General features: G+C 70.0%; 35 protein-coding genes and 1 other RNA gene. 13 read left to right on the top strand and 23 right to left on the bottom strand.

The window, feature by feature from the left end; all coding sequences use genetic code 11:
- The 12 genes from ACIRDX_RS07405 to radC form a co-directional block, all read right to left on the bottom strand.
- Positions 1 to 276, bottom strand: a 276-nt coding sequence (locus tag ACIRDX_RS07405; RefSeq protein WP_396624768.1) for an ethanolamine ammonia-lyase light chain EutC, incomplete at its 3' end; no start/stop codon positions are given.
- Entirely contained in the window at positions 273 to 1,688 is a 1,416-nt protein-coding gene (locus tag ACIRDX_RS07400) for an ethanolamine ammonia-lyase subunit EutB (protein WP_396624767.1), read from the bottom strand. The genes ACIRDX_RS07405 and ACIRDX_RS07400, both read right to left, overlap by 4 nt.
- Positions 1,689 to 1,691: 3 nt before the next feature.
- Positions 1,692 to 3,050, bottom strand: a complete 1,359-nt coding sequence (eat, locus tag ACIRDX_RS07395) for an ethanolamine permease (protein WP_396624766.1) — start codon at positions 3,048 to 3,050, stop codon at positions 1,692 to 1,694.
- A gap of 13 nt (positions 3,051 to 3,063) precedes the next feature.
- On the bottom strand, positions 3,064 to 4,008 hold the full coding sequence (locus ACIRDX_RS07390; RefSeq protein ID WP_396624765.1) for an SDR family oxidoreductase: 945 nt from the start codon (positions 4,006 to 4,008) through the stop codon (positions 3,064 to 3,066).
- 54 nt (positions 4,009 to 4,062) lie between these two features.
- An RNA gene (gene rnpB, locus ACIRDX_RS07385) (RNase P RNA component class A) lies at positions 4,063 to 4,455 on the bottom strand.
- Between the two features lie 10 nt (positions 4,456 to 4,465).
- Positions 4,466 to 5,065, bottom strand: coding sequence for a DnaJ domain-containing protein (locus ACIRDX_RS07380; protein WP_396624764.1), 600 nt, complete (start codon positions 5,063 to 5,065; stop codon positions 4,466 to 4,468).
- A 73-nt stretch (positions 5,066 to 5,138) separates the two neighbouring features.
- The gene (locus tag ACIRDX_RS07375) at positions 5,139 to 6,623 is read right to left on the bottom strand and encodes a sigma-54-dependent transcriptional regulator (RefSeq protein ID WP_396624763.1); all 1,485 of its coding nucleotides are present in this window, start codon (positions 6,621 to 6,623) and stop codon (positions 5,139 to 5,141) included.
- Between the two features lie 25 nt (positions 6,624 to 6,648).
- A complete protein-coding gene (ligA, locus tag ACIRDX_RS07370) occupies positions 6,649 to 8,805 on the bottom strand; it encodes an NAD-dependent DNA ligase LigA (protein ID WP_396624762.1) in 2,157 nt (718 codons plus the stop codon).
- Positions 8,806 to 8,815: 10 nt separating this feature from the next.
- The gene (locus tag ACIRDX_RS07365) at positions 8,816 to 9,817 is read right to left on the bottom strand and encodes a polyprenyl synthetase family protein (protein ID WP_396624761.1); all 1,002 of its coding nucleotides are present in this window, start codon (positions 9,815 to 9,817) and stop codon (positions 8,816 to 8,818) included.
- 51 nt (positions 9,818 to 9,868) lie between these two features.
- On the bottom strand, positions 9,869 to 10,654 hold the full coding sequence (locus ACIRDX_RS07360; RefSeq protein WP_396624760.1) for a TatD family hydrolase: 786 nt from the start codon (positions 10,652 to 10,654) through the stop codon (positions 9,869 to 9,871).
- Between the two features lie 138 nt (positions 10,655 to 10,792).
- Positions 10,793 to 12,814, bottom strand: coding sequence for a methionine--tRNA ligase (gene metG, locus ACIRDX_RS07355; protein ID WP_396624759.1), 2,022 nt, complete (start codon positions 12,812 to 12,814; stop codon positions 10,793 to 10,795).
- Between the two features lie 9 nt (positions 12,815 to 12,823).
- Positions 12,824 to 13,495 carry a DNA repair protein RadC gene (gene radC / locus ACIRDX_RS07350; RefSeq protein ID WP_396624758.1) on the bottom strand — a complete coding sequence of 224 codons (672 nt, stop codon included), beginning with the start codon at positions 13,493 to 13,495 and terminating at the stop codon, positions 12,824 to 12,826.
- A 75-nt stretch (positions 13,496 to 13,570) separates the two neighbouring features.
- Here radC and ACIRDX_RS07345 point away from each other — a divergent pair, with 75 nt between their 5' ends.
- The gene (locus ACIRDX_RS07345) at positions 13,571 to 14,206 is read left to right on the top strand and encodes a hypothetical protein (RefSeq protein ID WP_396624757.1); all 636 of its coding nucleotides are present in this window, start codon (positions 13,571 to 13,573) and stop codon (positions 14,204 to 14,206) included.
- Between the two features lie 63 nt (positions 14,207 to 14,269).
- Here ACIRDX_RS07345 and ACIRDX_RS07340 read toward each other — a convergent pair whose 3' ends face one another.
- The 8 genes from ACIRDX_RS07340 to ACIRDX_RS07305 form a co-directional block, all read right to left on the bottom strand.
- A complete protein-coding gene (locus ACIRDX_RS07340; RefSeq protein WP_396624756.1) occupies positions 14,270 to 15,796 on the bottom strand; it encodes an SLC13 family permease in 1,527 nt (508 codons plus the stop codon).
- A complete protein-coding gene (gene dapF, locus ACIRDX_RS07335) occupies positions 15,793 to 16,584 on the bottom strand; it encodes a diaminopimelate epimerase (protein ID WP_396624755.1) in 792 nt (263 codons plus the stop codon). The genes ACIRDX_RS07340 and dapF overlap by 4 nt, the downstream gene beginning before the upstream one ends.
- A 70-nt stretch (positions 16,585 to 16,654) precedes the next feature.
- A complete protein-coding gene (dtd, locus tag ACIRDX_RS07330; RefSeq protein WP_396624754.1) occupies positions 16,655 to 17,104 on the bottom strand; it encodes a D-aminoacyl-tRNA deacylase in 450 nt (149 codons plus the stop codon).
- Positions 17,101 to 17,976 carry a tRNA 2-thiocytidine(32) synthetase TtcA gene (gene ttcA, locus ACIRDX_RS07325; RefSeq protein ID WP_396624753.1) on the bottom strand — a complete coding sequence of 292 codons (876 nt, stop codon included), beginning with the start codon at positions 17,974 to 17,976 and terminating at the stop codon, positions 17,101 to 17,103. Before ttcA ends, dtd begins: the two co-directional genes overlap by 4 nt.
- Positions 17,977 to 18,151: 175 nt before the next feature.
- Positions 18,152 to 20,134, bottom strand: a complete 1,983-nt coding sequence (locus tag ACIRDX_RS07320; RefSeq protein ID WP_396624752.1) for a hypothetical protein — start codon at positions 20,132 to 20,134, stop codon at positions 18,152 to 18,154.
- Positions 20,131 to 21,366: a glycosyltransferase family 4 protein gene (locus tag ACIRDX_RS07315; RefSeq protein WP_396624751.1), complete on the bottom strand. Its 1,236-nt coding sequence runs from the start codon at positions 21,364 to 21,366 to the stop codon at positions 20,131 to 20,133. The genes ACIRDX_RS07320 and ACIRDX_RS07315 overlap by 4 nt, the downstream gene beginning before the upstream one ends.
- Complete coding sequence (locus tag ACIRDX_RS07310) at positions 21,363 to 22,355, bottom strand: NAD-dependent epimerase/dehydratase family protein (protein WP_396624750.1); 993 nt, start codon at positions 22,353 to 22,355, stop codon at positions 21,363 to 21,365. The genes ACIRDX_RS07315 and ACIRDX_RS07310 overlap by 4 nt, the downstream gene beginning before the upstream one ends.
- Positions 22,352 to 23,608, bottom strand: coding sequence for a glycosyltransferase (locus tag ACIRDX_RS07305; RefSeq protein WP_396624749.1), 1,257 nt, complete (start codon positions 23,606 to 23,608; stop codon positions 22,352 to 22,354). Before ACIRDX_RS07305 ends, ACIRDX_RS07310 begins: the two co-directional genes overlap by 4 nt.
- Positions 23,609 to 23,833: 225 nt before the next feature.
- Between ACIRDX_RS07305 and ACIRDX_RS07300 the strand changes: the two genes are divergently transcribed.
- The 11 genes from ACIRDX_RS07300 (at position 23,834) to ACIRDX_RS07250 (ending at position 37,244) form a co-directional block, all read left to right on the top strand.
- Complete coding sequence (locus ACIRDX_RS07300) at positions 23,834 to 24,832, top strand: lysylphosphatidylglycerol synthase transmembrane domain-containing protein (protein WP_396624748.1); 999 nt, start codon at positions 23,834 to 23,836, stop codon at positions 24,830 to 24,832.
- Positions 24,833 to 24,883: 51 nt separating this feature from the next.
- Positions 24,884 to 26,143 (top strand): hypothetical protein, encoded by a 1,260-nt coding sequence (locus tag ACIRDX_RS07295; RefSeq protein WP_396624747.1) that lies wholly within the window; start codon positions 24,884 to 24,886, stop codon positions 26,141 to 26,143.
- A gap of 227 nt (positions 26,144 to 26,370) precedes the next feature.
- Positions 26,371 to 27,126, top strand: coding sequence for a hypothetical protein (locus ACIRDX_RS07290; protein ID WP_396624746.1), 756 nt, complete (start codon positions 26,371 to 26,373; stop codon positions 27,124 to 27,126).
- Positions 27,127 to 27,157: 31 nt separating this feature from the next.
- Positions 27,158 to 28,072 carry a hypothetical protein gene (locus ACIRDX_RS07285; RefSeq protein WP_396624745.1) on the top strand — a complete coding sequence of 305 codons (915 nt, stop codon included), beginning with the start codon at positions 27,158 to 27,160 and terminating at the stop codon, positions 28,070 to 28,072.
- A 92-nt stretch (positions 28,073 to 28,164) separates the two neighbouring features.
- Positions 28,165 to 29,049, top strand: coding sequence for a hypothetical protein (locus tag ACIRDX_RS07280; RefSeq protein ID WP_396624744.1), 885 nt, complete (start codon positions 28,165 to 28,167; stop codon positions 29,047 to 29,049).
- A 114-nt stretch (positions 29,050 to 29,163) separates the two neighbouring features.
- On the top strand, positions 29,164 to 29,883 hold the full coding sequence (locus tag ACIRDX_RS07275; RefSeq protein ID WP_396624743.1) for a methyltransferase domain-containing protein: 720 nt from the start codon (positions 29,164 to 29,166) through the stop codon (positions 29,881 to 29,883).
- Complete coding sequence (locus ACIRDX_RS07270) at positions 29,880 to 30,815, top strand: lysylphosphatidylglycerol synthase transmembrane domain-containing protein (protein ID WP_396624742.1); 936 nt, start codon at positions 29,880 to 29,882, stop codon at positions 30,813 to 30,815. Before ACIRDX_RS07275 ends, ACIRDX_RS07270 begins: the two co-directional genes overlap by 4 nt.
- An 83-nt stretch (positions 30,816 to 30,898) precedes the next feature.
- Positions 30,899 to 33,307: a hypothetical protein gene (locus ACIRDX_RS07265; RefSeq protein ID WP_396624741.1), complete on the top strand. Its 2,409-nt coding sequence runs from the start codon at positions 30,899 to 30,901 to the stop codon at positions 33,305 to 33,307.
- 87 nt (positions 33,308 to 33,394) lie between these two features.
- Positions 33,395 to 34,546, top strand: coding sequence for a radical SAM protein (locus ACIRDX_RS07260; protein ID WP_396624740.1), 1,152 nt, complete (start codon positions 33,395 to 33,397; stop codon positions 34,544 to 34,546).
- 97 nt (positions 34,547 to 34,643) lie between these two features.
- Positions 34,644 to 35,273, top strand: coding sequence for a hypothetical protein (locus ACIRDX_RS07255; RefSeq protein WP_396624739.1), 630 nt, complete (start codon positions 34,644 to 34,646; stop codon positions 35,271 to 35,273).
- Positions 35,274 to 35,315: 42 nt separating this feature from the next.
- Positions 35,316 to 37,244: an alpha/beta hydrolase family protein gene (locus ACIRDX_RS07250; protein ID WP_396624738.1), complete on the top strand. Its 1,929-nt coding sequence runs from the start codon at positions 35,316 to 35,318 to the stop codon at positions 37,242 to 37,244.
- A 150-nt stretch (positions 37,245 to 37,394) separates the two neighbouring features.
- On the opposite strand, the gene ACIRDX_RS07245 is transcribed toward ACIRDX_RS07250, so the two are convergent.
- Positions 37,395 to 38,438, bottom strand: coding sequence for a hypothetical protein (locus tag ACIRDX_RS07245; protein ID WP_396624737.1), 1,044 nt, complete (start codon positions 38,436 to 38,438; stop codon positions 37,395 to 37,397).
- Positions 38,435 to 39,226, bottom strand: coding sequence for a class I SAM-dependent methyltransferase (locus ACIRDX_RS07240; RefSeq protein ID WP_396624736.1), 792 nt, complete (start codon positions 39,224 to 39,226; stop codon positions 38,435 to 38,437). Before ACIRDX_RS07240 ends, ACIRDX_RS07245 begins: the two co-directional genes overlap by 4 nt.
- A 25-nt stretch (positions 39,227 to 39,251) precedes the next feature.
- Here ACIRDX_RS07240 and ACIRDX_RS07235 point away from each other — a divergent pair, with 25 nt between their 5' ends.
- Positions 39,252 to 40,946, top strand: a complete 1,695-nt coding sequence (locus ACIRDX_RS07235; protein WP_396624735.1) for a glycerol-3-phosphate dehydrogenase/oxidase — start codon at positions 39,252 to 39,254, stop codon at positions 40,944 to 40,946.
- On the opposite strand, the gene asnB is transcribed toward ACIRDX_RS07235, so the two are convergent.
- On the bottom strand, positions 40,916 to 42,844 hold the full coding sequence (gene asnB, locus ACIRDX_RS07230; RefSeq protein ID WP_396624734.1) for an asparagine synthase (glutamine-hydrolyzing): 1,929 nt from the start codon (positions 42,842 to 42,844) through the stop codon (positions 40,916 to 40,918). The genes ACIRDX_RS07235 and asnB overlap by 31 nt on opposite strands.
- Positions 42,845 to 42,981: the final 137 nt, after the last annotated feature.

Below are 42,981 nucleotides of genomic sequence, written 5' to 3'. Positions count from 1 at the left end.
GAGGCGACGGCCCGCGTCCGGGCGCTGCAGGTACGCCGCCCGGTCGGGTGCGGCGCTGTGCAGGCCCAGGGTCTCGAGGCCGAGCGTGCCCAGGGCGGCGCGCAGGGTGGGCACGTCGAGCCGGTCGTGGACCGCGTCGCGCGCCCGCGCATGAGCGAGCGTGAACGCCAGGTGGGTTGCCGTGGGCAGGCTCACGCCGGCCCGGCCCAGCCCGACGTGCGCCGGCGTGTGCCTCCGGAGAGCGCTCCAGGGGTTGGTGACGACCGCGTCGCTCATGTCGATGGCCCCAGGACCCGCGCGAAGGCCGGAGGGACCCCAGTGGGATGCTCGATCAACCGTGCCCCTCCATCGGGGGCAAGGATGGCCATGCGCTCGAGCCAGGCCTCGAACTCCGGTGCGGGGCGCAGGCCGAGCACGCGGCGCACATAGAGCGCGTCATGGAACGACGTGCTCTGGTAGTTGAGCATCACGTCGTCTGCCCCCGGGACCCCCATCACGAAGGTGCAGCCGGCCGCGCCGAGCAGGGTCAGCAGGACGTCCATGTCGTCGGCATCGGCCTCGGCGTGGTTGGTGTAGCACACGTCGACGCCCATCGGCAGGCCGAGCAACTTGCCGCAGAAGTGATCCTCGAGGCCCGCACGCGTGATCTGCTTGCCGTCGTAGAGGTACTCGGGGCCGATGAACCCGACCACCGAGTTCACGAGCAGTGGCGCGAAGTGACGCGCCACGCCGTACGCCCTGGCCTCGAGGGTCTGCTGGTCGCAGCCGCGATGCGCGCCGGCCGACAGCGCACTGCCCTGCCCTGTTTCGAAGTACATCACGTGCGCCCCGCGTTCCTCGCCGAACGTCGCCCCGCGACCGAGGCCGAGCGCTGCCTCGCGAGCCTCGGCCAGCAGCGCCAGTGACACGCCGAAGCTCTCGTTCGTGCCCTGTGTGCCGCCGATGGACTGGAAGACCAGGTCGACGGGCGCGCCACGCTCGATCGCGGCCAGCGTGCTCGTGACGTGGGTGAGCACGCACGACTGCGTGGGGATGTCGTATCGGCGGATGACCGCGTCGAGCATCTCGAGCAGGCGCACCACCTGGGTGACGTTGTCGAGTGCGGGATTGATGCCGATCACGGCATCGCCGGCGCCATAGAGCAGCCCGTCGAGGACGCTGGCGGCGATGCCCGCCAGGTCGTCGGTGGGATGGTTCGGCTGGATGCGGGTGGCCATGCGCCCGGGAAGGCCGATCGTGTTGCGAAAGCGCGTGGTGACGCGTACCTTGCGCGCGACCAGCACCAGGTCCTGGACACGCATGATCTTGGAGACGGCGGCGGCCATCTCCGGTGTCACTCCGCGGTGGACCGACGCCAGCGCGTCGGCATCGGTGGCGTCCGACAGGAGCCATTCGCGGAAGCTGCCGACGGTGTGATGGGCGACCGGCGCGAAGGCGGCGTGGTCATGCGTATCGACGATCAGCCGCGTGACGTCGTCGTCCTCGTACGGCACGACGGCCTCGTCGAGAAAACGGCGCAGCGGCACCTCGGCCAGCGCCAACTGTGCCGCCGCGCGCTCCTCGGCCGTGCGGGCAGCCACGCCGGCCAGTTCGTCCCCGGAGCGTCTCGGCGTCGCCCGCGCGAGCAGCGTGCGGAGGTCGGGGAAGACGTGGCGCGTGCCGTCGACGACGTGGGCGTAGGAAGCCATGTGTCAGTGGCTGTGCGGTTCCCGTCCACGCCGGACGATGAGGAACGACAGCAGTCCCAGTCCCATCATGCCCGTGAACCATGCCGCGATCACGGGATTGAACCACACCATCGTGACCAGGCAGAGGCTGGCCGCGACGAGGGCAAAGCCTGGCACCCACGGGTAGCCGGGGGCGACGAAGGACCGCACGAGCTCGGGCTGCGTCCGCCGCAACCGGAACAAGGCCGCCATGCTGACGATGTACATGACGATGGCCCCGAAGACCGACATCGTGACGATCGAGGCCGTGAGCGTCTGGCCGGCGATGGAGACGACACCATCACTGAAGATGGCGCCGATGCCCACGACGCCCCCGGCGAGGATGGCGACCCATGGCGTGTGCGTGCGTGGATGGACACGCGCCAGCACCGACGGCAGGTAGCCCGCCCGGGCCAGCGCGAACATCTGCCGCGAGTACCCGATGATGATCCCGTGGAAGGAGGCGACCAGGCCGAAGAGGCCGAGCCACAGCAGCATGTGCAACCAGCCGCTGCGCGGGCCGACGACGCGCGCCATCGCCTGTGGCAGCGGGTCGTTGATGTCGGCCAGGGCTCGCCAGTCGCCCACCCCGCCGGCCGCCAGCATCACGCCCGCCGCGAGCGCGAGGAGCGTGAGGATGCCCCCGATGTAGGCGCGCGGGATCGACCGTCGCGGATCACGCACTTCCTCGGCGGCCATGGCCACACCCTCGATGGCGAGGAAGAACCAGATGGCGAACGGCAGCGACGCCACGATGCCCGGCACGCTGGCCATCGTGAAGGTCGAGGCCCCCGCCCAGCCGCCGTTGGCGAAGTGCTCCCAGCGGAAACCGGGCGCGACCACGGCCATGAACACGAGCAGTTCGCCGATCGCCACGAGCGTGACGACCAGCTCGATGCTGGCGGCGATGGCCATGCCCGCGATGTTCAGCGCCATGAACACCATGTAGGCGCCCACGGCCACCCAGCGGGGCTCCAGCCAGTCGTACTGGACGTGCATGTAGGCGCCAATCGCCAGCGCGATGGCGGGCGGCGCGAAGAGGAACTCGACGAGCGTGGCCATGCCCGCGAGCACGGCGCCCGTCGGCCCGAAGGCGCGGCGCGCGTACTCGAACGGTCCCCCGGCATGGGGGATGGCGGTGGTGAGCTCGGTGAAGCTGAAGATGAACGTGGCGTACATCACCGCCACGAACGCCGAGGCCACCAGGAAGCCGAGCGTGCCGGCCGAGGCCCAGCCATAACTCCAGCCGAAGTACTCGCCGGAGATGACCAGGCCGACGGCGATACCCCAGAGCTGGAAGGTGCCGAGCGTCCGTTCGAGGGTGGGCGTCGCCGCCGTGCTCACGCGACGTCGCCGGTCAGGCGCGCACCTGGGTGGAGGCGTACCACTCGAAGGTCCGGCGCAGCCCTTCCTCGAGATGCACCACCGGGGTGTAGCCGAGGAGGCGCTCGGCCTTGCTGATGTCGGCGAGCGAGTCCCGCACATCGCCGACCCGCGGCGGGCCGTACACCGGGTCGACCGTGGCGCCCGTGATGTCCTTCAGCGTGCGATAGACATCGTTGAGCGAGATCCGGCGGCTCGTGGCGACGTTGATCACCTGGCCGCTCGCCTCGTCGGACGCCAGGCAGGCGCGGAGCGCGCCGTCGACGACGTTGGCGACGTAGGTGAAGTCGCGGGTCTGCTCGCCATCGCCGTGGATCGTCGGACTGCGGCCTTCGACGAGGTACCGGATGAAGAGCGACAGCACACCGGAGTACGCCGACGAGGGATCCTGGCGCGGGCCGAACACGTTGAAGTAGCGGATGGTCACGGTCGAGAGGCCATACAGGGCCGTGAACAGTTGCATGTACTGCTCGCCCACCAGCTTCTGGAGTGCATAGGGCGACAGCGGCGCGGTCGGCATCTGCTCGTGCTTGGGCAGCGTCGCCGAGTTGCCGTAGGCCGAGGAACTGCCGGCGTAGACGACGCGGCGCACGCCAGCGTCGCGCGCGGCGACGAGCAGGCTGAGTGTCGCGTCGATGTTGGCGCGGTTGGAGGTGACGGGATCCTCGACCGATCGGGGAACCGAGGGGATGGCGGCCTGGTGCAGCACGTACTCGACGCCCTCGACGGCCCGGCGGGCAAACGCCTCGTCGGCGAGATCGCCCTCGAGGAACTCCACGTCGTCGATGTGCGCGAGGTTGGCTCGCTTGCCGGTGATCAGGCTGTCGGCCACCCGCACCCGCTCGCCACGTGCCCGGAGCGCCTCCACCATGTGCGACCCGATGAAGCCTGCCCCGCCCGTCACCAGATAGAACGCCATCTCGTCCGCGTCTCCTGCGCGTGTCGCGCCAATCCTGCCTGTCCTCATGAACAGTGCAGCAGTCGTCCGGTAAGCCGAATTCTGTCAGCCCACGTGCCCTTGCGGGCCCGCGAGCGGGCGATCATTCCTCTGGGACCGGCATTGCTGACGGCCTCGAGCAACCTACCCGGAGGCTTCGGACGGGCCGTCCTCGAGCGCCTCCCTATTTGGTCTTGCTCCGTGCGGGGTTTTGCCTGCCACGTCCGTTGCCGGCCGCGCGGTGCGCTCTTACCGCACCTTTTCACCATTGCTTGCTGACCTTGCGGCCAACGTCAGCTGTGTGTTTTCTGTGCCACTTTCCGTCGGGTTGCCCCGCCCGGGCGTTACCCGGCGCACTGCCCTGCGGAGTTCGGACTTTCCTCCAGCAGCGAACTTGCGTCCCCTGCCAGCGATCGCCTGGACGACTGCCGCGTCGCGATCATACACGCGGGGTATGGCGTCGTTCCTGTCCCGTGCGGCGTTCGCTGCCTTCGGACAACTGCCGCATCGGGTTGCGGACCTGGAAGAGGCGCTGCTCCTCGAGCACGTCGACGCCGCCCGCCGTGATCGAGAACATGGCCTGGTCCGACTTGGCAGCGAGCCCCTTCTGCACGAGGTACCAGACCGTGAACTCGAGGTGTTCGACCGGGCAGCCGAGCAGGTCGGCGATGTCGGGCAGGAGCAGGCCGGGGCGATGCGGTTCGAGCCGTCGGCGCGAGTAGAGAATCTCGAGCGTGAAGAAGCGGATCTGCCGCTCGGCCGCGAAATCACCGGCGACCTGCGCGCCCTCGGCCACCAGTCGCCAGCGGTCGCGCCGCTGGAGTCCGTAGAGCACGTCGTACTGGGCGCGCTGGACGGGGTCGTTGAGCACCCCGTAGGCCTCGAGAATCTCGCGGAATCGCCCCTCGTTGCCCGTCTCCGGGTGGTCCGGGTGATACCGCTGCGCCAGGAGCCGGAACACGCGCGTGACGGTGTCCGGATCAGCATTGGGGCTGATCTGCAGCAGTTCGTAGTAGTCCTTGACGTCCTGGTCGGTCACCTACGTTCCCCCGGCCGTGGCCCTGCCGGGCTCCTTCCGAGGGAATCGGCACTGGCCGCCACCTGCTGCAGCGCTAGCCGTCGCGCTCCTGGCTGATCTCGTACTGTTCGAGTTTCTTGTAGAGGTTCGAGCGCGGCGTGTCGATGACCTCCGCCGTCTTGGAGATGTTCCAGCCATGTTCCCGGAGCTTCTCGACCAGGAACTCGCGCTCCACCTGCTCCTTGAACTCGCGCAGGGTCGTCGGCTTGGGCGGCGCCGCCCGCGGCGCATCGGCCGGAGGGGGCGCGAGTGGCACCGACGCCTCGGCGAGCGGCGTCTCGGCGCCGAACGCCGGGGCGGCAACCGGCGGCGCTGGCACCGGCGGAGCCTGCACGACTGGGGCAGGCGGAACCGTGCCGTCCACCCGCAGGAACTGCCGGACGTCGGCCACGTCCACGGCGTCGCCGCGGGCCATGATGAGGATGCGCTCGACGGTGTTCTTCAACTCGCGCACGTTGCCCCGCCAGCGGTGCTGCTGCAGGACGGCGAGCGCCTCTGGCGTGAAGCGTCGCGTCCGTCCGCCTTCGGCCGCGAACAACTCGGCGAAGTGCTTCACGAGCAGCGGGATGTCGTCGGGGCGTGCCCGCAGGGGCGGGACGTGCACCGGAATGACGCTGAGCCGGAAGTAGAGATCCTCGCGGAAGGTGCCGTCGGCGATGGCCGCCTCGAGGTCCTTGTTGGTCGCCGCGATGACGCGCACGTCGACCTTGAGCGTTCGCTGCGAGCCGAGTCGCTCGACCTCGCCCTCCTGCAGCACGCGCAGGACCTTGGCCTGCGTCTTCTGGCTCATGTCGCCGACTTCGTCGAGGAAGATCGTGCCGCGGTCGGCCAGTTCGAACTTGCCGATCTGCTTGTCGGTCGCGCCGGTGAAGCTGCCCTTCTCGTGCCCGAAGAGCTCGCTCTCGATGAGTTCCTCGGGGATGGCCGCGCAGTTGACCTGCACGAATCGTTCACGCGCGCGCAGGCTGTTGCGGTGGATGGCGCGAGCAACCAACTCCTTGCCCACACCGCTCTCACCGAGCACCAGCACGGTGGCGTTGGTCGGCGCGGCACGCCCCACGGCGTCGAGCACCTGCATCAACGCCGGGCTCTGGCCAATCAGGTTGTAGCGCGCATCCTCGGCCCCGCGGAGGCGCCGGTTCTCCTGCTCGAGACGGCTGGCCTTGAGGCCATTGCGCACGGTGAGCAGCACCCGCTCGGACGACAGCGGCTTCTCGATGAAGTCCATCGCGCCGAGACGCGTGGCTTCGACGGCGGTCGCCACCGTGCCGTGTCCCGAGATCATGACCACCGGGAGCGACTCGTCGGTCGCCTTCAGCCGGGCCAGGACCTCGAGGCCGTCGAGGCCCGGCATCTTGATGTCGGAGAAGACCAGGTCCGGAGCCTCCGTGCGCGCCATCGCGATGCCTTCCTCGCCGGTAGCGGCAAGCAGGCACTTGTACCCCTCGTACTCGAGGATCATCCGCAGGCTCTCGCGGATCCCCGCTTCGTCGTCGATGACCAGGATGCGTCCGCTCATAGGTGTACAGGCTACAGGCTCCGGGCTACAGGCTGCCGGAGGGCCAGTCGGTGGGAGTGGCCAGGAGGCGCAGGAGAGTGGCTTCGTCGCCGATCGGCACGCCGAGGTCGCGGGCCTTGGCGAGCTTGCTGCCGGCGTCGTCGCCGGCGATGACCAGCGACGTCTTCTTGCTGACCGACCCGGCGACCTTCGCGCCGAGGGCGATCAGGCGCTCGGTGGCGTCGTCTCGGGTCAGGCTGTCGAGCGCGCCGGTGAGCACGACGGTGCGCCCCTCGAGCGGTTTCGGACCCTGCCCTTCGGGCACCGGCGTGCCCATGTTGAGGCCGGCCGCCGCGAGCCGGTCCATCAGGCGTCGGGACTCGGACGCGTCGAAGAATCGGCGCACGGAGGCTGCCACCACGGGGCCGATGTCGGGCACGGCCTGCAACTGCTCGACGGTGGCGCCCGCGAGCACGTCCATGGTGCCGAATGCGGTGGCCAGCGCCTGCGCGCCGCGCTCGCCGACATGGCGGATGCCGAGGCCGAACACCAGTCGCCACAGGTCGTTGCGCCGGCTGTTGTCGATCTGCGTGACGAGCGCGGTTGCCGACTTCTCGCCGAACCGACGCGGCGTGAGTGTCCGCACCAGCGCGTCGTCGTCGCCGGCCTTCTTGCGGGGCTGCGCCTCGAACCTGAGGTCCGCGAGTCCCTCGATGGTGAGGTGGTAGAGGTCGGCGAAGTCGCGCACGAGTTCCAGCGACACGAGCTTGTCGACGAGCGCCTCGCCGAGCCCGTCGATGTTCATGGCGCGCCGCCCGGCGAAGTGCTCGAGGCTCCGGCGCAGCCGCGCCGGGCAGCTCGGGTTCGGGCACCGCCACACGACCTCGTCCTCGGGCCGTTCGAGCGCACTGTCGCAGACCGGGCACTGCGTCGGCATCTCGAACGCGGCCAGCCCCCCGGGCCGTCGCGACAGGATCGGCTTGACGATCTTCGGGATGACGTCGCCGCCCTTCTCCAGCAGGACATCGTCGCCCGGGCGGATGTCCTTGCGACGAATCTCCTCCTCGTTGTGGAGGGTCGCGTACTGGATGGTCGAGCCGGCGAGGAACACGGGCTCGAGCACGGCGAGCGGCGTCACCGCCCCCGTGCGGCCCACCTGGACGTCGATGCGGATCAACCGCGTGGTGGCCTGCTGCGCGGGGAACTTGTACGCGGTGGCCCAGCGGGGGAACTTCGAGGTGAAGCCAAGGCGTTCGCGCTCGTCGCGCCGGTCCACCTTGATGACGATGCCGTCGGTGTCGAACGGCAGTTGCTGCCGCGTGTCGGCCCAGGAGGCGCAGAAGGCCTTCACGGCCTCGATGCCCTCGCACCGCGCCCAGTGCTTCTCCACCGGCAAGCCCCAGGCGCCGAGCGCGCGCATCAGGTCGGCGTGCGTGGCCGGGAGTCCGTCTCCGGTCGCTGGATCTGGTGCGGCGCCGTCATTGCCCACTTCCGACTGCCGACTGCCGAGGTCTTCGTCCCTCACCGCGTGGTAGAAGAACGCGCGCAGCCCGCGCCTCGAGACCAGCGCGGGGTCCAGGTTGCGCAGGGTGCCGGCGGCGGCGTTGCGGGGATTGGCAAACAGGGGCTCGGCCTCGGCCTCGCGCTCCTCGTTGAGTCGCTCGAAGGCCTGTCGCGGCAGGTAGATCTCGCCGCGCACCTCGAGCCGTCCGGCGGGCGCCTGCTTGAGCCGCAGCGGAATCGCCTGGATGGTGCGGACGTTGCTCGACACGTCCTCGCCCACCACGCCGTCGCCTCGGGTCACGCCACGCTGGAACACGCCGTCCTCGTAGGTCACGGCGATGCTGAGGCCGTCGATCTTCAGCTCGGCCACATAGGCGATCGGCCCCTCGCTGCCGAGCCCCTTGCGGACACGCTCGTCGAAGGCGTCGAGGTCCTCGTCCGTGTAGGCGTTGTCGAGGCTGAGCATCGGCCGCAGGTGCTGGGCCGTGTCGAACCCGTCGGCAGGGCGTCCGCTCACCCGCTGGGTCGGCGAGTCTTGCGTGATCAGGTCAGGATGCGCGGTTTCGAGGTCGCGCAACTCGCGCACGAGGGCGTCGTACTCGGCGTCCGAGATCTCCGGATCGTCGAGGACGTAGTACCGCTCCTCGTGGTGTCTGATGCGCGCGCGGAGCGCGTCGATGCGGTCAGCGGGCGCGGGCATGCGCCTGGGCCTAGCGATCGCGGGCGAGCACGTAATCGGCGAGTCCGGTGAGCGCGTCGCGCTCCCGACTTTCCGGGAACGAGGCGAGCTGCTTGCGGGCCTGCTCGACGTACTCCCCGGCGCGGCGGGTGACCTGCGGGATGATGTCGTACTCGCGCAGGAGGCCGAGCAACTGCCGCCAGGCCTCCTCGCTGATGTCGGCGTCGCGCACGACCTGCTCGATGATCGGTCGGGCCTGCTCCGGCGCGCGGTCGCGCAGGAGGATGATCGGCAACGTGAGCTTGCCCTCACGGAGGTCGCTGCCGATGGGCTTGCCGAGCGCGGCCTGGTCGGCCGTGTAGTCCAGCAGGTCATCCACCAACTGGAAGGCGATGCCGAGGTTGAACCCGTAATCCCACAGGGCCTGTTCCTGGGCAGGCGTGATGGTGCCGACCATCCCGCCGATCTTCGACGAGCCGGCGAACAGGTAGGCCGTCTTGCGCCGGATGATGTCGAAGTGCTCGTCCTCGGTGATCTCGGTGTCGCCGTTCTTGGTGAGCTGGTAGAGCTCGCCCTCGATCATCTTGAGCGTGATGTCGCACAGCACGCGGAGGACGTCGATGCGGTCGTACTGCAGCGCCATGCCGAGCGACTTGATGTAGAGGTAGTCGCCGAGCAGGACGGTGACGTCGTTGCCCCAGCGGGCGTGGACGGCCAGGCGGCCGCGACGCAGTTCCGAGTCGTCGATGATGTCGTCGTGGACGAGGGTCGCCGTGTGGATGAACTCGATGACCGAGGCGTACAGCACGGCCATGTCGCTCTTGTCGTGGCCGCCGGCCAGCCGGCTCGCCATCAGCATCACGGCCGGGCGCACGCGCTTGCCGCCGGTGTTCTGCAGGTACTTCCCGATCTCGGGGATCAGTTCGACGCGCGAGTCGATGTGCCGGAGGAAGGCCTGGTTGACGCGTTCCAGGTCGTCCCTGACGGGCTCGAACAGCTGCGCTAGATCAGAGGGAGACGAGGAAGGCTGCACGTGCGAAACCTCAGGAATCTCAACACATTAGGGTAGCGCTGTCAACGAGCGCTACCTGTGGGGGGCAAGGCCGAACATCGCCTCGGCATTGGCCATCGCCTGCGCCGCAGCGTCCTCGACCGACAGGCCCCGGACGCGTGCCACCGTCTGCAGCACCCGGACCACCCGGGCCGGCTCGTTGCGCCCGCCGCGTTGCGGCGCGGGCGACAGGTACGGGCTGTCGGTCTCGACCAGCCAGCGGTCGGCCGGCACCCAGGCCGCCACCTCGCGAATCGACTCGGCCCGCGGGAATGTGGCGATCCCCGAGAACGACAGGTGGAAGCCTCGCGCCACCGCGGCCTCGGCCAGGGCCATGTCTCCCGTGAAGCAATGGAACACGCCCCGGGACCGCCCGCCGCCCGCCGCGTCGAGCACCGCCAGCGTGTCGGCGTCGGCCTCGCGCGTGTGGATGACGATGGGCAGGTCGCGAGCCACCGCCAGGGCGACCTGGGCGGCGAACACGGCCTGTTGCCGCTCCCGCGGCGCGAAGTCGTAGTGGTAGTCGAGACCGATCTCCCCGACCGCCACGGCCGCTACCTCGTCGAGCGCGCCGGACACGAGCGCCGCCACATCTGCCGGCTCCACCTTCGCGGCGTGGTGCGGATGCACGCCCGCCGTGAACTGCACCGGCGGCCACGCCGCCCGCACACTCGCCACCCTGTCGAATTCGACGCGGGTGGTCGCGTCGAGGATGCAGATGGCGCCCACGAGGCCAGCCGCCCGCGCCCGGTCGGCGACGGCCGCGAGGTCCTCGACGAACTCGTCGCCGGCGATGTGGCAGTGGGTGTCGATCAGCATCTGGATCCGGCAGTCGGGAGTCGGCGGTCGGCAGTGGACAAAGTCAGGAGTTCAGAAATGCAGAACTTCATCGCCGCCATCGCGCGTTCGACGCCTGGCGCTGACGGTGAAATTCTGAAATTCGCAATTCTGAAATTCTCAACGGATACGCGTGCCGGGCGCGGGCGGGGTCTCGAAGGACACCAACTGCGCCTTGCCGTCGGTGTCGGCGGCCAGGACCATCCCGTGCGACACCAGCCCCATCATCGGGCGCGGCGCGAGGTTGGCGACGAAGGCGATGGTCCGGCCGACGATGGCGTCGGGCGCGTACGACTCCGCGATGCCCGCCAGGATCGTGCGCTCCGACGCCGGCCCGTCCTGCACCGTGAGCTTGAGCAGCTTCTTGGACTTCGGCACGGCCTCGGCGGCAAGCACCTTGCCGACCTTCAGTTCGACCTTCATGAAGTCGTCGATGGTGATGACGGCCGGTTCCTCGCTTGTTGCAGGCGGCGCGGCAGGCGTCGGTGCGGCGACGGCAGCCACCGGCGCGGTGTCGGCCGGTGCGACGGGGGTGCTGGGAGGAACGGGCGGCGTTGCGTCGGACACGGAAGAGGCTCCAGGCTTGGCTGTGGCGGCGGACGGCACCGACGCCGGGGGAATCACGGATGAGGACTCGGCGCGCGGCCACAGGGCCTCCCCTGCCGACACGCTGCGCACGCCCTCGGCCCGCCACGTGCCATCCGTGTCGAGTCGGCGTGAGGCCACGGGCGCGGAGTCGCCGAGCCTGGCGAGGATGGCCTGCGACGAGGCGGGCATCACCGGACCGAGCAGCACGGCCGCCAGCCGGACGCTCTCCGCGGCGGTGAACAGCACCTCGTCAAGCGCGGCCGCGTTGGCGGGATCCTTGGCCAGCGTCCACGGCGCGCGCTCGGCCAGGTACTCATTGGTGGCGTCGAGCAGGCGGAAGACCGACGCGACGCCCTGATGCAACGCGTAGCCCTCCATGGCCGTCCGGTACTCGGTCACGGTCGTGGCGGCCAGGTCGCGCAGGCGCGAGGGGGAGCCGGTCGGCGCCAACTGCCCCTGACGGTACCGCGCGCCCATCGCGGTGACGCGGCTCACCAGGTTGCCGAGGTTGTTGGCCAGGTCGGCGTTGTAGCGCTCCTCGAAGCGCTCGAACGTGAAGTCGCCGTCGGCGCCGTACGGAATCTCCTTGGTGAGGAAGAGGCGCAAGGCGTCGGCCCCGAAGCGCTGGGCGGCCTCGAGCGGATCGACCGCCGTCCCGAGCGACTTGCTCATCTTCTCGCCGCGCAGATGCACCCACCCGTGCCCGAACACCTGGCGTGGCACCGGCAGCTTCGCGCTCATCAGCATCGCCGGCCAGATGACGCAGTGGAAGCGCGTGATGTCCTTGCCGATGACGTGCAGGTCGGCCGGCCACCACGTGTCGAAGAGCGCGGGATCGGTCCCGAGGCCCACCGCCGACGCGTAGTTGATCAGCGCGTCGAACCACACGTAGACCACGCTCGACGGATCGGTCGGCAGCGGGATGCCCCACGACTGGCCGGCGCGGCTGATCGAGATGTCCTCGAGGCCAGCCTCGAGCAGGCTCAGGATCTCGTTGCGCCGGCTCTCCGGCTGCAGGAAGTCCGGGTGCTCGGCAAAGTGCGCGCGCAGACGGTCCCGATAGGCCGACAGCCGGAAGAAGTGGTTGCGCTCCTTGATCCAGTCCGGCTTGGTCCGGTGGATCGGGCACAGCCCCTCGACGAGGTCCTTCTCCTGCTTGAAGGCCTCGCAGCCGACGCAGTACCACCCTTCGTAGTCGGACTGGTACAGGTCGCCGGCATCGGCGATGCGCCGCACGATCGTCTCGACCGCCGCCCGATGGCGCGGCTGCGTCGTCCGGATGAAGTCGTCGAAGGAGAGGTCGAGTGCACCCCAGACTTCGCGGAACTGCTGCTCCATGTCGTCGCAGTAGGCCAGCGGGTCCTTGCCGAGGTCGCGCGCCCGCCGGAACACGTTCTGCGAGTGCTCGTCGTTGCCCATCACGAAGTGGGTGTCCACTCCGCTCAGGCGCTTGTAGCGAGCGATGACGTCGGCCGTGATCTTCTCGTAGGCGGTCCCCAGGTGCGGACGGCTGTTGACGTAGTCGATGGCGGTCGTGAGGTAGAAGCGAGGCATGGTCAGTCGTCAGCGCGTCAGCTTGCCGAGGTCGCGAAGGCTGCAGTAGGTCGAGTCGCCCAGGATCACGTGGTCGACCACTGCAATGCCCATCACCTCGCCGGCCGCGACCATCCGTTGCGTGAGCGCCAGGTCTTCCGGGCTCGGCAACGGGTCACCGGACGGGTGATTGTGGAACAGCACCAGTGCGGCCGCCCCCGCCAGCGCGGCCTCGCGGAACACGTCCCGCGGGTGCATCGTGGCGGCGTCGGCCGTGCCGCGCGTGAGCACGCGTGCGTGCAGCACGCGGTGGCGGGCGTCCAGCAGGAGCACGCCGCACTGCTCGACGTCGGCGCTGGCGAACCGCGGCAACAGATAGCGAGCCGCGTCCACCGGCGCTGCCACCTGCAGCCGCGCGGGCGCGGCCCGCACGACGCTCCGGCGCCCCAGTTCCACCGCCGCCACGATCCGGCCGGCGGTGACCGGCCCTACGCCCCGCCGTCGCAACGCCGCCGGCGGTACTCTGGACAGGCCTCGCAGCCCACCCAACTCGGCCATGAGGCGATTCGCCACATCCAGAGCCGTCGCGCCGCCGTGGCCGTGCCCGACCACCAACGCCAGCAACTCGTTGTCGCCCAGCGCCCCCGGCCCGTGAGCGGCCAGCTTCTCCCGCGGCCGATCCTCCGGCGTCAGCGTCCGCACGCCCGGCTCCGTCCGGCACCCGGCACACAGGCCGAGCCCCACATGCTACTACGCCCTCTCGGTATACTCCTGCGCATGTTCGATCGTCCTCGCACGGGCCGTCCCGTGCTGCGCGCCCTCGTTCCGGCGCTGGTACTCGCCGCTGCGGCTTGCGCGTCGCCGCCGCAGAAGGAAATGGATCAGGCCGAGGGCGCCATCGCCACGGCCCGCGCCACGGGCGCGCCCCAGTACGCCGCCGCGGAGTTCACGGCCGCCGAGGATGCGCTCCGCCGCTCCCACGAGGCCGTCGCCCAGCGCGACTATCGCCAGGCCCTCAACCAGGCGCTCGACGCGCGCGAGCGCGCGCAGAACGCCGCGCGTGAGGCCGCCGACAAGAAGGCGGTCGCGCGCGGCCAGGCCGAGCGCGCCATCACCGAGGCCGAACTGGCCCTCGCCACGGCGCAGCAGCGCCTCGGCGCGGCCGTGGCCGCCGGCCCGGCGACCGGACGACGGGCGGCCTCCGCCCTCGCCGGGTTCAAGGCCCTCCAGGACGTCATCACCGCTGGGGAAACGGGCTTGCAAGAAGCGCGCTCGCAACTGCAGGCGCAGCGCTTCGCCGACGCGCTCGCCACGGCGACGCCGCTGACGTCGCAGATTCGCGCCGCGACCGTGGCATTCGACCAGGAACGGACGGCTGCGCCCCCTGCGCGGCCGGGTCGGCGCAGCCGGTAACCGGCACGTCGGCGTGCAGGAACTGCCACAGTCGCGTCCCGGGAAGGACGCAGGTTCCGCGCCTCAGAACAGGAGCGGACCGATCAGGCCGAGCACGCTGACGATGGCGACGAAGCCCGCCACGTCGAGCCAGAAGCCGTAGCGCATCATGGCGCCGATCGGCACGTGGCCGCTGCTGTAGACGATGGCGTTGGGGGCGGTGGAGATGGGCATCATGAAGCCCATCGAGGCGCCGAGGGTGGCGCCGAGTGCCGGCAGCATCGGGTCGACCTTCGACGCCGTCGCCACCGCGATCGCGACCGGGACGACCATGTTGGCCGACGCCGTGTTCGACGTGGTCTCCGAGAGCAGGATCGCGACGCCGGTGAAGACGGCGGTCAGCAGCATCGGCCCGGCCCCCGGGAGCCACGCGGTCATGCCCTCCCCGAGCGACCGCGCCAGGCCCGTCGAGAACGCCAGGTCGCCCATCGCCAGTCCCCCGCCGTACAGCAGCACGATGCCCCAGTCGATTCGGGCGGCCTCCTCCCAGGTGAGGGTGAAGCGGCGGGCATTCCAGTGCACGGGCAGCACGAACAGCAGGATGGCCCCGAGCATCGCCGCCACGCCCTCCGGCACGGACGTCATGTAGGCCCTGGCCAGCGCCGAGTCCGCGGCGCCCATCAGGGCGAGGACGCCAGGGAACGTCCAGAGTCCGACCGTGATGGCGAACGCCAGCATCACGTTGCGTTGCGCGCGGGTGATCGGCCCGAGGCGCTCGAGTTCTTCACGGACGATGCGGGCACTGACCTCCCCCACCTGCACGCCGCGCGTGCTCGTCCGGGTGAAGTACACGGCCAGGAACGCGAAGAGGATCAGCACGAGCGGGACACCGATCGCCATCCAGCGGAAGAAGCCGATGTGCGTCCCGGTGATGCGCTCGATGAGGCCGATGCCGATCAGGTTGGGCGGCGTGCCCACGGGCGTCGCCATGCCGCCGATGGAGGCCCCGAACGACGTGATGAGCATCATCGCCGTCGCAAAGCGTCGCAGTGCCTCGTCCTGCCCCGACACGCCGCGGCGCAACTGCGCGACGATCGAGACGCCGATCGGGAACATCATCGCCGTCGTGGCGGTGTTGCTCATCCACATCGAGATGCTCGTGCCGACCAGGCCGTACATGACGAGGATGCGCGCGCCACTCGTCCCCACCCACGGCGAGGCCAGCGCGGTGAACGCGATGCGCCGATCGAGGCCGTGCACGAACATCGCCTCGGCGAGGATGAAGCTGCCGATGAACAGGAAGATGATGGGGTCGGCGAAGGGCGCCAGGGCCGACCGCGCGGGCGCGATCTGGCAGACGATGGCCAGGACCGGCCCGAGAACCGCAGTGACGGCCATCGGCAGGGCTTCGGTGATCCAGAGCACGACCACCATCGAGAGGATGGCGGCGAGCCGGTGCGGGGCGGTCTCGAGCGGGAGGGGGCTGACCCACACGAGCGCGAACACCAGAGGCCCCAGGAAGAGTCCCCAGGTGCGTCGGCGCCGGTTGAACGCTTCCTCGGCCGGCGAGTAGGTCTCGACGGCGCCGATGGCCTCGTGCAGCGTCCTCACGCCAGCCAGGTGCCTTCGCAGATGACGTCTGCCCAGCCGGTCAGGTAGACGCCGTCCTCGCGCCAGTCCACCCGTTGCCGCCCTCCCGGCGCCACCACGTCCAGACGCCGTTCGGCGCCTCCGTAGGCCGCTGCGGCCACGGCCGCGGCACAGGAACCTGTGCCCGACGAGTGCGTGGGCCCGACGCCACGCTCGTAGATCAGGATCTCGACCTCCGTCGGGCTCACCACATGCGCCAACTCGACGTTCACCGCGTCCGGAAAGGCCGGGTGTCTCTGCAACGCCGCGCCGACCCGCAGCATCTCGCGCGTGTCGAGCGCCTCCACCAGCCACACGGCCTGGGGATTGCCCATCCACAGCGTCACGAGCGACAGCGAGTCACCGTCGACCTCGACGTCCTGCCGCGTCAGGCGCTCGGGTTGCCCCATGGCGGCGCGGAACACCGGCCGGTGCTGTTCGTCGCGCGACAGCAACTCGAGCGTCTTCGTTCCGGCGTCGGTGTCGATGACCAGGATGGCGCCCGGTGTCGCACCCTGCTGCCGCGCCAGCAGCGCGGCGAGCCCGCGGACCCCGTTGCCCGATACCTCCGCGATGGAGCCATCGGCGTTGAAGAGCCGCATCCGCGCCCCGCCCCGCCGCTCCTCGAACAGGATCAGGCCGTCGGCGCCGACGCCGGTCGTCCGCGCACACATGTCCCGGGCGAGATCGGGCAGGTCGTCGCTGACGACGTCGGCGAACGCGGCGTACAGGAAGTCGTTGCCGTAGGCGTGGGCTTTCCAGAAGTGCATTGCGAGTCGTCCGGGTACCGGGTGCCGGGCTCCGGGTACGGAGGCCCAGGCGCGCGGTCGGCACAGCGTGTCAGAACTGCTTGCGGCTGTCGAGGAGCAGCGTGACGGGACCGTCGTTGACGAGGGCGACCTGCATGTCGGCCTGGAAGATGCCGGCCTCGACGGGCAGGCCGAGGGCCCGCCATGCCGACAGGGCGCGCTCGTACCAGGCGCGTGCCTCGTCCGGGCGTGCGGCGCCGTCCCACGACGGGCGGCGCCCCTTGCGGCAGTCGCCGGCGAGCGTGAACTGTGACACCACGAGCAGGCCTCCGCCGACCTGCGTGATGTCGACGTTCATCCGGCCCTCGCCATCCGCGAAGACGCGCACGGCCGCGGTCTTGTCGACGATGTAGGCCAGGTCGGCGTCGCTGTCGCCCACCTCGATGCCGAGCAGCACGAGGAACCCGACGCCGATCTCGCCGACCACCTCGCCGTCGACCGTCACCGAGGCCGACCGCACGCGCTGCAGGACGGCCCTCACGACAGGCGCGACGTCGTCGAGGCGCCGGTGCGGCGCAGCACGGGCAGGGGTTGCGTGGCCCCCCTCGCCCCACCGTCCTCGTCGGCATCGACGGCCCCGCCGCGGGCGATGGCGTCGAGTGGGTTGAGGCGGCGATCGAGCAGGTGCCGCGGGTGCACGTTCTGGATGGCCTTGAGCATCGACGCCTTGATGCCGGGATGCTCGCGTTCGAGATCGCCGATGAGGCGCTTGAGCCGCTGGCGCTGCAGGCCGAGGTCTCCGCAGGCCGGGCAGCAGCACCCGACGATCGGCAGCTCGGATGCGAGCGCGAAATCGAGGGCTTCCTGCTCCGACACGTACACCAGGGGGCGAATCACGACGTGCCGCTCGTTGTCGGAGACCAGACGGGCGGGCATCGCCTTGAGCGCGCCGCCGAAGAACAGGTTCAGGAGCAGCGTCTCGATGAAGTCGTCGGCGTGGTGGCCGAGGGCGATCTTGGTGGCGCCCACCTCGTCGGCGATCCGGTACAGCACACCTCGGCGGAGACGCGCACAGAGGGAGCACGGCGTCGCGTTGGCCTCGAGCAGGTCGTCCATGACCTCACCAATCTCGGTGTGCTCGATGCGGATCTCCCAGCCGCGCTCCTCGCAGGTCTTCCTGATGACGTCGTGCTTGAAGTCCTTGTAGCCCGAGTCGACGTTCACGGCGATCACCGAGAACGGGAACGGCGCACGGCGACGAATCACGTCGAGGATCTGGAGCAGTGCCCAACTGTCCTTGCCCCCCGACAGCCCGACCATCACCCGGTCGTTGGGCTCGATCAGCCGGTGCTCGATCGAGGCGCGCGCGACGGCCTTGGCGATGCGGGATTCGAGGGAGGAGGCGTAGGACATTGGCGGCTCACTGGCGATGGTAATGCTGCGATGCTGCGATGCCGAAATTCCGCAAGGTCGAAGGCCGAAGGCGGAAGGCCGAAGATTGAAGGCGCAAGTGGCAAAGGGCGCCGATTGGCTCGAGGCCTGCGACATTCCGGCATCGCAGCATCGCAGCATTCCAGGCACCGGCCGCTCAACGAGCGGCCGGTGCCTGGTACCTGTCGTCGCGGTACAGGGGCCGGATGCGGATCCGGGCGCCCAGGAACCGGCGATCGTTCACGCCCTCGTCGAACAGCGGGATGAAGCCCTCGCTGGCCGAGATGGACACGGCGTACACCCGGTTGAGTGGCTGCCCGGGGATGGCCTTGTACGGAAAGCCTTCGGGCATCTTCACCCGCACGACCTGCCCGCTCTTCGCGCCCGGCGCCACCTGGATGCGCTCGGCGCCCGAGTCGATGCGCACCACGGGCGCCGCGGCGCCCGTCGCCACCTCGACCTCGAGGGCGTCGATGGCCAGCGAGGTGAAGGCGCCGTCGGGATGCGGCCGGGCCGGCGCGCGCAGGATGATGTCGGCCCGCGACTCGCCGCGCACCCAGAACCACTCCCCCTCGCGTCCGTACGCGTTGTCGTCGAGGAAGTACGCCTGCACGGGCGGATCACCGGCCAGCGGCTGCTTGGCGCGCGAGGGCGTGACGTTCACCGGGATGTCGTTGACCAGCGACAGCTCGATCGGCAACCAGCGGAACGCACCGTACTTGGGGTGCGTGGCGGGGTTGAACGACGTGTAGAACGGGTTGGCGATCAGCTGGGCGGTGAACAGGCCCCCCACCAGCGCAGCCACGACGGCCGAGCGCACGGTGACGGCCGCAGGCACCAGGAAGAGGAACAGCGCGTAGTACCCGAGGAAATAGCGATTGCCGACCGGCCCACCGCCGCCCGAGTACGTGAACGGCATGTAGATGAGGATCGACACCGACGCCAGGACGAGGGCCAGCACGACCAGCCACTGGAACGGCTCGCGGCGCTGCCGTCCGGCCAGCAGGAAGAGCGCCAGCGTGAGCATGCCCGGGAAAAAGTACGGCACGAGCCCGGTGTGGCGGCCCACCAGGAAGTACACGACGTTGTGTCGGAGCACGGTGGTCAACGCGTCGCGGTTGAAGATCACGTCGGTGAGCAGCCCGTCGGTCGCGCGCACGATACCCGTGCTGTCGAACGTGGCGTCGGGCGTCATGAACGGGAACCGTCCGTAGAAGGTCGAGCGGTCTGCCCCACCGCCCTGGTAGTTCATGTCGCCGCTGCTGATCCCGTTGATCAGGAAGAGGCCCCCCGTCGCTGCCACGAAGGCGAGGCTCACGAGCGCCACCCGGCCCCACTGCCGTCGCAACAGGGCGAGCCAGAGGACGGGCGCGGCAGCCAGCACGTTGAGCGGCTTGGAGAAGGTCGCGATGCCGAGCAGCGCGCACGCGATGACGTCGGACCAGGGCGAGCGCAGCAGCCGTCCCCAGCGATCGAGCCAGGTCCCCGTCGGCACCGCAGCCGGCGCCACTTCCTTGTAGGCCCAGAAGAAGAGCCCCAGCAGCACGAGGGCGAGGTTGAAGAGCTCCGGCGTGAGCCACACGAAGTACACGGGTGCCGCCGACGCGAACAGGAACACGACCGCATACGCGAGCGCGGCGGCCGAGGACGACCTGGCGCGCACGAAGGCGTAGGTGGCGCCGAAGCACGCGGTGAGCAGCAGCGCATGCAGCACGAGGAAGCCGTTGGTGCCCGCGAGCGCGATGAACGGCGCCGCAAACAGCGGGTACACGAACGACTTGCCGTAGTACAGGCGATCGGCGCGTGGGTCAGGCCCCTTCACCCAGCGCACGAACGGCGGGCGGCCCTGCCAATCGAGGCGCACACTGCGCCCGCGCTTGAGAAAGATGCCCTCGGGGCCGCTCGGGAACTCGCGATACACGCGCACCAGGTCGCGCCGCTGGAACTGCAGGTCCCAGTCGCTGGCCAGGCTGTGGCCGATGCTGTAGTAGGTCGCCTCGTCGCTCTGGAAGCCGAAGGCGACGACAGGAAACTTCACCGACAGGGCGAACCCCAGGAGCAGGACGCCGAGGATCAGCGTCGCGACCGCGCCGGGGTCGCTCCACAGGCGCCCGAGCCGGGCCGCCCGCGGCACGTTCACGGCTGCGCTCCCGGGGCACTCGCGCGGTGCGGCGGCGACGGCGGACCGCTGTCGAGGAACGACAGGTCCTCGCGCAGCAGGCCCTGACGCTTCGTCGGCTTCGACACGCGCGCCATCAGCTCGTACAGGCGCTCCATCTTCCGCACGTACGCGGCGATGTCGTACCGGCGGCTCGTGCGCTGCGCCTCGGCGCCCAGCGCCGCGCGCCGCGCCGGGTCGCGCTCGAGGGCGACCACGGCATCGGCAATCGCGCGTCCGTTCTCCTTCGGCACGATGATCGCGTCGACCTGGTCGCAGAGGATGTCGCGCAGGCCGTCGGCGTCTGTGGAGACGATCGGCTTGCCCATGGCCAACGCCTCGAACGACGTGAGCGGCGTGCCTTCCCACAGCGACGGGAACACGACCAGGTCGTAGGCCGACAGCACGGCCGCGACGTCGCGCTGGAAGCCGAGGAAGTGCAGGCGATCGGTGATGCCGAGTTCCCGGGCCTGCGCCTCGAGTTCCTCGCGCAACTCGCCCTCGCCCGCGATGTACACGTGCGCGTCGGGAATCTGCTCGACGATGGGCTTGACCGCCTCGACGAGGAAACGGTTGCCCTTGGCCGGCATGAGGCGCGTGACGGTGCCCACGGCGAAGGTACCCGGCGCGATGCCGAGCGCCGCACGCGCCGCCGCAATCTCCTGCGCGCTCCTCGTGCGACCGAACTCGTCGAGCGGTGCGCCGAGGTACACCACCTTCATCTTGTCAGCCGGGATCTTGCGGGCCCGCACGGTGAACTCCGCCGTCGACGCCGACACGGCGATCGCCAGGTCCGTGTAGGGGGCGAGGAGCGAGTCGGCGACCTGCTGGAACCACGGCGTGGTCGTGTGGTTCGCATGCTCGTGCAGCAGGACGGCGGTGCCGCGCATCGCCGCCGCGATGCGCCCGAAGGTCGTGGCCCCGTACCCGTGCAGGTGGAGCACCTGCGTGCCCTTGCGGTCCATCACCTTCAGGAGCGCCGTGAGCGTCGCGGGATCGAACTTGCCCTTGTGGAGATACGTGACGTCGATGCCGAACTGCTCGAGCGTGTCTTCCGACGTGTCCTTCTTCCGAAGGCTCACGAGCGACACGTCGAACCGCGTCGCGTCGAAGCGCGGCAGCGTCCAGGCAAAGAGCCGCTTCACGCCATGCATGCGCGATCCCTCCCAGCCGAGGTGGTCGCACACGTGCAGTACCGACAGCTTCTCGCTCACAACAGTCCCTGGGCGCGGTACCACGCGATGGTCCGGCGGATGCCCTCCGGAAGGTCGACGACCGGCGCAAAGCCGATCTCGGTGCGGGCGCGCGTCGTGTCGAAGGCGCGGCTCTTGGTGTAGAAGTCCACGCGCCGTCGATACAGCGGGGGCTGCACGCGGAACGGGACGCACACGGCTTCACAGGCCGCGCCAGCCAGCCAGAACGGCCACACCGGGAAGTGCACCGGGAGGGGCGCGACCTTGAGCTCGGCCGCGATCATGGCCACCAACTCGTTCAGCGTGGTGTACCGGGGACCGCCGAGGATGTAGGTGCGCCCGGCCGCCGCCGGCACCTCGCCGCACAACCGGAAGCCCTCGCAGAGGTCGTCGATGTACGTGAGGTGGTAGAAGACTTCACCCGAGCCCAGCACGGGGAACCGGCGACGCGAGATGCCGCGAAACATCTTGAGGAAGCGCATGTCGCCCGGCCCGTAGATGCCGATGGGACGGGCGACGACGACCTCGATGCCCCCCTTGCGTCCCTCGCCGGTCGCGAGGCGCTCGCCTTCCAGCTTGGTCAACTGGTACACGTCGCCCGGGTTGAAGGGCGCGTCTTCGTTGGCCGGCGGCCTGGCCACGTGTCCGTGGACTCCGCCCGTGCTGCAGTGCACCACGCGGCGTGCGCCAGCCTGGCGCGCGCCGTCGATTACGTGCTGCACGCCCTGCACGTTGATCGCGCGGTACGCACTGTCGGGTTGTCCCGCCTCCCGATACGTGGCAGCGATGTGGTAGACCACTTCCACGTCGCGGCAGGCAGCCGTCACGGCCGCGGCCTCGGTCAGGTCACCTTCGACGATCTCGACGCCCGCCTCGCGCAGGGCCGTCACCTCGGGCCGCTGCAGGCTCTTGGTCCGCACCAACCCCCGCACGGCCACGCCGCGATGACGGAGGTGGCGCGCCAGGTGCCCCCCGGTGAAGCCGGTGACGCCCGTGACAAGCGCGGTCACCGCGGCTCCTGTCCCGCCGAGGGCGCCGCGCCCGTCACCGGCACCGCGCCGGCCCCGCGCATCGACGCCAGCAGCATCGCGTAGGCCCGGCGCGTCCGCGTGAGGTACGACTCCCGGCTGTAGCGTTCGTCGGCCAGGCGCTGCGCGCCCGCCGCGACCCGCGCCGCCTCCTGCCGATCGCCGAGCACGCGAGCGAGTCCGTCGGCCAGCGCCGCCGCCGTCGGGTCGACGAGCACGGCCGACTCGGGCGTGAGGACCTGCGTGTGGGTACGGAGGTTGGTCGCGACGATGGGCCGGCCCGACCGGAGGTACGAATAGATCTTGAGGGGCGTGTTGGTGCCCGAGATGCGAGGCGACACGAGCACGTCGGCGGCGTCGACGAAGTGCGGAATCTCGGCCGGTGGCCGCTGGCCGGTCAGGACCAGCGGAGCCCCGGCGGCGGTCGCCCGGGCCTGCAGCGCCGCGACCTGCTCCGGCGCCCCGCCCACGACGAGGACGACGGCATCGGGGACACGCGCCTTCAAGGCCACGCTGGCGTCGAGCAGCAGGTCGAGCCCCTGATACTGCTCGAACGTGCCGGTATACAGGGCCACGGGCTGGGTCGGCGACAGCCCCCAGGTGCCGCGGATGGCCTCCCGACCGGGCCCGGGCGCCGGGTCCACGTCACCGCCCATCACGTTCTCGATGAGGACGGCGCGCTCGCCCACGCCCATCTCGTGGACCGTATCCTGCAATTCCTGACAGATGGTGATGACCACCTGCGATCCGCGCACCATGTAGCCTTCGGCCTGCTCGAATCCCCAGCGCAGCGCCCGGGAGCGCGAGTACCGGAAATTGCCGAGCTGCTGGGGCAGGCTGGAGTGCATGTCGTAGAGATGCGGCACCTTCAGGCGGCGGCCGAGCCACACGCCAAGGACGCCCATCTCTTCATGGGAGTGGATCGCGTCGTAGCGCTGTCCGCCCCAGAACGCCACCCGCAGGATCGTGAGCGACAGGAACGCGTCGAGGACGATCTTCGTGAGCGAGGGCCCGATGGGCACCTTCCGGATGAACGGCGGCCGCCAACTCCTGATGATCCGGAGGTTCGGCAGGTCGACGTCGCGGCCCACGGGGTAGGTCACGAGGTCCACGTGGTGGCCATCCTCGACCAGGGCCTTGATGCGGTGGTACTCGCTGAACGGGGTGCCGCGGGGCTCGAAGAACGGCTCCGGCGCGAGCATCAGGATGCGGAGCGGCGTGGCTGGGGACGTCACGGGTTCCAGGCGGCGTGCAGGCGCGGCGCGGTGCCCCCGACGGGGGACATCCGGCGCGACCAAGCTCCCAAGTATAGACCAGCCGCCCCGCGCCGTGGGGACCGGCGCTGCCCGGGCGGCATCGGCGTCCGGCCCGGTTGGGCGCGGGTGGACCCGCTTCAGGCGGCATGGTACCGTCTGTCACCCTTGGGTGCCCCGTCGGTGGGGGCCCGGCCTGCTTTTCTCATGTCGCCCGTGCCCGGTGGCGTGCGTCGCGCGTCGTCCTTCGTCATCAAGCTCAGCATCAGCGTAGGCCTCCTGGCGATCCTGTTCCGCCAGACGGATGTCAGCGCGGTCGCCGAGCGGCTGCGGCACGTCGATCCGGGCTGGATCGCGCTCGCCCTGCTCGTGCAGGCGGCCCTGCTCCTGGTGAGCGGCTGGCGGTGGCGGCGTCTCCTGGTCACCCAGCACGTCGATGCCTCCACGTGGCAGCTGACGCTGTCCTGCCTGGTCGCCAACTTCTTCAACAACTTCCTGCCGAGCAACATCGGGGGCGATTTCGTGCGAATCGCCGATACCGCGAGCGCGGCGGGCTCACGCACCGTGGCCACGGCGGTGGTCCTGCTCGACCGCGTCCTGGGGCTCATCGCCCTGTTCGCGGTGGCGGCGTGCGGCTCCCTGCTCCTGCGCCACACGCTGCCTGGCACCGGGTACCTGTGGGTCCTGCTGATCGGCGGCGCCCTGGCGGCGGCCATCGTCGTCTCTCAGCCGGCCCTGGTCACCCGCGGCCTGCGTCCCCTGGCGCGGCTGCGTGAAGATTGGGTCACCGAGCGGCTCGGCCGCCTCGAGACGATGCTGTCCAAGGCCGGCGGGGACTACGCCAGCCTGCTTCAGGCGTTCGGCGGCGCTCTCGTGGTTCAGGGGCTCGTGGTCCTGTTCTACCTCTGCGTGGCCAAGGGCCTGCACATCGACCTGCCGCTGCGCGACGCCATGGTGATCGTGCCTGTGAGCCTGGTCATCCAGCTCGCGCCGGTGTCCATCAACGGCTTCGGGGTCCGCGAGGCGGTGTTCTCCTACCTCTTCCGCATGCTCGGCCACCCCGTTGATGCGGGACTCGCCCTGTCCATCGCCGGCGCCGCCCTGCTGATCCTGGCGTCGCTGCCGGGGGGGCTGATTTTTCTCCTCCGCAAGGAAGGACTGATGACGCCCCCTCCGTCGTCCGATATGCCTGAAGAGGAGGTGTAGTCCGCCCCACGGACGGTGGCGGTCCTCCTGCGTTTCGAGCGAGGACGCTTCATGACACCCACCCGACACCTGATGCTCGCGACCTGGTTGGCCTCCAGCCTGGCCCTCGCGGGTTGTGAATCGAACAAGAGCCGCAATCCCCTCAGCCCCACCGTGGCCGGGCCCATTGCTGGCGTGACCATCACCGCCCCCAAGCCCCTCGAGCCTGCCAACGGGGAGACCCTGACGGCGGGCGGCACGCTCACCCTGCTGATCGAGAACCCCACGACCAGCGGCGAGCGCCCGATCTGGCTCCAGGTCGAGATCGCCACGGATACGGCCTTCCAGAACAAGGTGCACGTCGCCGACAAGGTGTCGCCGGGCACCGGCGGCCGCACCACGTACACGGTGCCGGTGTCCCTCCCCGCAGCCGGCGCGCGCTACTACTGGCGGGCGCGGGCGCTCGATGGCGCCAACACGGGCGACTTCTCCGCCACGTCGACGTTCGTGCTGCAGGACGCCGTCGTGGTCGGCGCACCGACCCCGGCCGGGCCGACCGGCGGCACGATCATCACCTCCAACGTCGCGTCCCTGACCGTGACCAACGGCGCCGCCACGGGCCCGTTGGCCAGTCCGGTGTCGTACAGGTTCGAGTTGGCGACCGACACGGCCTTCGCCAACCTCGTGGCCGTGCTCACGGTGGCGCGCTCGTCGGGCACCACCACCACGGCCACGACGACGCCCCTGGCCTTCAACACGACCTACTACTGGCGGGTGACCGCCAGCGACGGCGTGCGCACCAGTCCCGTCTCGCCGGTCGCGACCTTCCGGACACCCGCCGCCCCGGTGGCGCCGACGCCCACGCCCAGTCCGGCGCCGAGTCCAGCCCCCGCTCCTGCGCCGTCGCCGAGCCCGGCCCCGGCGCCCGGCGGCGCGCGGACGCCCAACCCCGCCCCAGGTCAGCGCCTGCCCCTGCCCAACATGCTGTGGGTGGTGGAGGAAGTCGCGCGGCAGTACCCCTCGGCGTTGCGCAACTCCTGCCAGGACCACGGCGGCACGTGGGAGTTCATGGACCGCGTCGTCGATCGCCTGCGGCAGTTCGACACGCGCTGGGGCTACAACGGCAAGCGTGGCAACAGCAGCGACCCGTCGCACGACGTGGTGGACTACAACTGGGGCTCCGAGCGCGACGAGGGCACGACCAACGTCTACATCGTCGACATCATCGTGGGGCACTGTGGTAACGGTCCGGCGGCAGCCTGGATCGACCAGACCGAGGTGACCCGCTCGCAGGGCACCATCGGGCGCTGGACCGGCCGCGGCCGTTTCTGATGCCCTGCCGACCGGCGGCCTCACGGGCCGCCGGTCGCGCTCGTTCCCGCCACCCCGGCGGTTGACAACATCCCACGCGTATCGAACAATCGGATGTCCGACTCCCGGCGGACATTCGCGGCGTGGCGCCCCTGTGGGCCCGCGCCACAACGTCAAACAAGCGGACGTTCACCACTCCGACCTGCCTAGCGGGAGTTCGATCCCTCTTTATGAATTCACGAGCCCTTTTGATTTTCGGGCTGCTGCTGACGCCCGCGATGGCCTCGGCCCAGTCCTCGTCGTCGCCCATCGAACAGCGTGTGTACATCCAGGTGGGAGGCGGCGCGCAGAGCGGGTCGCACACGCTCACCAACACGTCGACGTTCACCATCTACGGTGAACAGGGCACCATCGCCGGCGGCCAGGAGTACGGCGGCGGCGCGCTGTGGAACATCGGCGGTGGCTTTCGCGCCTGGAAGAACCTGCACCTCGCGCTGAACTTCACGCGTAACAGCGACTCGATGGACACGGCCGTCGTGGCCCGCGTGCCGCACCCGCTCTTCCTGAACCGCCCCCGCACGGCCACCCAGAACATCGGCGGCCTCAAGCACGAGGAGAACGGGTTCCATCTCGCGGCGATGTGGGTCATCCCCGTCGGCGACGACATGCAGTTCGCGTTCGGCGGCGGCCCGTCGTTCGTGACCGTGAAGCACGACTTCGCCACAGACGCCCGCGTCGTCGAGCAGGACGCCGCGCCCAACTTCGCGACGGTCGCGATTCAGGACATCACCCTCACCACGGCCGACAAGACGGCCACGACGGTCAACCTCGGTGCGGAACTGACGTACAACCTGCCCTTCGAACTGGGCGAGACCGGCCGTCTCGGCGCCACGGTCGGCTTCCGCTACGCCGGAGGCACGGTCAACCTGCCCGGGTCGACGGGTGACGTGGACGTCAAGTACGGTGGTGCCCAGTTCTTCGGCGCCCTCCGTGTTTCCTTCTGACCCCTCGCGGACACTCAAGGACGGAACGCGCATGAAGCCCGCAATCCAGATTGGTCTCGTGCTGCTGCTCGCTGCCAGCGCGGCGTGCAGCAGCAATTCCAACCCCGTGTCGCCCTCCGGCGTATCCGGAGCCAGCAGCGTCGCCGCCGTGCCGGAAGGCACGCCGACGCTCAAGGCCAACGTCCCCTCGTCGCCCATGCCGGAATCGGGGTCGACGACTGCGCTCGGCCCGTCGAACACGATCGCCGTCACGCTGTCGGTCGCCACGGCGACCGCCACGCACGTGTCCTCGGTGCAGGTGGCGCACCGCTTCCAGCTCTGGGAAGGCAGCACGCTCATCGCCGAGCCGCTCGTGCCCGCGGTCGCCGGGCGCACGAGTTGGGCGGTGACGTCGCAGCTGAAGTTCAACACGACGTACACGTGGCGCGCCCGCGCCGAACTCGCCGACGCCTACGGCCAGTGGTCGCCCAACTGGACGTTCCGCACGCCGGAGCAGCCAGCGGCTGCCGCCAGCCTGCCCTTCGCGATCCCGGCGTCGTGCGGCTCGAGGCCGAACCCCACGAGCAACCGTATCCAGTGTGTGTCAGACGTCGCGCGGGTGTCTCCGGAATGGGGACGCTGCCAGGGCGGCTCGGGCGTGGGGTGCCACCGGTTCACCCGTCATGTGGCCGCCTCGCTGGCCGCCAGCGATCCGGCGTGGGGATTGATTGGCAAGGCTCCGGGTGAGACGCAGTGCACGTGGAACCGCTGCGGCGGGCTGAGCGGTGAAGGGTACGGCGAGGACGTGGTCGCCTACCTGGCCAGTCCTGACCGCTTCTCTGGCTGGATCGGGTTCGACATCGTGTCGGGTGCGGGTGCCCCGGGGGCCAACATCGCGTGGGGCGGCCCCCTGCCCCGTCGCTCCACGAACTACTGGACGCCCGTGCCGTCGCCGATCGACCGCTGACACGAACCGGCCGGACCGGCCAGGCAGGTTACGAAGGTGTGGGCGGCGAGCACACCGAGACCGCTCCCGCCCGCATCGGAGAACGCATATTCATGAAGCATGCATTGCAGCTCGGTCTCGTGGTACTGCTCGCCGCCAGCGCGTCCTGTAGTTCCAACTCCACCCCCGCCTCGCCGTCGGCGACGCCGGGCGCGGCTAGCGTCGCCGCCGTGCCCGAGGGCACACCGACCCTGAAGGCCAGCGTCCCGACGTCGCCGTCGCCCGAGTCGGGGTCGACGACGACCCTCGGGCCGTCCAACACCATCCCGGTGACGCTGTCGGTGGCCAACGCCACGGCGACCCACGTGTCGAGCGTGACCGTGGGGCACCGGTTCCAGCTGTGGGAAGGCAGTACGCTGATCGCCGAGCCCCTCGTGCCCGCGGGCAGCGGTCGCACCAGCTGGACGGTGACGACGCAGCTCAAGTTCGACACCACCTACACCTGGCGTGTGCGCGCCGAGTTGGGCGACGCCTACGCGCAGTGGTCGCCCAACTGGACGTTCCGCACGCCGGCCGCCCCGGTCTCGGGTGCCAACCGCACACCGGATCCGGCACCTGGCACGCGCCTGCCGCTGCCCAACCGCTCAAACGTGGTCAACGCGGCATTCTCGGCACGCCCCGATCTGGTGCGCCGCTCGTGTCAGTCCAACGGCGGCACGTGGGAGTTCATGGACTACCTCGTCGACGAACTCCGCAAGGAAGACAATCGCTGGGGCTACAACGGCAAGCGCGGCAACGCCAACGACCCGTCCGAGGATGTCGTCGACTACCACCACGGCGCGGGTGCGAGCAACAACAGCACAGCCGTTTACATCATCGACATCATGCTCGCCCACTGCGGGAGCAACCCGGCACCTGCCTGGATCGATCAGACGGCGCTCACGGCCCAGCAGGGCTCAATCGGCCGCTGGACCGGCCGCGGGCGCTTCGTGAACTAGGTCGCACGAGGCAGGGCCGGGCACACGAGCCCGGCCGTCAGAATCACGGCGAAGCCGGACGTCCCCTGGGGCGTCCGGCTTCGTGCGTATTCGGGCCTGCTATGATCCCGCCTCGTGGCAGAGGACACGTTCTACAAGTCGTTTTCGGAGAAGGAGCTCACCGGGTTCGGCGCGGCCCGCCGCAGCCGGATCGAGCGCACGCGGCTGGGCCTGCTTCACCAGGCCATCCAGCCAGCTGGCCGGTTCATGGAGATCGGCCCCGGCAAGGGCACCCTCGGTGAACTCGCCGTGGGCGCCGGCTGGGACTACACGGCCATCGAGGCGAGCGACCTGCTGATCGACGTGCTCACGAAGAAGGGCTTCAAGGTCGTCAAGGCCTTCACGCCGCCCATCCCGGGCGACGACAACGCCTGGGACGTGATCTACGCCGACCAGGTGATGGAGCACATGTCGGGCATCGACGCTGCCCGCGCCTTCACCGCCGACGCCCTCCGCCTGCTCAAGCCAGGCGGCGTGTTCTTCGTGGTGGTGCCCGACTACCTGAAGGAGCGCACCTTCTTCTGGGACGTCGACTACACCCACAACTTCGTCACGACCGAGCGCCGCATGAAGCAGCTCTTCAACGACGGCGGGTTCGTGGTCGAGCGCGTCGTCCGCAGCATCGGCGTGGCGACGGGCCTGCGCCGCGACGCCCTCGCGGCCGCTGCAGTCCTGGCCAACGTCCCCGGCCTGAACACCCTGTCGCGGTGGACCGGCACCGAGGACACGCTGTTCAAGGTGCGCAAGAACCTGTTCGAGACGCTGACGTTCGTGGCGCGCAAGCCGCGGGCATGACCCGCTGGCTCCGCTCGACCTGGGTCAGAGCGGCAATCACCCTCGGCATCCTCGCCTACCTGCTCCGCCAGGTCGATGGCGGCGCGGCGCTTCGCGCGATGCTGCGCACCGATCCCCGCGCCCTGGTCCTCGTGGGGGTCCTCGTGCTGCTGGATCGAGCGGTGATGATCTGGCGGTGGATCCTCCTGCTCCGCTCGAGCGGCACCGCCATCGCGACAGGCACTGCCGCGCGCATCTTCCTCGTGAGCTCGTTCGTCGGCAGTTTCCTGCCGGCCGGCGTGGGAGGCGATGCGGCACGCGCATACGCCCTCGGACAGCGCACCGCGCAACGCGGCGCCGCCGTGGCGTCGGTGGCGGTGGACCGCATCCTCGGCGTCGTGGCGATCGCGTTGATGGGGGCGATCGGCGTCTCCGCATACGCACGGCACCACCTCGATCCGCAGGTGCAGGTGGTCGCCGTGGGCAGTCTGGTCGCGGTGCTGGCCGCCTCTGGCCTGGCCGTGTGGGCCGATCGGTGGGCGCGCTGGTTTCCGGCGGCGTGGCACGAGGCGCCCCCCCTGCGCCCGCTGCTGCGCGTGGCAGACAGCGTCGCGGTCTACCGTGACCAACCGCGCACCCTGGCAGCGGTGTTCGGCCTCTCCGTGCTCGTGCAACTGCTCCGCATCCTGCAGGCCTACGGCCTCGGGCTCGGCCTCGGGCTCACCGTCCCGTTCAGCTACTACCTCGTGTTCATGCCCATCGGCCTGTTGATGCTGCTGCTGCCGATCTCGATCAGCGGCTTCGGGCTGCCCCAGGGCGTGATGGTGTGGCTGCTCCGCCCCCTGGGTGTGCCCGACGAACTGTCGTTGGCCCTGTCGACCCTCATCGTCCTCTCCGGCCTGTTCGGCAACCTGCCCGGCGCCCTGCTCTACCTCCGCCAGCGCCCGCACTAGCGGCGCCACGGGCGTGGCCCCTCGGAACTCGACGTTCCGTTCTTCACAGTGGGTGGCGTATCGCCGCCGCAGGGAGACCAACTGTGGAGACGACTCATTCCGTGTGGGGCCGGTGCCGCCCCTTCGTCCGTGCCAGCGCCTTCGCCATCACCGGGCTGCTCCTCGGCCCGGTGGCCGTTGTGGCGCAACCCCGCTACGTGGTGGTCAATCTCGGAGCGCTGGTGCCGGACGCCACGTACAGTGAAGCCCTCGGCATCAACGCCAGTGGCAAGACTGCGGGGTCCAGCACCTACGCCGCGGGCAATGCGAACGTCAAGGCGGTCGTCGCAGACTCGCAGGGCATGACGGCGCTCGGCTCGGCGCTCGGCGGGCCGCTGAGCCGGGCCTTCGCCATCAACGACAGCGACCAGTCCGCGGGCTTTGAACGCGCGCCCGGCGCGACGGACAACCGAAAGGCGATGATCTGGAACGGCACGGTGCCGACGCAGCTCGCCTCGCTGCCGCAGCACACCAACGCTCGCGCCCTCGACATCAACGCCAGCGGCGTGGCCGTCGGCCAGAGCACGTCAGGGGTGACCGGCGGCGACGGCTCCCGGGCGGTCATCTGGAATGGCACCACGACCCCGACCGACCTCGGGACGCTGGGCGGCCTGCAGAGCGCGGCCAATGCCATCAACGACGCTGGTCAGGTCGTCGGGTTCAGCTTCCAGGGAGACGGCAGCCTTCGAGCCGTGCTCTGGCAGAACGGCACGATGGTGAATCTCGGATCGGGGGCCAACTTCAGTTACGCAACGGCGATCAACAACAAGGGGCAGATCGTCGGCGCGAGCACGGGACCGTTCAACGCGCGTGCCTACCTCTGGCAGAACGGGACGATGACCAACCTCGGCACGATCGGCGGTGGTGACAGCGTGGCCCAGGACATCAACGACCAGGGGCTCATCGTTGGGGAGTACAACCTCCTGGCCGGCGGCACGCGGGGGGCCATCTGGTACATGGGCGAGATGTTCGACGTGAACACCCTGCTCCACTCATCGAGCGCAGGTTGGACCGTCGAGACCTTGCAGAACGTCAACGAGGCCGGACAAATTGCCGGCCGCGCGTGTCGCGCCGGCGTGGGCTGCCGTGCGGTCCGCCTCGAGCCCCGCTTCAGCCAGTACCTCGCGGAAGGCGCCACGAGCAACTTCTTCGACACGCAGATCGCCCTGCTCAATCCTGGTGATCGCCCAACGACGGCGACGCTGACGTTCCAGACCGGCGCCACGTCCGTGCAGACGCAGGTGGCCATCCCCGCCAGGTCGCGCGCCACGGTCAACCCCAAGACCCTGCCCGGCCTCGCCGCTGCGGAGTTCTCGACGGTCGTGGAGTCGGACGCCCTGCTGATCGTCGACCGCACGATGACCTGGGACGCGACCGGGTACGGCGCGCACGCGGAAACCGCCGTGTCCTCGCCGTCGACGACCTGGTACCTCGCGGAAGGCGCGACGATCGGCGGATTCAACCTCTTCTACCTGATCCAGAACCCCTCGTCGCAGGAGACACGTGTGCGCGTGCGCTACCTGAGGACGACGGGCGCGCCGCTGGAGAAGGAGTACGCGTTGGCGCCGAACTCGCGCACCAACATCTGGGTCAACGTGGAGGAATTCCCCGGGGTGGGCATGGCCCTGGCGAGCGCCGAACTGAGCGCCGTGGTCGAGTCGCTCGACAACACGCCCATCATCGTCGAGCGGGCGATGTACCTCTCCAACCAGGGACGGACGTTCAACGCCGGCCACGAGAGCATGGGCATCACGACGCCCAACACGCAGTGGTTCCTGGCCGAGGGCGCCACGGGGCCCTATTTCGACCTGTTCGTTCTGGTGGCCAATCCGACCGCCAACGACGCCAACGTCACGGTGACGTACCTGCTGGGCGACGGTCGCACGTTCTCGCGTGACCTGGTCGCCCCCGCCAACCAGCGGTCGGGCATCTGGGTCGACGTCGAGCAGTTCGACGGCGTCCCGGGATTTCCCCTGGCCGACGTCGCCGTCTCCACGCGCGTGGCGTCGACCAACAACGTCCCGCTCATCGTGGAGCGCGCCATGTGGTGGCCCGGCGATTCCTCGACCTGGCACGAGGCGCACAACTCCGCCGGCTCCCGGAGGACCGGCGTCCGCTGGGCGCTGGCCGAAGGCGAGGTCGGAGGCGCCCGCAACCAGGCGACCTACGTGCTCATCGCCAACACCTCGACCGTCGCCGGGGACGCGCTGGTCACGCTCCTGTTCGAGGACGGCACAACGGTGCAGAAGACCTACCCGCTGGCGGCCAGCTCACGAACCAACGTCCCCGTGGGCAGCGACTTCCCCTCAGCCCAGGGACGACGGTTCGGCGTCATCGTCGAATCGACGGGCACCACGCCGGCGCAGATCGTGGTCGAACGCGCGATGTACAGCGATGCCGGCGGCGTCACGTGGGCGGCAGGGACGAATTCACTGGCGACGCGAATCCCCTAGCCGGGGCATGGCGGGAGGGCGGCCAATGGCGATTGCACTGGTCCGACTTTGACTCCGGACCACAACAGGCTGTAGCATCAGATACTTATGGCGCAAGTGTACGCGGCCAAGTACCTGGCCAAGGCCGCCCTTTCCGCTCCGCGTGACCTCGTCAACAGCTACATCGGCCGGGTGAAGGCGCTTCACCCGACCGTGTTGATCTTCCATGTCACCTTCGTGTGCGACGCCCGCTGCAACATGTGCAGCAACTGGACGCGTGGCAACCGCAAGGAGGACATGTCCCTCGAGCAGATCGAGCAGGTCTTCGACTCGCCCCTCTGGAAGCACATCGAGAACGCCAGCATCTCGGGCGGCGAACCGACGACCCGCAACGACCTGGTGGACATCGTCCGGGTACTGATCGACAAGCTGCCGAAGCTCCGCAAGCTGACGCTCAACACGACGGGACTGACGCCCCACCGCGGCATCCCGATGCTCACCAAGATCGTGCAGATGTGTCACGAGCGCGGGGTGATCTTCAGCACCCGCGTGTCGATCGACGGCGTCGGCGACATGCACAACGAGGTGCGGCGCGTGAAGCGCGGCTTCGACAAGGCCGAGCAGACCATTGCGGCCATGAAGGAGCTCCAGAAGACGTACCCGTTCAACTTCGGCATCTCCACGACCATCTTCTCGATGAACCTGGACGATGCCGAGAACATCCTGGCGTGGGCGCGCCGGGAGAAGCTCGACATCGTGTTCAACATGGTCCGCTTCACCGAGGCCATGCTGGGCAACGCCGACCTGGCCAAGGACATCAAGCCGGTCAGCGAGGAGGAGCAGCGCATGCGCGAGTTCTTCCTCGATCGCGTGCGCCACGACCCGCTGCTCGACGGGCAGAACTACATCTACCTGCATTACGCGGACATGATCGCCAACGGCTACCACCGCACGGCGCCCTGCCCGTTCCAGACGCAGGGGCTGATGCTGAACCCGGACGGCGGCATGTTCTTCTGCGAGAACAGCAACGTCGTGGGCAATGCCGTCACCGAGGATCCCGAGGCGGTGTACTTCGCCAAGGCCTCGCAGGCGCACCGCAACTACATCCGCGATGAGAAGTGCCCGACCTGCCTGAGCCCGTGCCAGATGAACGTGGCCGCCATCAAGCAGGTCGTGCCGTACGCGCGGTTCCTCGTGCGCGCCAGCGCCGAGAAGCGGAAGGCCGCCCGCCAGCCCATCGCCGCCACCGTCTGCCCCTGATCCGGGGGTGGGCGGCGTGACGGACGGACATCGAGGCCGGGCCCAGCGCCCGGCCTTTTGCGTTGGCAGCCCCCGGCACCTGCCCTATGCTTGCCCCATGACCCTGCTGTGGCCGGCGCTGGGCGCCGCTGCGCTGTTCGCCAGCGTGTCCGGCGTCGTCGACGCCGAGGCCGCCCCCGTCCTGGTGGCTGGCATGTCCGGCGCAATCTCGCCCATGCGACGAGGGCGGGGCCGCCCCCGCAAGTTCGACGAGCCGACCCGCGTGGTGAGCCTCACGCTGCCGGAGTGGGTCATCGGTTCGCTCGCCAAGCTGCACCAGGACCTCGGCCACGCAGTGGCCGGCCTGATTCAGGATCGACCGGCCCCGGTCGACCGGCCGCCAGCGGAACTGGTCACCTTCGGGCATCGCGCCGTCATCACCGTGCGCCCCTCTCGTGCCCTGGAACGACGCCTGGGCATCGCGCTGGTGCCCCTGCCGGACGGCCGTGCCCTGATCGCCTTCGACACGCCGCAGAGTGTCGCCGAACTCGAACTGCGCATCCATGATGCGCTCGAGGACGGAGGCATCGATGCCGAGGACAGGCCGACCTTCGAAGGGATCCGGGCGATCCTGCGCGATGCCCGGCGGTCCGACGACGTCCTGCTGGTGCCGCGGAACATCATCGTGCTCGAGGCTCGCCCCGGCGCCCGCCGGAAGGTGGCGGCCGAGTCCGACGCGCCCGAGTGACACGGTGGTAGGCTTCCTGCCGTGATGGCAGGAACGCCCCGTATGGCCCGTCTCGTCCTCGCGGCGCTCGTCGTCGCCAGCGCCTCAGTGGTGACAGGTGGGCAGGGACCGTCGCCCACGGCCGAACGCGCCGCATTCGACGCCTGGTTGACCGGCGCGGCACGCGCCGCGTTCGAGGCCCGTCGAGACCGCATCGCCCGCATCACGACGCGCGAGGGGGTCGAGGCTCGGGCGCGGGAGGCGCGCTCGGCCATCGAGGCGTCACTCGCGCCGTTGCCTGCCGTCGATGCACCGCTGCACGCCACGATCACGCAGACGACCCGCCGCGATGGCTACCGCATCGAGCACCTGCTGTTCGAGAGCGCGCCAGGACTTCGGGTCACGTCCAACGTGTACGTGCCCGACGGCGCCGGCCCCTTCCCCGCGGTCGTCGGCACGGCCGGCCATGCCGACGAGGGCAAGGCATCACCGGTGTACCAGCACGCGTGGGTCTCGCTCGCGCGCAGGGGATTCGTCGTGTTGGCGATCGACCCGTTCGGGCAGGGCGAGCGCCTCGAGTACCCGAACGCCGCCGGCACGGGGTCGCGGGTCGGGATCGGCACGCGTGAGCATTCGATGACGGGTCAGCAGGTGCTGCTGACCGGCCGCACGCTCGGCGCGTACATGGTGCGCGACATGCAGCGGGCGATCGACTACCTCGTGGCCCGGCCGGACGTCGACCGGACTCGACTGGCGGTCGCCGGCAATTCCGGCGGCGGTACGCAGGCCGCGCTGCTCGGCGCCGTTGAGCCCAGGCTCGCGGCCGTCGTGGTGTCGTGCTACATGACGTCGTGGGCCGACATGTGGGAGGCGCCGGGCCCGCAGGACGCCGAGCAGATCCTGCCGGGATTCGTCGGGAGCGGGCTGGATTTCGCCGACTTCGCCCTCGCTGCCGCGCCCCGCGGCTTCCTCGTGAGCAGCGCCATCAAGGACTTCTTCCCCATCGCGGGTTCACGCGCGGCCTCCGCCGAGCTCACGCGGCTGTACGGCCTGCTCGGCGCGGCCGACCGCCTGGCCCGCGTCGAGAACGACGCCACGCACGGCTGGACGCAACCCCTGCGCGAGGGTGCCTACCAGGCCCTCGGCCGCTGGCTGGGCCGTGGAGGGTCGCCGGTGGAGGCGCCGGTCACGCCCCTGCCCGAGACCGCCTTGCGCGTGACGACCACCGGACAACTCGCGACCTCAGGCGGCAGCCGCACCGTGAGGGACTTGAACGCCGCCGAGGCTCGCGCGCTCGCGGCCAGTCGCGCGCCGGTGACGGACGGGGCGATTCGTGCCCTCCTGGGACTGCCGGCGAGCGGTCTCCCCTCGGGGCGCGTCCTGCGGCGCGAGGGAGACGCCGCCTCTGCCAGTGGCGCGCGGCTCGTCGTCGAACCGGAGCCCGGCCTGCAACTCGCGGCGCGCCTGTTCCGCCCCTCGGGCGCGCCCACCGGCGCCACGCTGCTCGTGCACGAGGCGGGCGCCACGACTCAGGAGGCGCCCGTGAAGGCTGCGCTCGCCGAGGGGCACGTCGTGCTCGCCATCGACGTCCGGGGCACGGGGGCACTCGCCCCGGGTGCCGGCGCCAGTGGGTACGCCGGTGATTACCAGTTCGCCGCACGCGCCTGGCTGCTCGGCACCAGCGTGGTCGCATGGCAGGGACGCGACATCCTCGCCGGGCTGTCCGTGCTGAGGGCAGAGACGTCGCGGGCGCTGCCGCTGCGCTTGCATGCGGTCGGCACCACGACGCCGGCGGCGCTCCTCGCGGCGCAGGTGGATCGCCCCGCCGCCCTGGTGCTCGACGGGGGGCCGGCGAGCTACCTGGCGCTGGCCGAGGCAGACACCCACCAGGGCATGACGCTCGCCGTCGTTCCCGGCATTCTTCGTGTGACCGACCTGCCGGAGCTCCGTGCCCGGCTGGCGCCCGTGCCAGTCCGCGTGACCGCCAGGTAGGCCGACTCGTCGTTGAGGCCGGCGCTTCGGGAGGCCGGCTCTCGCCAGGCTTCCTGCGCGAAGCCGGGTTTCTCGTCCGCGACGAGCCTCATGGGGGCCTTCCCGGTTGCCGTGTGCGCACAACCGCGATCCTGCGGCGGCCCCGCTCTCCTATCGCGGCTGCCAGTCGGCCAGCCGGTCGTTGCCGGGCCCTGTCGTGAGCGGAATCCGGCGCGCGGGATCGCTCGTCGAGACGAGGGCCAGGTCCCAGTCCTCGCCGTCGTGATGCTCCCGACTGAGCGAGACGACGAGCCACTGCCCGTCGGGCGACACCCTGGGGTAGTAGCTCCACAGCGTCGGGTCCGCATGGGCGGTCAACACTGCCCCGCTCGCGAGATCGCGGCGCTGGATGGCCGAAGGCTCGCGCTCGAGCTGCACGTTGTACAGCGCCCGCCCGTCCCTCGACCACGACGGCCAGCACGCGCCGCCGCTCGCCGGGACGGGCGATGTGCGGCCGCTCGCGACGTCGAGCAGGTGCACCTGGAAGTTCCAGAACGCGCCGACGCGGAGGGTCTGCGCCGCAAACGCGACCTGCCGGCCGCCGGGCGACACGGCCGGCATGATGGCGCGCCCGACGAAGTTGGTGGTGAGGCGTGTCGTGGCTCCGTCCGCCAGACGCACGCGGTAGAGGTCGCCGCGCGAGGCACGGTCCGACGAGAACACCAGGGACTGCCCGTCCGGCGCCCAACTCGGGTCGTGATCGTTACCGGCGTCGGTGGTCACACGACGGACCTGCGAGCCGTCTGCCCGCATCACGTAGACGTCGGTGTCCGGCGTCCCCGACTCGGGCGATGGCCCGTAGTGCGCGCGATTGGAGGTGAACGCGATCCAACGGCCGTCGGGAGACCAGCGCGGCGACTCGTCGCGCCAGTCGCCGCCGGTGGTCACTGCGCGCACCTGCCCCGTCGCGAGGTCCAGGGCGAAGATCCTGGGCCGCCCCTGCACATCGGACTGGAATACCAGCGCGCCGCTCACCGCGCGCTGGAAGGGACGAACCGTTTGCGGCAGCACCGAGGCCGGCGCAGGTGCCGAAGAGACGACGGGCGCGGGCGCCGCATGCGCCGCGGTGTCAGCCGGCGCAGCAGCACCGCCACAGGCCACCATCGCCGCCAGGCCGAGCCCACCGACCACGCGCGGCCATACGGCCCGCCTCACGGCCGGCAGAAGGCCATCAGGTGCCAGCCGTACCGCTGCACCCAGCGCTTCGGCATGGCGTTGAACGTGCCGACGAAGATCGAGTTGTAGGCCGTCGCCTTCCATCCCTTGTGCAGCCTCGAGGCAACGGGGAAACGCTCGGGCACGATCTCCACGTTGCGGAAGGGCGCGAGCAGCGCCGTGAACTCGGGGATGGAATAGAGCTTCAACACCGGCGCATCGCCGTGCTCGAGCCCCACCTTCATGACCTTCGACATCGCGTGCAGCCAGGACACGCGGTTGTAGACCATGAAGATGGCCACGCCCCCGGGGCGCAGGACACGCCGGGCCTCGGCCACCACGGCCGGCGCGTCGGCGGCGTACTGGAGGACCCCATGGCAGTAGACGACGTCGAAGGACGCCTGGTCGAACGGCAGGGCTGCGCCGTCGGCCACACGCAACTCGTCGGCGTGCAGGTCATGGATCGCGAAGTTCTGCCGCGCCAGGTCGATCGAGGTCTGCGCCAGGTCGATGCCGGTCACGCGGGCGCCGCCACGGGCGAACCTGACCAGGTCGGTCCCGATGCCACAGCCGATCTCGAGGACGCGCTGCCCGGCGAAGCCGTTGAAGTCCACCAGCCGCGGCAGGTAGTGGAGCTTGTCGAAGCGGTAATCGTCGAGGTCGTCGAAGAACTCGCGGGTGCCCACCGGGTGGGTGGTCATCTCCAGGTCGTGGATGCGGGTGTTCCAGTAGGCGGCGACGTCGGCGGCGGTGACGGGCCCCTGCGGCCGGGCCGCGGTCGGGTGCATCCCGCTATCGTAGAATACGAAGCGCGTGCGACGCGATCCGAGTCGACTCACGACCAGCGAGTTCGACCTCCTCATCGTCGGCGCCGGCATCTACGGCGCGACGGTTGCCTGGGACGCCACCCAGCGCGGCCTCACGGTCGCGCTCATCGACCGGGGCGACTTCGGCAGCGGCACCTCCTTCAACAACGCCAAGACGGTCCACGGCGGCGTCCGCTCCCTCCAGCGCGGCCACCTCGGCGAGATGCGCGAGTACCTGCGCGAGCGACGCGCCCTGTCGCACATCCTGCCGCACCTGGTGCACCCGCTGCCCTTCGTGCTGCCGACCAGCAACAGGCTGACCCGGCACAAGCTGGCGCTGGGTCTCTACTTCCGGCTCAACGACCTGCTGGCCAGCGACCGCAACGACCTGCCCGACTCCTCCAAGCACCTGCCGGGCAGCCGCCTCCTGCCGCGTGAGGAATGCCTGCGCCTCGCGCCCTGGATCGCGCCGGAGGGCGTGACCGGCGGCATCGAGTGGCACGACGCGCAGTTCTCCAACAGCTCGCGCGCCGAACTCGCGTTCATCTCGACCGCCGTTGCGCACGGGCTCGAGGCCGCCAACCACGTGCAGGCCGTCGGGCTGATCCGACAGGACTCTGGCCGGGTGGTCGGAGTGATGGCCAAGGACGGCCTCGCAGACGGCAGCCCCGCGTTCCCGATCCGCGCCCGCGCCGTGCTTCTTGCCACGGGCGGCTGGACGGCCGACGCCCTGCGCGCCTGGGGAGCCGGCACCGCCAGACGGGTGCCACAGTGGTCGGTGGCGATGAACTTCGTGATCCGTGGCCGTGGCGGCACGCACGCGGTCGGAGGGAACGCCCGAGGGCGCCTGTTCTTCCTCGCGCCGTGGCGCGGCGCCACCATCGCGGGCACGAGTCACGACCCATGGACGGCCACGGCCGACCAGTTGGCGCCACGCCCCGAGTACGTGGCGCAGTTGCTCGACGACCTGAACGTCGCCTTTCCCCGCGCCTCGATCACCGCCGACGACATCCGCCTCGTCCACCGTGGCCTCCTGCCGGCCTCGGAAGCCAGCGCTCGGCACGTCACCTTGCTCCGCGAGAGCCCGTTCATCGACCACGCCGAAGACGGATGTCCGCAGCTCTACTCGCTCGTGGGGGTCCGCTACACGACCGCGCGGCATTCGGCCGAGCGGACCGTGGACACGCTGGTCCGTGCGCTCGGTAGCTCCACGGCGCCCTGCGCCACGGCGACCACGAGGCTGTCAGGCGGCGACATCGAGCAGTTCGACGGGTACCTGGCCGACGCACGTCGCGAGGCCACGGCGCAGCTCCCGGCGGCGCAGATCGAACGGCTCGTGCTGAACTACGGCACGGCATGGCGCGACGTCGTGGCGCTGGCCGATGGTCGCCCCGATCTCCTGCGTCCGCTCGGGGCCCCGCAGGGGACCGAGGCCGGACAGGCGGCGCCGCCCGCGCATGCCGGCACGGCGGTGACGGGGGCAGAGATTCTCTACGCAGTGCGAGAAGAGATGGCCGTCACGCTCGGCGACGCACTGCTGCGCCGCACGGAGGCCGGGTCGCGGGGGTATCCCGGCGACGCCGCCGTGGCCGATGCGGTGGCCCTCATGGGCGCAGAGCTCGGATGGGCGCCGGCACGCGCCGAGCGTGAGCGCCAGTCGCTGGCGCGGACCTACGACGCGGCGACGACGCGCGGCAACTGAACGGGCGCCTCGAGCGCATCCGCCCAGCGCTCGAAGACCATCAGCGAGAACAGCTGGTGCGCGTGGTTGGCTCGCCCGTCGACATGCTCCCGGATGAGCCGGGCGATCTCGGTCGGCTCGACGAGCCCGCGACGCGTCAGGCGCTCCTCCGACAGCAGGTCCCGCATCAGCGGCTGCAACTCCTGCCGCAGCCAGTTCTTCATCGGGATGCTGAAGCCTTCCTTCTTGCGGAAGAGGATGCTGTCGGGTAGCACGCCCCGCAGCGCCTGCTTCAGCACGATCTTCCGCTCGCTGCCGCGCACCTTCAGGCGCCCCGGCATCGAGAAGGCCAGTTCCATCACCTCGGGATCGAGGAAGGGCGCGCGGGTCTCGAGCGACGTCGCCATGCTCATGCGGTCGACCTTCACGAGGATGTCGTCGGCCAGGTAGACGCGCAGGTCGGCGTACAGCTCGCGGTTCACCGGGTCGTCGGCCCGGTAGGCCCCGAGCGCCTCGCGCACCTCGCGGTGGACGTCGCCGCCGAGCACGGCCTCGCGCATCGCGGGCGTGTAGAGGCGCCGGCGGGAGGCCGCGTCCATGAACGTCATCCAACGGTAATGCCCGAGGGCCCCCTCAGTGCTGGTCACCCCCTCGAGGAACCGCTTCACCTTGTTGATCGCGCCCTTCTTCTGCGCGGACGGCGGCACCAGACGCGCCACGCGATCGGCAAGGCGCCAGGCCACGTCGGGGGTCACGCGCGACAGGCGCGCGGCGAGCGCCTGCGCGGCATACGCGTCGTAGCCGCCGAAGAGCTCGTCGCCACCATCACCGGCCAGCACGCCCTTGACGTGCTGCCGCGCCAGGCGCGACACGAGGTAGGTCGGAAAGAACGAGACGTCGGCGAACGGCTCGTCGAGGTGCGACACGAGCGGGTCGAAGAGCCCCGCCACGTCGGGCGTGACCATGTCCTCCACGTGCGTGAGCCCGAACCGCTGCGCAATCTCGCGCGCGTACGGCAGCTCGTTGTAGCTCTGGTCACGGAAGCCCATGCTGAAGCTCGTCACCGTGACACCGCGGCGCCGCGCCGAGTCAGCCATGAACGCGGCGATCGCGCTCGAGTCGATGCCACCCGACAGGAACACGCCCAGCGGCACATCCGACATCATCTGGCGATCGACGGCGGCGGCCAGCGCCTCCCGGACGGCCGTGGCGGCGTCGGCATCGGTCCACGTCCGCACCGGCGTGTCGGCGACATCCCAGTACCGCGCCACATGCACCTCGCCCTCGCGGTACACGAGGTAGTGCGCGGCGGGCAGCTTCCTGATGGACGTGAACAGCGTACGCGGCGCGATCACGTACTCGTACGTCAGGAACTGGTCCAGCGCCGCGAGGTCGAACGTGCGCGGGACCTCGGGCCGGGCCAGCAGCGCCTTCACTTCCGAGCCCAGGAACAGGCCGTGGGGCGTCGGCGCGTAGAACAGCGGCTTCTCGCCCGCGCGATCGCGCGCCGCGACCAGCGTGTGCGTGCGCTCGTCGTACAACGCCACGGCAAACATCCCACGCAGCCGCGCGAAGGACTCGTAGCCCCACTCCTCGTACGCGTGCAGTACCGCCTCGATGTCGGAGCCGGAGCGGAACTGGTGCCCGAGGCTCGTCAACTGCGCGCGCAGGTCCGGGTAGTTGTAGATCTCGCCGTTGCCGACGACGTGGACGTTGCCCGCCTCGTTGGTGAACGGCTGCTGGCCGCCCGGGATGTCCATGAAGGACAGGCGCCGGAACGCGAGCCCGCCGCCAGGGCGCGTGATCACGCCCTCGTCCTCAGGGCCACGGTGCACGAGCGTGCGCGCCATGGCCCGCAGGGCGTCCGCGCTCACCGGCGCACGGGGATCACGATCGGCGATGGCAACGATGCCGCACATAGGCTCACTTACGCTGGTAATGCAGCGATGCTGCGATGCCGAATGTCGACGTTGGCACACCCACGTCGCGCATCGTCGGCTGTTGATGCTCCAGAGTGCCGCAATGCCGGAATGTCGACGACGGCACACCCACGTCG

The organism is Luteitalea sp. (assembly GCF_044337415.1).
Classification (GTDB): Bacteria; Acidobacteriota; Vicinamibacteria; order Vicinamibacterales; family Vicinamibacteraceae; genus Luteitalea.
Note: the sequence above shows the minus strand (reverse complement) of the source record. Positions and strands in the feature narration are given on the sequence as shown.

Coding starts and splice junctions, on each gene's coding strand:
- ACIRDX_RS07400 (WP_396624767.1), bottom strand. CDS start 1,688: ATGGCTTCCTACGCCCACGTCGTCGACGGCACGCGCCACGTCTTCCCC.
- ACIRDX_RS07390 (WP_396624765.1), bottom strand. CDS start 4,008: ATGGCGTTCTATCTGGTGACGGGCGGGGCAGGCTTCATCGGGTCGCAC.
- ACIRDX_RS07375 (WP_396624763.1), bottom strand. CDS start 6,623: ATGAGCGGACGCATCCTGGTCATCGACGACGAAGCGGGGATCCGCGAG.
- ligA (WP_396624762.1), bottom strand. CDS start 8,805: ATGCCCGCGCCCGCTGACCGCATCGACGCGCTCCGCGCGCGCATCAGA.
- ACIRDX_RS07360 (WP_396624760.1), bottom strand. CDS start 10,654: ATGCTGATCGACACCCACTGCCACATCGCCGGCGACGAGTTCGTCGAG.
- metG (WP_396624759.1), bottom strand. CDS start 12,814: ATGCCTCGCTTCTACCTCACGACCGCCATCGACTACGTCAACAGCCGT.
- ACIRDX_RS07345 (WP_396624757.1), top strand. CDS start 13,571: ATGTTCGATCGTCCTCGCACGGGCCGTCCCGTGCTGCGCGCCCTCGTT.
- dapF (WP_396624755.1), bottom strand. CDS start 16,584: ATGCACTTCTGGAAAGCCCACGCCTACGGCAACGACTTCCTGTACGCC.
- ttcA (WP_396624753.1), bottom strand. CDS start 17,976: ATGTCCTACGCCTCCTCCCTCGAATCCCGCATCGCCAAGGCCGTCGCG.
- ACIRDX_RS07300 (WP_396624748.1), top strand. CDS start 23,834: ATGTCGCCCGTGCCCGGTGGCGTGCGTCGCGCGTCGTCCTTCGTCATC.
- ACIRDX_RS07295 (WP_396624747.1), top strand. CDS start 24,884: ATGACACCCACCCGACACCTGATGCTCGCGACCTGGTTGGCCTCCAGC.
- ACIRDX_RS07285 (WP_396624745.1), top strand. CDS start 27,158: ATGAAGCCCGCAATCCAGATTGGTCTCGTGCTGCTGCTCGCTGCCAGC.
- ACIRDX_RS07280 (WP_396624744.1), top strand. CDS start 28,165: ATGAAGCATGCATTGCAGCTCGGTCTCGTGGTACTGCTCGCCGCCAGC.
- ACIRDX_RS07270 (WP_396624742.1), top strand. CDS start 29,880: ATGACCCGCTGGCTCCGCTCGACCTGGGTCAGAGCGGCAATCACCCTC.
- ACIRDX_RS07260 (WP_396624740.1), top strand. CDS start 33,395: ATGGCGCAAGTGTACGCGGCCAAGTACCTGGCCAAGGCCGCCCTTTCC.
- ACIRDX_RS07255 (WP_396624739.1), top strand. CDS start 34,644: ATGACCCTGCTGTGGCCGGCGCTGGGCGCCGCTGCGCTGTTCGCCAGC.
- ACIRDX_RS07250 (WP_396624738.1), top strand. CDS start 35,316: ATGGCCCGTCTCGTCCTCGCGGCGCTCGTCGTCGCCAGCGCCTCAGTG.
- ACIRDX_RS07240 (WP_396624736.1), bottom strand. CDS start 39,226: ATGCACCCGACCGCGGCCCGGCCGCAGGGGCCCGTCACCGCCGCCGAC.
- asnB (WP_396624734.1), bottom strand. CDS start 42,844: ATGTGCGGCATCGTTGCCATCGCCGATCGTGATCCCCGTGCGCCGGTG.